Consider the following 54960-nt stretch of genomic DNA (forward strand, 5'->3'; position numbering starts at 1 on the left):
CGCACGCGATGGAGGAGTACCGGGAGCCGGGGCTGCGGTTCCGGACGATGGGCGTGTACACGGGGGACCGGCCGTAGCCGCGTCCGTGCGACGCTGGAAGCGTTGTGCGGCAACGAGAACGCCGGAGGCGTCTCGTGAACTCCGGGAACGCGGAGACGCGTCGCGAACTTCGGGAGCGCCGGAAGCATCTCGCGAACTCCGGGAACGCGGAACGCCTCGCGAACCCCGCGAACGCTCGAAGCGCCAGGCGACCCCCAGGACGCCTGGCACCTCAGAGCTAGTTCAGTCCGGCAGGCCGGCGTGGTTCTCCCCGGCGAAGGCGAGGATCTGCGCGGTGGTCAGCTCAAGTTCCTCCAGGTTCAGCGCATGGGTCGCCCCAGGCACGATCTCGGTGCGCACGCGCGGGACGAGCGACTCGACGCGCGAGGCGAGTTCCCGCGCGTTGATCAGCGAGCGCTCGCCCAGGACGAAGTAGGTGGGCACGTCGATCGACCGCAGTTCGTCATCGGTGAACTCGTGCAGCGGAGCCATCTGGATCTTGTACTTGAGGCCGCGGAACACCAGCGGGCGCATCGTGTGGCGCACGGCGGGATCGCCGGCGCTGACCCGGCGCAGGATCGCGGCGGGCAGCCACCAGCGGGACAGCTCGCCGATGCTCCAGAGGACGAACCTCAGGAAGGCGATCCCGAACCCGCCCGGTTCGAACGCGAGGACGCCGGCGACCCCGGTGGGACGCCGGGTGGCGAGGTTCAGGGCCAGGTAGGCGCCGCGCGAGATCCCGACCAGGTGGACCTTCTCGTGGCCGAGGCCCGCGAGGACGTCGGCGAGCCAGTCCGCCTCGTCGTCGGTGCTCTCCAAGGGCCGGGTCTGTACCGAGTGCCCCGGTTCACCGATCGTGTCGACGGCGTACACGGTGTGCCGCGCCGCCAGTTCGGCGGCGTAGAAGTACCAGGACAACGACGTGCCCATCGCGCCGGGCAGCAGGACTATCGGCGAACCGGTGCCGCTGCGCCGGACGCGGGTCGAGCCGAACCGCGTCTCCACGTCCAGTTCCTCCGACGGCACCGGCCACTTCCGCCGGATCGCCTCGTAGGTGGCGAAGTAGCGCTCCTGTGCCTTCTGGTCCACGAACTTCCCGACCATCACACCCCCCAGGTTGTTTTTCCAATGCAGATGCAATGTAACAGCGCCGCGGGGTGGTCGTCGACACCGGTCGTTGTGACACAGTGATCACATGCCGAAGCGCGTCGACCACGAGGAGAAACGGCGTGACCTCGCGGAGGCGCTCTTCCGGATCGCTTCGACGCGAGGCCTTCAGTCGGTGACGCTGCGCGCGGTCGCGGCGGAGGCGGGCGTGTCGATGTTCCAGATCCAGTACTACTTCCCGACCAAGGAAGAGATGCTGCGGCACGCCTGGCAGCGGATCACCGAGCTGGGCGCCGAACGTGCCGGGCACCGCATCGCGGAGGCGATGCAGACCGGTGACGAACGCGCCGTCATGCGGGCATGTCTGCTCGCGGTCCTGCCGACGGACGAGCGCAGCCGCATGCTCTGCGCGGTGCAGATCGCCTACTTCGCGGTGGACGTCACGCGCGGCGGTCAGGCGCCGGACCAGCAGGCGATGATGCCCTACCTCGTGCGCCTGCTCGCTGACCAGCTCGGACTCGCCCGCAAACGCGACCGGGTCCCGTCACACCTCGACCTCCAGCTGGAGGCGGACGCGCTCGCGACCATGACCGCCGGCCTCCTCAGCGCGATGCTGGTCGACGCCTACGACGCGGACCAGGCCACGCGGATCATCGACTACCGGCTCGACCAGCTGTTCTCCGCCTAGCGCGGTCCGCCCCCTTGGCCGCTGGCGTGATCGCGTCGCGAAGCGGACCATGAAAACCATGAGATTGTCCGCAGTGGACAACCTGAAGGTGATCCTGGTGGCGTGGGTCATCGGCGGCCACGCGCTGCTCGGCTACGCCGCGATCGGTGGCTGGCCCTACGACGAGGTCAACGAGGTCACGTTCCACCCCGGCGTCGAGACGGTGCTGGCGGCGGTGATCGGGCCGTCGGGGTTGTTCTTCATGGGCACCTTCTACTTCATGGCCGGGATCTTCACGCCCGGCTCGATCGAGCGCAAAGGGCGGCGGCGGTTCATCGTCGAGCGGCTCGTGCGGCTCGGCACGCCGTGGGTCGTCACCGCGCTGGTCGTCTGGCCGACGTTCGTGTGGATCGCCTACAACGGGGCCGGGCGGGACGTCTCGTGGTGGCAGGCGTTCACGGACCGGCAGCCGTTCCTGGACAGCGGGTCGTTATGGTTCGTCGGGGTCTTGCTGATCTTCAGCATCGCGATCGCACTGGCGCCACCGATCAGAGAACGCACGATCACCACGAGAACCGTCGTCGGCATGACGATGATCGTGGCGGGGACGACGTTCCTGACGCGGCTGGTCTTCCCGGCGCGCAGCGGGCAGGTGGGCGATCTGCACCTGTGGTGGTGGCCGCAGTGCCTGGGAATGTTGCTGCTGGGTGCGATCGGCGGGCGCAAGCTCGCGGAATGGGTGCCGGACGAGATCTACCGGATGACCCGCAACATCGTCATCGGCACGATCGCCCTGCTCCCCATAGCCGCGGCGCTCATGGGGGTGCTGGATCTGGCCAAGAGCGCTGAGCCGTTCCTCGGTGGGCTCAAGTGGCAGGCCGCCGTCCTCGCGCTGGTCGAGGGGATCCTCGTGGTGGCCGGGAGTCTGTGGTTGATCGGGCTGGCGCAGCGCCGGCTCGCGCGCCAGGGGCCCTTCACCGAGGGGCTGGCGCGGTCCGCCTACGTCGCGTTCGTCGTGCAGGGGCCGATTCTGCTCAGCCTCGCGACCGCCCTGCGCCCGTTGCCACTGCCCGCCGAACTCAAAGCGCCGTTGGTCGGGGCGGGGGCGATCGCGCTGGCGTTCGCCATCGGCTGGCTCGTCACTTCACGCCGAGGCGCTTCAGCACGCTCGTCGTGATGCCGGCGGCGTCCAGGCCGTGCGCTCGCAGGATGCGGGCGCGGGAATCGTGCGGCAGGAAGCGTGGTGGCAGCGCGAAAGTCGCCACGCAGGTCGGGGAACCGGCCAGGGCCTGACCCAGGCGTGCGCCCAGGGCACCGGTCGACGTGGTGTCCTCGACCGCCAGGACCAGGCGGTGCTGGCCGCTGTACTTGACCAGGTGCGGGTCCAGGGGAGCGGTCCAGCGTGGATCGACCACGGTGACGCGGACGTCGTGCGACGCCAGGTCCTCCGCCGCGGCCAGACAGGGGCCGGCGAGAGGGCCCACCGCGATCAGCAGCACCTCGGCGTCCGGTTCCTCGCGCAGCACGTCGAAGTGGTTCACGCGCCGCAGTGCGGGCACGTCCGGACCGACGGCGGCCTTCGGATAGCGCACGACCGTCGGGCCGTCCGACACCTCGACGGCTTCGCGCAGCAACTCGGCCAGAGAAGCCGGATCGCGTGGTGCGGCCAGGCGCAGGCCGGGCACGACGGGCAGCACGGAGGCGTCCCACATGCCGTGGTGCGACGCGCCGTCCGGGCCGGTCACGCCGGCGCGGTCCAGCACGAACGTCACCGGGAGCCGGTGCAGGGCCACGTCCATCAGCAACTGGTCGAAGGCGCGGGACAGGAACGTCGCGTAGACGGCGACGACCGGGTGCAGGCCGCCCATGGCCATGCCGGCGGCGGACGTCACGGCGTGCTGCTCGGCGATCCCGACGTCGAACACACGCGCCGGGAAGTGTTCGGAGAAAGGCCGCAGCCCCACCGGTTCCAGCATCGCCGCGGTCAGGCACACGACGTCCGGACGCGCAGCACCGATGGCCACGATCTCGTCCGAGAACGCGTCGGTCCACGTTCGCCCGCCGGAGGCACCGGACGCGCCGACGGCGTGCATGCGGTCGGCCTCGTCGGACTCCGCGGCCTCGTACCCCTTGCCTTTCACCGTCTTGCAGTGCACGACGACCGGACGACCGAGGGACTTGGCCTCCCACAGGGCGTTCTCGACCGCGTGGACGTCGTGCCCGTCGACCTCGCCGATGTAGGCGAGACCCAACGCCTCGAACAGGTGCCGCGCCGACCCGGCCAGCAAAGACGCCGCGAAACCACCGGTCGTCGGGTCGTAGGAGCGGCCGTTGTCGTTCAGCAGCACCACGACGGGACGCGAGGAGCCGCCGATGTTGTTCAGCGCCTCCCAGCACATCCCACCGGTCAGCGCGCCGTCCCCGACGATGGCGACGACCCGGCGATCGGTGCCGCCGAGTTCGAACGCCTTGGCCAGACCGTCCGCATAGGACAGTGCGGTGGAGGCGTGCGAGTTCTCGATGACGTCGTGCGCGGACTCGGCGGCGGACGGATAGCCGGACATGCCACCGGCCTGGCGCAACGAGTCGAAGTCGGAGCACCGGCCGGTCAGCATCTTGTGCACGTACGATTGGTGCCCGGTGTCGAACAGCACCACGTCGGTGGGCGAGTTGAAGACCCGGTGCACCCCGATCGTCAGCTCGACGGCACCCAGGTTCGGGCCGAGATGGCCACCGGTCCGGTGCACCTTGGAGATCAGGAACGACCGGATCTCCGCCGCCAGCGAAGAAAGTTCAGAGGACGAGAGCGCCCGGACGTCCGCGGGCGAGGCGATGTCAGCCAGCACGGCGCACCGCCAGCGGCAACGTGAAGGCGATCGTCTCCGTCGCGGTCGTGTGCGTCGACACGGAGACGGAACCCAGTGCTTCCAACGCCGCCACGACCTCGTCCACCAGCTCAGGGGGCGCCGAAGCACCGGCCGACAACCCCACCGACGACACACCGGAAAGCCAGGCCGGGTCGATCTCGGACGCGTCGTCGATCAGGTAGGCCGGTGTGCCGCCACGGGCGGCGAGCTCGACCATCCGCACCGAGTTGGACGAGTTCCTCGACCCCACCACCAGCACCAGGTCCGACCGCGCGGCGACCTCGCGGATGGCGACCTGCCGGTTCGTGGTGGCGTAACAGATGTCGTCCGAACCGGGGCCGCGCACCTGCGGGAACTTCCGCTCCAGCGCCTCGATCACCTCGGTCGTCTCGTCCACGGCCAGCGTCGTCTGCGTCAGGTAGGACACCGGACCGGTGATCTCCAGCGCCTCGACGTCGGCCACGGTCTCCACCAGCACCATCTGGTCGGGAGCCTCGCCGAACGTGCCCTCGACCTCCTCGTGCCCGGCGTGCCCGATCAGCACGATGGTGTCGCCACGCTCGGCGAAGCGCCGTGCCTCGGCGTGCACCTTCGTCACCAGCGGACAGGTCGCGTCCAGCACGTCCAGCGAGCGGTCTCGAGCCTCAGCGCGCACGGCGGGGGAGACGCCGTGCGCGGAGAAGACCGCCGTGGCACCGAAAGGCACCTCGGACAGCTCCTCCACGAACACGGCGCCACGAGCCTCGAGCGAGCGCACGACGTGGATGTTGTGCACGATCTGCTTGCGCACGTAGATGGGGCCGCCGCGCTGGTCGAGCAGTCGTTCCACGATCTCGATGGCGCGCTCCACCCCGGCGCAGAACGACCGGGGTGAGGCGAGCAGCACCGAACGCGGCGGATGTTCCGTCATCTAGTGCCTTCCAAAAAAGGGATTCAGTGGTCCCGGTGGGTGACCAGCTGGGCGAGCGTGCCGAGCTCCACCGCCGCACGCGCGGTCGGTGAGGCCTCGCCGAGACGAACCAGTGCCTGCGTGTGGAGTTCGTCGGCCTGTGTCTGGCTCCACGCGCGACCACCGGCCATGTCGACCAGGGATGCCGCCCGCACAAGCGTTTCCGCGTTCATCTCCTGCGCGCCGAAGTACAACGTCCCCAGCTCCGCGGAGGCGGGCACACCGGCGTTCAGCGCACGGACGACGGGCAGGGACTTCTTGCGGTTCACCAGGTCCGAGTGCGCGGCCTTGCCGGTCACCGCCGGGTCACCCCAGATGCCGAGCAGGTCGTCCACGTGCTGGAACGCCAGACCCAGTTCGGCGCCGTAGCCGCGCATCGCCTCGACCTGCTCGTCGGACCCGTCGCCGTACAACGCGCCCAAAGCCGTTGAGGCGCCCAGCAAAGCGCCCGTCTTGCCCCGTGCCATCCGCTCGACCTCGGGCACCCGCACGTCGTTGCGCGTCTCGAAGTCCAGGTCGTACGCCTGCCCTTCGAGCAACGCCACCGTGGCGTCGCCCAGCGTCCGGATCGCCTCCACGGCACGCTGATGCCCTGACGCCGCGAGGACGTCGACGGCCAGCGCCTGCAACGCGTCGCCTGCCAGGATCGCCGCGTTGACGCCGAACACGGTCCACGCCGTGGCCCGGTGGCGCCGGGTCGTGTCGCGGTCCATCACGTCGTCGTGCAGCAGTGAGAAGTTGTGGATCAGCTCCACCGCGACCGCCGCCGGAACAGCGGAGGCGGCGGTGCCACCGACGGCCTCGGCCGCCAGCAGCACCAGCGCGGGGCGGATCGCCTTGCCGCCGTTCTCCAGCACCGGGTTGCCGTACTCGTCACGCCACCCGTGGTGGTACTCCGCGATCGTGCGCATCGACGGCGGCAACTGGTCGACGGCCTTGCGCAGAGCCGGAAGCACGAGGCTCCGGCTCCACGCGAGCAGCTCACCGGCGGGCCTGCCGGCCGCCAGCGGTTCGGTCATCTCGGCTGTCATGACTTAGAGACCGATCTCCACGTTCTCGAGCACACCCAGCGCGTCCGGCACGAGCACGGCCGCCGAGTAGTACGTGGACACCAGGTACTTGAGCATCGCGTGCTCGTCGATGCCCATGAACCGCACGTTGAGGCCGGGCTCGTACTCGTCGGGGATGCCGGTCTGGCGCAGACCGACGACGCCCTGCTTCTCCTCGCCGAGCCGCATCGCGATGATCGACGTGGTGCCGTTCTTGTTGACCGGGATCTTGTCGCACGGCGCGATCGGGATGCCGCGCCACGACTGCAGCGGCTTGCCCTCGACCTCCACGGTCGGCACGTACAGGCCGCGGTTGTTGAGCTGCCGGCCGAACGCCGCGATCGCCTTGGGGTGGGCCAGGATCAGCTTGGTGTTGCGGCGCCGCGAGATCAGCTCGTCCATGTCGTCCGGCGTCACCGGGCCGGAGTTCGTGCTGACCCGCTGCTTGAGGTCGGCGTTGGCGAGCAGGCCGAACTCCTTGTTGTTGATGAGCTCGAACTCCTGCCGCTCGCGCAGGGCCTCGATGGTCAGCCGCAACTGGTGCTCGACCTGGTCCATCGGCTGGCTGTAGAGGTCGGCCACGCGCGTGTGGACGCGCACGATCGTCTGCGCCACCGAGAGTTCGTACTCCCGCGGGCGCAGCTCGTAGTCGACGAACGTGCTGGGCAGCGTGGGCTCGCCGTCGTGGCCGGACGAGATGTCGATCTCGGCCTCGCCGTGCTTGTTCGACGCGTTCGTCGGGTTCGCCAGCTGCTGCTCGATGTGCTCGCGCAACGGCTCGATCTGCCCGTTGAGCTGCCGGAACGCCGCCCGCGACAGCACGACGGCCGTCGTCGGCGTCAGCGCACGAGCGGTGAAGCTCCAGTCCTTGTCGGCACCGGACAGCACCGGCTCGTCGCCGATGTACTCGCCGTCCGCGATCGTGCCCAGCGCCACGTCGTCGCCGTACTCGCCGAGCCCGGTCTTGGTGACCTTGCCGTGCGCGATGACGATGATCTCGTCGACGGACTCGCCGCGGTGCGCGATCACCTCGCCCGGCAGGTACTCGCGCTGCTCGAAGCGGTTCGCGACGGCGGTCAGCGCGGCCTCGTCCTCGAACCCGCGCAGCAGCACGAACTCCGCCAGCTCCTGCGGCACGATCCGCACCTCGGAACCCACCGAGGTGAACGTGACCCGGCCGTCGCCGATCGCGAAGGTGAGCCGGCGGTTGACGCGGAACGCACCACCCTTCGCCTCGACCCAGGGCAGCATGCGCAGCAGCCACCGGGGCGAGATCCCCTGCATCTGCGGTGCGGACTTGGTGGTCGTCGAGAGGTTGCGGGCCGCCTTCGTGGAAAGGCTCAGCTGCCCGCCCTCGACCCCAAGGCCCGGATCGGTAACAGTCACTGGAAGTCCTGCCAATCTGTTGGTGCTGGGTTGGAACTAGCGAACGAGTAGTGCTGCCGTGCCGAGTCCGGACGGCCGGTGGAACGACTTCCGGGTGGGGACCGGGGAGTAGCTGAATCGGCCGGATCGCTGTGTCCACAGCAGTTCACCGGCCAGCCACGACTTCAGTGCTTCGACGTACCGGGACAACCCGGCCTTGGCCTCCGCGTCGAGGCCGTACTCGTCGGCGAGGGACGGCAGCTCGCCGAGGATCGAGCCGATCTGCCGCAACCGGGCCGCGATCAGGTCGCCGACGACCGACACGGCCTGCTGGAGGTCGCAGTCGAAGAACTGCTGCACGGCGAGGACCGCGCTGGTCGTGCTGCCACCGGTCGCGTAGGTGTGGTCGAAGCCGACGATCTCCTGGCGCAGAGCGGGAACGTCGCCGAACGAGTCCACCAGAGCCCGCATGGTGCTGTTGCGCAACAACTCCGCGGGCAGTTCCGCGCCGACGGACTTGCGGGCGAGCTTCGCGGACAGTTCCGTGGCGATCGACCGGCGCCGCATCTCCACGAGGTCGATCGGGTCGGGCACTCGACCCTGTGCGGTGTTGTGCAGCTCCCACAGCAACGCGTCGAAGAACTCGACCAGGTGCTCCTGGTCCTCGTTGTCCAGAGTGGACCGCGAGACCAGGTCGGCAAGGCCCCGCTCGGCCGGGTTCGCCGAGGGGAGTGAGCCGCTCAGCACCGACTTCAACGCGGCCACGAACGCCTTGCCGCCCGCGACGTTGCGCGGCCGGAGAAAGCCGTCCCGGAACGCGTCGCTCACGTAGAAACCCCACGTGTGCCAGTCGTTGATGTGCTTCAGGTCGTCCAAGGACGCCGTCGGGTGGGTCAGCGGGCCGAAACCGCCGTAGTCCGCGGCGTCGTAGAACGCCTCGGTCCACGGCGCGCCGTTGAGCATGCCCATGTCCCGCACCCACGTCCTGGTGTGCTGGCGGACGCGGTCGACGTGCGGTGAAAGCCTTGCGGCGAAAGGCATGTCGAACGAGGGAACCTCAACCACGAGCGACCCCCAGCCACGCCGCGGAGGTGCCCAGGCCGGTCGGCCCGCGCAGGATCGTGCGGAAGAAAGCGGAGTTGCCCGCGCCTCCTTCGACCTTGGTGTAGCGGCCGGCGTGCAGGTGCCACTCGTGTCCGCCGGACTGCCAGTCCTGCAGGCCCTTCACGTACTTGAGCACGCGCGCCTGCTCCAGCGGGTCCACGCCGTTCTCGGAGAACAGCACGGGCAGCTCGGTGAAGACGGTGTTCTCGAACTGGTGCAGGCGTGAGGTCAGCAGCGTGTTCACGGCCTCGACCGCGGTCTGCGTGTCGTGGCCGAAGAACTTCTCGAACACGAGCACCCCGTTGGAGTTCTCACCCTCCTTCAACACTTCCCGCTCGTACGAGAAGATGTCGTTGCGCAGGTGGATCGCGTCGGAGAACGTGTCGGACAGGACCCGCAGCGGCCGGGTGCCCGCGATGGACGCGGGCACCTCGGCTGCCTCGGAGACCTCCACCAGGTTCGCCGACCACGGCGCGCCGCCGACCTTGCGGCGCATCTCGATGTACTCGATCGGGTTGGCGACCGTGCCGCTCTCGATGTTCTTGATCTCCCACATGCACTCGAGCAGCAGGTTGTGGGTGCTCGTGGTGAACCGGCGCCGCCAGTCCTGCGACATCAGCGGAATCGTCCGCTGCCACAGGTCGACGAGGCCGCGTTCGGTCGGGTTCTGCGGCTCCGGCCACGGGTCCGTGCCGTTGAGGGGCATGAACGCCGGCAACCGGTCGAGATACGCCTTCGCTCCCGACACGTCCTTGCTCTGCTTGAACTCCGCGAAGAACTCGTCGTCGAAGTAGAAGACCCAGACGTACCAGTCCGTGATGAGGTCGAGGATCTCCGCGGGCGCGTCCGGATGGGTCCACGCGCACATGAACCCGTAGTCGTCGCCCGCGAGGATCTCGTCGGTCCACACCCCGGTGTCGAGCATCCCCATGTCCCGCGCCCACTGAGTCGAGTGGACGCGGGCGCGTTCGAGGTGGGGGTTCATCCGCGCCGGGTGCGGCACGTAGAACTCCGGCATGGTGAAGGAGGCCAAGACCTATCCCTCGCGACCGAGCTCGACGTGCTCCAGCACACCGATCGCGTCCGGCACCATGATGGCGGCCGAGTAGTAGGCGCTGACCAGGTAGTTGATGATCGCCTGGTCGTTGATGCCCATGAACCGCACCGACAGGCCGGGCTGGTACTCGTCCGGGATGCCGGTCTGGTGCAGGCCGATGACGCCCTGGTTCTGCTCGCCGGTGCGGATCAGCATCACCGACGACGTGCGGGTGTCGGAGACCGGGATCTTGTTGCACGGCAGGACGGGGACGCCGCGCCAGGCCGGCACCTGCTGGCCGTTGAAGTCGATGTGCTGCGGGTAGAGGCCGCGCTTGTTGAGCTCACGGCCGAACGCCGCGATCGTGCGCGGGTGCGCGAGGAAGTAGCCGGGGTCCTTCCACACGATCGACAGCAGCTCGTCGAAGTCGTCCGGGGTGGGCGGGCCGGAACGGGTGTGGATGCGCTGCTTGAGGTCCGCGTTGTGCAGCAGGCCGAACGACCTGTTGTTGACGATCTCGTGCTCCTGGCGTTCGCGCAGGGCCTCGATCGTGAGCCGCAACTGCTGCTCGACCTGGTCCATCGGGTTGTTGTAGAGGTCCGCGACCCGGCTGTGGACCTGCAGCACGGTCTGGGCGACGCTCAGCTCGTACTCGCGCGGCGAGAGCTCGTAGTCGACGAACGTGCCGGGCAGGACGGGCTCGCCGTCGTGACCGGACGACATGCCGATCTCGGCCTCGCCGTGCTCGTCCTGAGGCTTGTTGCGGCTGTTGAAGGTCTGCTGGATGTGTGCGCGCAGGCCGCCCGCTTCCCCGTTGAGCGCCTGGAAGTCGTCCCACGACAGCGTGAGCACGGTGACCGGGGTGACCGCCTTGGCGGTGTACTCCCACTCGCCCTGCGGCCCGGCCAGCACGGTCTCGCCGAAGTACTGGCCGTCGGCGAGGTTGCCGAGCACGGTGTCGCCGCCGTACTCACCGGTGCCGACCTTGTCGACCTTGCCGTGCGCGATCAGCACGACGGTGTCCTTCGGGCGGCCCTTCTCGACGATGACGTCGCCGATGCCGAACTCCTGCTGCGTGAAGCGGCCGGCGAGCGCCGCGAGGACCTCTTCGTCGTCGAAGCCCTTGAGCAGTGCCAGTTCGGTGAGCTCCATCGGCACCACGCGGATCTCCGCGCCGATGTTGGTGAACGAGACGCGGCCGTCGCCCAGCGTGTAGGTGAGCCGCCGGTTGACGCGATAGGCACCACCCGCCGCCTGCACCCAGGGCAGCACCTTGAGCAGCCAGCGGGAAGTGATTCCCTGCATCTGCGGGACGGACTTGGTGGTCGTGGCCAGATTACGTGCGGCGGCCGTGCCCAAACTCAGCTGCTGACGGCCCTCATTGAGGTCAGAATCCGTCACAGTCACAACCCACACCCACCTATCTCAATGCGCTAATGGACCAAACCGATAAGCCGGAACGGACGTTAGTTCGCGCTCTTGAGAGCTGTGAAGGGGCCAAAAAGGCGACATTCGGGTGGGTGGTTTAGGCCTGATGATGCTACGGAGCGTACAACTGCTGCCGCAGGCAACCGGTGTTGTATCGGCAGGTGGGTGACCGAGCGCTATTCGCGCATTGATGGAATAGGGCACTCGTTTGGCCCAGTAGGATCACTCTTTCGAGCGCACCGGCGGGCCTTGTCCGGATGATATGAACACACCACTTCGAGTGGGGTCGAATCCACTCGAAGTGGTGTGGGGTAATGCACAGTCGCGCCTTCCGGTGATGTTCGGAGGCGATAGCCGGATTTTGTACCAACGGCTATTCGTGCTATTACGCTTCGCGGCCGTTCAGGAATGATTCCAGCTCGGTGACGACGAACGCGTGGTCCTGCGCCTGGGGAAGCCCGGAGACGCCGACGGTGCCGACCGGGCCCGTGCCGCGGAGGATGACCGGGAAGACGCCGCCGTGCGCCGCGTACAGCGCCGGGTCGAGCCCCGACTCCGCCTCGAACGTCGAGCCCTTTTCGCGGAACGTCGTGCCGACGTAGAACGAACTGTGGCCGAACAGGTCGACGACACGCGCCTTGCGCTCCAGCCACCTGTCGTTGTCCGGCGCGGTACCGGGCAGTGCGACGTGGAAGAGCCGGTGCCCGTGCCGCTGCACCGAGATCGCGATCGGCAGGCCCTGTTCCTTCGCGGCGGCGAGCAGGTGCAGGCCGAGATCGATCGCGACGTCGTTGCCGAAGCGGGTGAACTGGAGCTTCCGCTCCTGGGCGAGCAGTTCTTCGCTGGACGGGCTCACAGGGACACCACCTTGTTCTCGCGTGCGGAAAGGAAAGCAGCCTCGATGACCCGCAGCGCGTCCACGGCGCTCGCGGGGTCGACGGGGATCCGTCCGGCCTGCAGTTCGGCGTAGAAGGTCTGGTACGCACCGGGTTCGACGGCGATCTCGGTGGTGTCGTCGAGGATGCCGAGCCGGCCGGTCCGTTCTTCGCGGCCCCAGTCCGGATCGGTGGGGCGGCGGCCGGCTTCGAGCGCGTCCTCCTGCTCGTCCAGGCCGCTGATCTCGAACGCGCCCTCGCTGCCGAGCAGCCGGAAGCGCGGCCCGAGGTTCGCCGCGTGCGCGTTGGCCCACAGGTGGGAGCGGACACCGTTCTCGTGCGTCAGCGCCACGAACACGTCGTCGTCCACCTGCGCACCGGGACGGCGCCGGTCGAGTTCGGCGTAGACGCTCCTGACCGGACCGAACAGCTGCAACGCCTGGTCGACGAGGTGCGCGCCCAGGTCGTAGAGCAGGCCGCCGGCCTCCTCCGGGGCGCCGAACTCGCGCCAGTTGTCCCAGATCTCCGGCACCCAGCGGTCGTATCGAGACTCGAACCGCCGAACTTCACCCACCTGGCCGATGATCTTGCGGACGGTGAGGAAATCGCTGTCCCAGCGGCGGTTCTGGAAGACCGTGAGCGGCACCTGCGCGGCCTGGGCGGCGGCCACGAGTTCGGCGGCTTCGGCCGACGACGGCGCGAACGGCTTGTCGACCACGACCGCGACGCCCTTGCTGATGGCTTTGCGGGCGTACTCGACGTGCGTCCTGTTCGGCGTGCCGACGACGATGAGGTCGAGGTCCAGCTCGAACAGCTCGTCGGCGGTGACGATCTTGGCGTCCGGGTGCGCGGCACGGGCCTGCGCCTGCCGCTCCGGGTTCGCCGTGACGATCGCGACGAGGTCCATGCCGTCCGTGGAGGAGATCAGCGGGGCGTGGAAGACCCGCCCCGCGATGCCGTAGCCCAGAAGTCCGACTCGAGTCATGCTTCCGATTAAAGCAACGCTGTTGAATAATTGCGACCGTGGACCTCACCTCGCTGCGTTCGCACAACGACAGGACAGTGCTCAGACTCGTCCGCTCCGGGGCGCTGAGCAGGGCTTCCATCGCCGGCCAGGCCGGACTGACCCCGCAGGCGGTCTCGAAGATCGTGGCGAGGCTCATCTCGGCGGGTCTGCTGGAGGAGACCGGCGCCGTGCGCGACGGGGGCCGTGGCAAACCGAGGATGTCGTTGCGGCTCGCCGCAGACGGGGCCTGTGCGTACGGGGCGTACGTCGACCGTGACGAGCTGCGGGTGGTGAAGCTCGACCTGACCGGCGAGGTGGTGTCGTCGGCGGTCGCGCCGCTGGCCCCGATGTTCACGCCGGACGACGTGCTGGACGCCCTGGAGCCGTTGGTCGAGGCGGGGGAGAAGGTGCTCGGCCTGGGCATCGGCATCGCCGGACCGCTGGACTTCCGCGACGGCGTGGTGTCGCCGAACGGCTTGCCGGGCTGGTCCTCGGTCCCGTTGAGGGCACTGGCGGAGGAACGGCTCGGGCTGCCGGTCGTCGTCGACAAGGACACCAACGCGGCCGTGCTCGCCGAGGCGTGGCGACGACCGTTGCGGGACGCGGCGCTCGTGTTCGTGGGCACCGGTCTGGGCGTGGGGCTGCTCCTCGGAGGCGAGGTGCATCGAGGCGCCCGGTCGGGGGCGGGCGAGTTCGGGCACACGACTATCCAGCTCGACGGGCCGCTGTGCGTCTGCGGACGGCGTGGGTGCGTGGAGGCGGTGCACGCGGCCACGACCGGGGTGGAGGCGGCACGGGTGCTCGGCGCGGCGGTGGCGAACCTGGTGCAGTTGCTGGACCTCGACCAGATCGTCCTGAGTGGACGGAAGGTCCTGGAGTCTCCGGACCTGTACCTGCGGGCGATGCCGGACGTGGACGTGAGCGTCACGTCCTACGGCCCCGACCTGGTGCCAACAGGCGCTGGACTGCTGGTCCTGGGCGAATTGTTCTAGCATCGGCGGCGTGGACGTCGAGCACGTCGTCGGCCTGCCGCACCCGCGACTGAGGCCGTTCGTGACGCGGTACTCCGGGTATCGGATGCGCACCGAGCCCGGCATTCACCGCGGCCTGCCGTCGCGCTCGCTCACGCTCGTGGTCACGATGGACGGCACGGTCGACCTGTCCGAGGGCCGGTTCGCCGCGCTGTGCGGCGGGCTGCACGACGAGGCCGTGATCATCACCCACGACGGGTTCCAGCACGGCGTCCAGTGCGACCTCACGCCGCTGGGGATGCGGGCGTTCTTCGGCATGCCCGCCGGCGAGCTCAGCGCCCTCACGGTTGGGCTCGACTCCCTCGACGCGCCGGCCGCTGAGCTGCGCGAACGGCTGCAGGACGCGCCGACGTGGACGGATCGGTTCGCGCGCATGGACGAGATGCTGGGCAGGCTCGTGAAACCGGTGCGGCAGCAGGTCGAGGTGGCGTGGGCGTGGCAGCGGCTCGCCGCCGGGGCACCGGTCGCGGAGATCGCGGCCGAGGTCGGGTGGAGCCGGCAGCACCTGAGCGCCCGGTTCGCGGCCGAGTACGGGCTCACACCGAAGGTCATGGGCCGCGTGATGAGGTTCGAGCGGGCGAACCGGATGCTGCGCGGCGAACGTCGGCCCACGTTGACGGAAGTGGCCGCTGCCTGCGGTTACACCGACCAGGCGCACTTCAACCGGGACTGGCGGGCGCTGTGCGGGGCGACCCCGACCGAGTGGATCGCGGCCGAGCTTCCATTCGTACAAGGCGGCGAGCACGGTCAGGGCGCAGAGTTGCCGTCATGAGCACACCACCACCTACCTGCTGGCCCTGTTTGTCCTATCAGGACGCTCCCGCCGCCATCCGCTTCCTCGTGGAGGCGTTCGGGTTCAAGGAACATCTCGTCGTACCGGGGGAGGCCGACGGCGAGGTCGTGCACTGCGAGATGGTCTGGCCCGAAGGCGGCGGCGTCATGCTGGGGTCCGCCGTGCGGTCGGTCGGCGAGGTCGAGGCGACCAAGGCCGGCGCCGGATCCGTCTACGTGGTGACCGACCGGCCCGACGAGCTCCTCGCGCAGTCGCTGGCGCACGGCGCGGCCGAAATCCGCGGTCTGCGTGACGAGGACTACGGCTCGCGCGGCTTCACCGTCGCCGATCCCGAGGGCAACCGCTGGAGCTTCGGCACCTATCGCGGAGCGTGAGGCAACCTTCACGCGGAGTTTGGAGTCTCCCTGGGTGGAGAGGTTCACACCTAGGGGAGGACACGTGCGTTTTGCACGATGTTTGGTGATCGCCGCCCTCGCCGCCGGACTGCTCAGTCCGGCGGCGACGGCGCAGGCAGAACCGTTGAGAGCTCAGAAGACGTCCACCATCACGCTGATCAGCGGTGACAAGGTCGTCGTCAACGAGCGCGGGGAACTCGTCAGGGTCGAGGGCAGGCCCGGCATGCAGTTCGCCCAGTACGTCCAGAACGACCACCAGTACGTGGTGCCGGCGGACGCGGTCGACGCGGTGGGGCAGGATCGCGTCGACAAGCGCTTCTTCGACGTCACCTCGTTGCACGCCTACGGGTACACCGACGACAAGATCGACCGGATTCCGTTGCTGACCAACGGCTTCCGCGCGGCCGCCGCGGTGCAGAAGAAGGACGCCGCGCAGCAGTGGACGGCACGGCGCACCAGCGCGTTGCGGGCCGAGAAGCTGTGGCTCGACGGCAAGTCGAAGATCTCGCTCACGGAGAGCGTGCCCATGGTCGGCGCGCCCGGCGCGTGGCAGGCCGGGTTCGACGGCACCGGCGTCACGGTCGCGGTCCTCGACACGGGCTACGACCAGAAGCACCCGGAACTCGCGGGCGTCGTCTCGGTGTCCAAGGACTTCACGCCCGCGGGCATCCAGGACAACGTCGGCCACGGCACGCACGTCGCGGCCACGGTCGCCGGGCGCGGCAGCCAGTACGTCGGCGTCGCGAAGGGCGCCTCGCTCGCGGTGGGCCGCGTCTGCGAGGCCGAGTACTGCTTCGACAGCGCGGTGATCGCCGGCATGGAGTGGGCGGCGCGCGACGTCAAGGCCAAGGTCGTCAACATGTCGCTGGGCGGCGACCAGTCCGACGGCACGGACCCGTTGTCCCTCAAGGTGAACGAGCTGACCGCCGAGACCGGCGCGCTGTTCGTGATCGCGGCGGGCAACTACGGCACCCGGCGGCAGGTCTCCGGACCGGCGGCGGCCGACGCGGCACTGGCCGTGGCGAACATGACCAAGCAGGGCGTGCTGGAGGAGTGGTCGTCGCGCGGCCCGCGGATCTACGACTACGCGGTCAAGCCGGACATCGCGGCGCCGGGCACGGACATCGTGGCCGCCCGCGCCGAGAACACGTTGTGGGACCACGCGGTCGACGACCTGCACGCCAAGCTGACCGGTACGTCGATGGCGACGCCGCACGTGGCCGGTGCCGCGGCGGTGCTCGCGCAACGCAACCCGACGTGGAAGGCGGCCGAGCTCAAGGCCGCGCTGATGGCGACGGTCAAGCCGGTCGCGGACTCTCCCACGAGCGTCGGCACCGGTCTGCTCGACGTCGAACGCGCGGTGACGCAGCAGGTCCGGGCTTCGGTGGGCAGCCTGTCGTTCGGGTTGCTGCAATGGCCGCACACCAGAACGTTCACGAAGACGATCACCTACTCGAACGCGGGAACCGCGCCGGTCTCCCTGGCGTTGCAGCACAACCTCGGCGCGGACTTCGCGGTCCCGGCGTCGGTGACCGTGCCGGCTCAGGGCAGCGCGGCGGTCGACGTCGTGCTGGATCCGCGCAAGGGCAACGGCACGTTCTTCGGACACCTCAAGGCTTCTGCTGACGGCGTCTCCCTCACGACCGCCGTCGGCGCGTACGTGCAGGAGGAACGGCACGAGCTGAAGGTGTCGATGACCGGACGCGATGGCAAGCCGGTCGCGGACGAGTTCGTCGTCGTGGTCAACATGTCCACTCAGGAAGCGTCGGTGCTCTCCATCGTGGACGGCAGCGGAACGTCGCGGCTGCCGGTCGCGGACTACGCGGTGATCGGCCGCATCGACGAGCTGACGCCGAACTACGCCTGGTTCACGCCGGTCTCCGCGACCGAGGTGGCGGGCCGCGTCTCGCTGACCTCGGACGTGTCCGTCGCGCTGGACGCCAGGCAGGGCAAGCCGATCAGCGTCGAACTGCCCGAACGCGACTCGGTGGTCTGGTACCGCGACGCCACGCTGGCGGTGCCGTTCAAGCCGGGCAAGATCAGCGGCGTCGCCAGCATCGTCGACGGCCGGGTTCCGTTGTACGGCCTGTCGTTCGGGGCGCCGCTGCCGGAGCTGACCTATGACTCCGGGCTCAAGGGCGGGCAGCCGCTGGTCTCGGTCCCGGGCGGGTTCCCGGTGCGGTACTACGAGAGCAGCAAGTACCTGCCGCCGGGCGAGCACCGGCTCGACGTGGCCGAACGTGGTGCGGACGTGCGCGGCAAGCTCGCCCTGGTCCGTCAGGCGGGCGAGGACCCCTACGCGGTCGCCCAGGAGATGAAGGACGCCGGGGCGGTCGCCGTGCTGTGGGCGGGTCCGGTGCCGTTCGGTCTCGAGCCGCAGTCGGCGATTCCGGTGATCACGGTGGCCGAACACCACCTGACCACCACGCCGGCGAAGCTGACGTTGCGGGCCATCGCGGGTTCGCCGGTGTCGTACACGTTGTTCCTGCGGGACAAGGGCGCGTTGCCCGTCGGCACCAAGAAGATCCGGCACTCGGAACTCGCCGAGGTCAAGGCGCGCTACCACACGTCCGGCGCGGACGGCTCGGTCTCGCAACGGAACTCCCCGGTCGTCGGCGGTGCCCTCGGCAGGGTGCTGGACGAACGGATCTCCGCTCCCGCGCAGCGCACCGAGTACTTCAGCCCGGGCACCTGGTACCAGGAGGGGTTCGACGGTCGCATGTTCGGCCGCGACGACGACCCGAGCACGACCTCGTGGGCCGATCTCGCACCGGTGACCTACCAGGCGGGCAAGAAGTACGAGCGGACCAACCTCCGCGCGGTCACCTCACCCCGGCTCGGCGGTTCGCCCCTCGTGACCTGGGCGGACGGCGGCGGCGTCGAACGGTCCGGTGACCTGATCAACTCCCGCGTCTCGCCGTTCGGCGGCTCCGGCTGGGTGGAGAACTGGCACCGGGGCGGCTGGGGCACGCTCGAACTGCAGCACGACGGCGTCGCGCAGGGCTGGGCCGACGTCCGGCAGGGCTCGTTCCACGCCCCCGCCCGCGACGGCCGGTACAAGCTCCTGCTGGACGCGTCCCGCGAGACGCTGGCGTTGTCGACGAACGTGAAGACGACGTGGGAGTTCTCGGGTGCCGCCGACGGCCGGCTGCCGTTGCTGGAGGTCGACTACTCGCTACCGGTCGACCTGCGCAACAGCTGGAAGGCCGGTGTGCCGATGCCGGCGAAGTTCACCGCGTCACGTCAGGCAGGGGCGGGTACCGCCTCGTTGCGCTCGCTGCAGGCGTACGCGTCGTTCGACGACGGGGTCACCTGGGTTCCGGTGAAGTCGCTGGTCCCGGCCGGTGGAAAGGCGGGCGGGTTCGTGTCGTTGCGCGTGGTCGCGGCTGATGCGGACGGCAACACCGTCGATCAAACGGTGCTGCGGGCGTACCGCCTGCACTGAGATAGGCCGAACGGTCGTGTGTGTTACGTCAACAGGGCGTAACCATGCGGCCGTTCGGTCGTTGTAACCCCCTGCGGCACCTGCCCCGCCGTGCGCGAGACGATCCAGGGACGCGGCGTCTCTGCGCCCAGGGCAGGTGCCGCCGTTTTCTCGGTGGCCGGTTCGGTGCAGCTGTGGTCGCATGACGGCCATGGGGACTTTTGAGGAGCTGGTGGCCGAGGGTGCGGCCGTGCCGCTGGAGGGCTGGGACTTCTCGTGGTTCGAGGGCAGGGCCACCGAGGAACGCCCGCCGTGGGGCTACGCGTCGCTGATCGCCACACGGCTCGCGGCCGTCTCGTCGGCGCTGGACCTGCAGACCGGCGGGGGAGAGGTGACGGCGTCGGCGCCGGTCAAGCCACCCCTGCTCGCCGCCACCGAGTCGTGGCCGCCGAACGCCCTGGTGGCGTCGGGGAACCTGCCGCTCGTCGTGCAGGCGCCGGACGACGGTCCGCTGCCGTTCCGGTCCTCGTCGTTCGATCTGGTGATCAGCAGGCATCCGGTGGTGACGCCGTGGCGGGAGATCGCGCGGGTGCTGCGGCCCGGCGGGACCTACTTCTCGCAGCAGATCGGCGCGGGCACGAACGCGGGGCTCACGGACTTCATGATGGGGCCGCAGCCGGTGAGCGAGGCCCGAGGCACCGAACGGGCGCGCGCCGCCGCCGAGGCCGCCGGGCTGGAGGTGCTCCGGCTGGAACCCGTGGAGTTGCGGGTGGCGTTCTTCGACGTCGGCGCGGTGGTGCACTTCCTGCGGAAGGTGCTGTGGACCGTGCCGGGGTTCACCGTGGAGGGATATCGGGACCGGCTCCTGGCGATGCACGAGCACATCCAGGAGCACGGGGAGTTCGTCTGCACCTCGGCGCGGTTCCTGGTCGAGGCTCGCAAGCCCTGAGGCTCAGCCCTGGCCGCGCCGTGCCGCCAGGATCTCCTTGAACTGCTCGGCTTCCTCGTTGGTGATCCACTTCAGCCAGCCGCGCTTGCGGTCCGTTCGCACCTCGTAGAGCCACAGCGTGTCGACCCAGCCGGAGTCGGGCGTGTACCGCTCGTCGGGCCGGTACACGTCTGGACTGCCACGCCACGTCCGGAAGACTTCCATCGCGTCGGCCAGGTCGACGCGCCCTTCACGCAGCCACGCGAAGTACTGGTAGTCACCCTCGGTGTAACCGTCTCCCAAGTTCCTCACCCCTGTCACACGTCGTCGCGCCTGGAAGAGGTTTCCAGGCGCCGACGACGGCTGCTGTGAAGACAGGACTAGCGGGGCTGGCGCTCGCGGCGGATCGTGACGCGCTTGCCCTTGATCGTGGCGTCGCGCAGCTGCTCGATCACGTCGTTCGCGGCCGGGCCCGGCACCTCGACCAGCGAGAACCGGTCGGCGATCTCGATGGCGCCGATGTCGCGGCCCTTCAGGTTCGTCTCGCCGGTGAGGGCGCCGACGATGTCCTGGGGCCGGATGCCCGACGAGCGGCCGGCACCGAGGAAGAGCCTGGTCATGCCCTCGGTCGGGCCACGGCGTTCGCGGCGCGGGCCGGAGGGGGCACCGGCGCTGTCGCGGCGCGGACGGTCCTCCCGCGGGCGGACCTCCGGGATCTCCTCCTCGTCGGCGGCGGCACCGGAGGCCTCGTGCGCCAGCTTGACCGCGGCGAGCGCGATCTCCATGACGTCGAACTCGTCGGCCAGCGTCTCGACCACGACGCGGAAGCGCGAGAGGTCGTCCTCGAGCAGCGACTCGTGCAGCGACGAGCGGGTCAGCTCCAGCTGGCGGGCGCGCAGGTCGGCGACCGTCGGGACCTTCTCGACCGGGATCTTGGTCTTGGTGACGCGCTCGATCGTCTTGAGCATCGAGTTCTCACGCGGCTCGACGAGGGTGATCGCGACGCCCTCACGGCCGGCGCGGCCCACGCGGCCGATGCGGTGCGTGTACGCCTCGGGGGCGGACGGCACGTTGTAGTTCACGACGTGCGTGAGCTGCTCGATGTCGAGGCCGCGGGCGGCGACGTCGGTGGCCACCAGCAGGTCGGCGGTGCCGGAACGCAGGCGCGACATGACGCGGTCGCGCTGCTCCTGGCTGATGCCGCCGTGCAGCGACTCGGCGCGGTAGCCGCGGCCGTTGAGCGTCTCGGTGAGCTGGTCGACCTCGTCGCGGGTGCGGCAGAAGACGACGGCGGCGGTCGGCGACTCGACGTCGAGCACGCGGCCGAGGGCGGCGGGCTTGTGCTCGCGGCGCACCAGGTACGCGGTCTGCCGGACGCGCGGGGCCTCGCCCGGCTCCGTCTTCTCGCGCTCGATCTGGATCAGCACCGGCGAGCGGAGGTGGCTCTTGGCCATGCGGTCGATGCGCGGCGGCATCGTGGCCGAGAACAGCACGGTCTGCCGTTCGGCCGGCGTCTCGCTCAGGATCGCGTCGATGTCCTCCGCGAAGCCCATGTCGAGCATCTCGTCGGCCTCGTCGAGCACGACGACCCGCAGGTCGCCCAGCTGCAACGTGCCGCGCTGGAGATGGTCGATGGCGCGGCCCGGGGTCGCGACCACCACGTCGACGCCGCGGGACAGCTCGCGCAGCTGACGGCCGATGGGCTGGCCGCCGTAGATGGGGAGGACGCGTGCGCCCATGTGGCGGCCGTAGCGGTGGACCGCCTCCGACACCTGCACGGCCAGCTCACGGGTAGGCGCGAGGACGAGGGCCAGCGGCTTCTCGCCCTTGCCGATCCTGTCGGCGATGCGCTCGAGCAGCGGGAGCGCGAACGCCGCCGTCTTGCCCGTGCCCGTGGCCGCCTGGCCCAGCAGGTCGTTGCCCGCGAGCAACGGCGGGATCGCTTCACTCTGGATCGGCGTCGGCTCCTCGTAGCCCAGAGCGTTGAGGGCGTTGAGGAGGTCGGGCCGCAGCCCCAGGTCGGCGAAACCGTTTTCGGCGGAACCGTTGTCGGCGGTGGTCATGGCGAGTATCTTCCCCCACCGCCTCACACCGCACTCACTCAGACCAGGTCAAGCCGCCTCCCGCAGCCTCACGAGCACGTCCGCGCTGCTCGTCACGCCGTTCACCGTGGCCGAGATCTTGACCTGACCAGGCCTGATGCCCGTGAGGACACCGCTGTCCGGTTCGAGCCAAGCCACGTGCCACGGCCTGATCCCGGCCTTGGCGCCGAGGTGCAGTGCACGTGACCCTTCCCACACCGCGCCCATCGGATAGCGCACCGGCACCGACCGGGATCCCTGTTTCACCGTCGCCGCAACCGTTTCCGCGGTGCCGGTGCGCAGGGTGGACGGAGCCTGCACCTGGAGTGCGTCCACATGAGGCCGGATCTCGGCTTTGACGCCATTGCGGGAGACGCCGACGAGCGTCCAGCCGGTGAACCCGCCGGCTTCCGCCGGTGCCTTGCCGGAGTTGCCGTTGATCACGAACGGCACGCCGTCCACAGTGGACGCGAAGAACCCGCCGACGTGGCCGCCGATGAACGCCGTGGGTTTGTCTCGTTCGGACAACAGCCGCTCGAAGTACGAGGCCTCCAGCCGGTCGGCGAGCTGACTCGTGCGCGCGGGCGTGGGATCGCGCGGCGGGTGGTGCATCATCACGACCGCTTGACCTTCGGCGCTGTGCAGCGCGTTCCGGAGCATTTCCACCTGATCGAGGCCGCCGCCCCTGATCGTCCCGGTCGACGAGTCGAGCAGTACGAACCTGGTGCCCCTGTGGTCGAACGTGCGATGGGTGGCGCCGAACTCGCGGCGGAAGTTGTCGATCGTGCCCGGACCCATGATCTCGTGGTTGCCCGGCACGTAGTACCAGGGGAAGTCGCCGAGCTCCTCGGTCAGCACCCTGCGCGCGAGCTCGAGGTCCTCCGGCGACGCCTCGTCGACGAAGTCACCGTTGATCACGACGAACTCGGCGCCGGAGTTCCTGATCTCCCCCAGCGTGCGGCGGGCGGAGCGGACCAGGTCGCTGTCCGGGGCGCGCGCCACGAACTGGGCATCGGACATGACCGCGAACGTCCAGCCCTCCGCCTGGCCGATCACGTCCTCGCGCAGGTCCGGTGCGGGAGGCAGGGTGATCTCCGGAGGCACCCTCGCCACGATGTCGTCGACGACCACCTCGCCCCGGTAGGACCGGTCCGCTTTGGTCTCGATCGCGGTGAACCTCGTGACCTGGACCGGGAACTTGAGCTCCGGCGGCACCGCGACCTCGATCCGCTGCCAGCCGTGCCAGGTGATGTAGGGGCCGTAGAGCGATCGCGACTGTCCTGTCGAGTCGGTGACGGTGAACGCCGTCCACTCGCCCTGGCCGCGGCCGTCGACCCAGGCGGCGAGCGACAGGGGTTGCCCGTCGACCTGGAGCGGCTTCGGCGGCACGGCGTAGGCGGTGCGCGTACCGGTCGACTGCGTGAAGTCGTAGCTCAGCCTCAGTCCCGCGCCGGTGTGGCCGTCCGGGTCCGGTTCGACCTTCCCGGTCGCGCGGGCCGAGCCGAAGGTCCACTGTGGAGCGTCGTCGAACGAGCCGATCAGCTGGTCCTGCACGCCGACCGTGACCGCGGTCCGGGTCTCCTTGCCCTGGGAGCGCGCCCTGATCGTGGTGGCCCCGGTCTTCAGGGCCCTGATCTCCAGGTCCGGGGTGACCTCGATGACGCTGCGGTCGTAGCTGAGGTCGAGATCGGCCCGTTCGATCGGCGCGCTGAAGCCCTGCACGTCGAAACCGTTGACGCGCAAAGGTTTGCGCTCGTTCTCGCTGAGGCTGATCCGAGTGTTCTCCGGTGCGAGTCTGGTGAGTTCGCCCAGCACGGTGAGCTTCGCAGTCTTCGTCGTGAGGCCGCGGAAGGCGGTGAACGACGCCGGTCCCGAGTGCGGTGCCGCGTGGAAGGTGTCGCCGATCGCCCAGCCACCCGTCGCGCGCGTGACGTGCTCGTTGTTCGCGGCCGGTCCGAAGGTCTCGTCGTGGCCGCGCACGGTCATCCTGCGCGTCATGCCGGGGAAGACGCGGGTGCTCGCGGTCTGCACGTCGAAGCCGGTCAGCCTGCCGGTGCCGGTGGGGGCGTAGAGCGCGAGGCCGTTCGGGATCGGGCGCTCGCCGCCGTCCGAGGGTGTGTTGACGACCTTGAGCTCGGTGGTGCCGGGTTCGCGGGCGAGCATGGTCGACGAGCCGCCGCCGTCGAGGTTGAGGGCGTTGTGCGCGCCGAGTTCGATCATGGCGTCGGCGAGGTCCTGGAGATTGAGCCCCTGCAGGTAGGCGCCCTGCCGTCCGTCGACGGTCAGCATCGTCATCTTCTTGCCGTCCGCGGAGAACCCGACCGCGGTGCGCGGGTGCAGCGGGTCGGCCGGAGCGACGTTCCTGCCGTCCTTGACGAGCAGCTGCCGTCCGCCGATGGCCGTCTTCGGCTCGCTGCCGTCGCTGGTGCGGTTGCGGTAGGCGATGTCCGCGCGGTCGCCCGGTTTGAGGGTTCTGAGCACGTCCGCGCCCTTGTCCCGGCCGACCAGCGCGTACCCCTCGACGGGCGTCGCGCTCGGGCTGCCCACGGATTGCACGACGTCGTCTTTGACGATCACCTCGGCGGTGTTGGCCGCACCTTGCGTTGCGCGCGCTCTGCTGTACGTGCCCCACAACGGGTTGAAGACGCCGATCCCGTCAACGTCGATGCGTGCACTGTTGAGCTGCGTCAGCTTGTGCGTCCCGTTGAGCGTGCCTTCGAAGAAGGTCTCCATCACGCTGCCGATACCGGCCGCGTCGATGCCCACGGCCCTGCCCGCGCCGGACTTGCGCAGCCGGCCGTCCTGGACGCCGACGCCCTCGGGAGCGTGGGAATTGTTGATGTCGAAGAAGTCCCCGTTGATCGCCGCGACCGCTCTCGGCGTCTGCTGCGAGAGCGGCGCCGCCTGCGCCACGGTGCCGGGATCGACGTACCCGACCTGTGCCTTCGTGAGGTCGACGGCCAGTGCGTCCCCGCGGACCCACCCACCGGCCTCGTACCAGTCGAAGGAGCTGAGCGTGACGCCGGGAGCGACGGGTCTCTCGGTCCGTTCGGTCTCGATGCGTCCGGCGACGTCGGCGTGGGCGGGGGAAACGGGCGCAAGCAGGGCCGCGGTGATGATCACCGCAAGTGCACGTCTCGTCACTCGCCGGAACCTAGACTGGGCCGGTGAAGAAACGCCTAACGGTCTGCGCCTCGCACCTGATCACCCTGCCGAGCGCGCCTCACGGCCCGGTCCGCGAGGCGATCGGCGCCGCCCGCGAGGCCGTGGACGAGTTCGACCCGGAGCTCGTCGTCTTCTTCGGCACCGACCACCGCCGCGCTTTCCGTTCCGTGGTCCCGACCTTCGCCGTGGTGCTGGAGGCGACCGCGCAGGGCGACGTCGCCGGACCCACCGGTTCCTACGACGTGCCCGCCGATCTGGGCCGCGCGCTGATCGCCGACCTGGTCGCGCACGAGTTCGACGTCGCCACGGCCTACAGCGCCGCCCTGGACCACGCGTTCGGCCACACGACCCGCGACCTGCTGGGCACGATCTCCGCGAAGCCGGTGCTGCCGATCTTCATCAACTGCGCCTCACCGCCACACGCGACCTTCCGCCGTGCCGCGTCCCTGGGCCGCCGAGTCGGGGAGTTCTTCGAGGACAAGCGCGTTCTCTACGTCGGCTCGGGCGGACTGGCGCACGACCTGCCGGGCTTCCGCGAACCCGAGACCGGCGTGGTGCTGACGGAGGAGGAGCGCCAGACGTGGATCAAGGACGTCAACGAGCGCGCACGGCGTGAAGGAACGATCCGCGAGCTCGTGCGCACCTGGGACGAGGCGTTCCTGACCGGAATCGCCGGCACGTCGCAGGAATGGCTCGACGAGATCGGCACCGGCCTGGTCGAGCGCGGCGGCAACGGGGCTGCCGAATGCCTCACCTGGACCGCCGCCTGGGCCGCGGGCGGTCAGCCGCTGCGGACCCTGGCGCACGAGTTCGACACCAGCGGGCGCGCGGTCGTGATCACAGATTCGGCGTGAGCTGTGCGGCCTTGGCGATGATGAGATCCAGCACGGCAGGATCCGGCTTCCTGAACTTGACCTGGTGCGCGGCCGCGGTGCTGAGGCTGGACCAGAAGGATCCCCGATGAGCGAGACGAGCGACGGCGGATCGGAAGCGCCGGAGGAGCAGGAAGAGCCGCCGGCCACGGACTCGGGTTCCGAGGAGCCCGTTGACGAGGACGGTGGTCTCGAAGGCGCGAAGATCGTTTCCGAAGGGCTGCTCGATGGCCTGAAGAAGGGCATCGCGGAGAAGAACACCTCGCAGGAGACCGAGGCGTTCAAGCGCGAGAAGGGGGCGAGACTCCGTCGCCCGAGATCGGACCTCCGCCTGCCGCCCCGGGGAGACGCCGCCGGTGCCACCCGAAGCCGAGACTCCGGGCTGGCCCCCCGGGACGCGTCTCACGACAGTGGTTGATCGACCGTGGAGAGTTCGTCGGCCTCTGCCAGGTAAAGGCGGCCCAGGTCGATGAGCAACGTGCCCAGGTCGCGATAGTGCTCGGCGCGTTCCAGGTCGGGAATCAGGCCGCACGTTCGCAACATGTTTTGTGCGAGCAGCTCGCCGAACTGTGGATAAGTCTTCACCACCTCACGCGAGAGGCGCTGAAGGGATATGCGCAGAAGGTCTTCGGTCAGGATTTCCGCGGCCATGGCAGGATCCCCTCGTTCTCGCGCCAGATGCCGTCGCAGTCCCAGCACGTCGGCCACACTATCTTGTCTCGCCACAGGCTGAACTCTTGCGGCACATAGGGATCGCCGCATAGCGTCTCGACGAGCCGCCCCCTGGCCGGCTCGTCGGAGATGGCGTGTCGCCGCCCTTCGTGGGGCGTCCATCGAAATCTCACAGGATTATTCTGCAACTTGGAGGAGCTCCAAGCTAACGCCCTTTTGGGTTGTGTTGCCGGTAAATGTTCTGGAGGTCCCAGGAATGGGTCTACGGTCCTCGCCATGCCGAAAAGATTCTCCACTGCAAGGGGTCGGGAGTTCGGTGACGGGCTTCGCGCCGCCATCGCCGCCACGGGCATGACCTCGCGCAAGATCGCCGAAATCGTCGACTGGCAGGAAGCCAAGCTCTCCGACCTGATCAACGGCAAGGGCGGCGCCACCGAACTGGAGCTCGCGCTGTTGCTGGGCGCGTGCCGGACGCCGTCGGACGAGCGCGAACACCTGCAGAAGCTCTTCCGCGCGACGAACGTCAAGGGTTGGCTGCAGGAACACGGGGCCGCCGAGCCGATCCTGCCGCGCACCCTCGTTCAGCACGAGGCCATCGCGAAGACGCTCGTGAGCTGGTTGCCGTTGCTGGTGCACGGCATGTTGCAGATACCGGACTACGCACGTGCGGTGATCGCGGCGAACGCGAACGTGCCCGAGGACGAGGTGGAAGAGCGCGTCAACGCACGAGTGGCACGACAGGAGGCGCTGCGGCCGGGGCTGAAGGCGACGTTCTACCTCCACGAGTCCGTGCTCAGGACGCCGGTCGGTGGTGAGGAGGTGATGCGTGCCCAGCTGGAGTACCTGATGAAGGTGTCGATGCGGCAGTACGTCGTCATCAGGGTGGTACCCACGTCGATCGGAGCGCACGCGGGGCACGCGGGCGGCTTCAACCTGATGCGGTTCCACAAGATCGAGCCGGTCGTCTTCGTGGAGAGCGAGAACGCCAGTCTGATCATCGAGTCACCACTGCCGATCAAGAGCTACGACGCGGTGGCCGAATCACTCGCACGGACGGCGTTGGACGAGGAACAATCGAGGAGTCTGATCAAAGACATCATCGGTTGAGGAGACACGGATGGCCGAGTGGCGCAAGAGCAGCTACAGCGCGAACGCCAGCGAATGCGTCGAAGTCGCCACAGGCATCGGCATCCGGGACAGCAAGGCGCCGGCCGTCCACATCGAGATCGACGCAGACGCCTGGACCGCCTTCCTGGCGGGCGTCACGCGGGAGCGTTGACCGGCAGGTCGTTACCATCCGAACCATGAGCATGCCCGCAGCGATCGATGCCGTGAGAGAAGCGTTCGTCGGGCTCAGCGCGGAGGAGTTCGACCTGCCCGCGCGGCACGCGTTCAGCGACAGCCGGTCGCTCGTGATGGCGGCGCACCACCGGCCCACGCGGTCCACGGTGGTCAAGGTGATCAGCATCGAGCTCGAGCGGGATCCGGTGATCACGGGCACGGTCGTGTTCTCGCATCCGGACGGTCAGTTCGTCACGGACGCGGTGCCGCTCACGACCTTGCGGACCGGCGCTGTCGTAGGCGTGGCAACGGATCTGCTGGCCGACGAGGACGCCTCGCACCTCGCGTTGCTGGGTGCCGGGGCGCAGGCGGCGGACCAGATCCGGGCCGTGCACGCGGTGCGGCCGTTGAAGAAACTCGTCGTGTTCAACCGGAACGCCAAGAAGGCCGAGGCGTTGCTGGAGAGCATGAAGGACGAGTTGCCGGACACGGTGATGGACGTGGCGAGCGACCCGGACGAAGCCGTTGAGAGCGCGGACATCGTGTGTTGTGCGACGGCTTCCACCGTGCCGTTGTTCCGGTGCGACTCGCTCAAGGAACGGGTGCACGTCAACGCCATCGGGTCGTACCGGCCGGTGATGCGGGAGCTGCCCGAGGAACTGCTGGCGACCGCCGGAGTCGTGGTGGTGGACCAGGTCGAGGCCGCGCTCAGTGAGGCCGGCGAGATCATCCGCGCGGTCAACAGCGGCGTGCTCAGGCTGGAGTCGCTCGTCGAACTCGGTGCGGCGCTGGGAAACCCGCCGCTGCGAGAAGGCCGGACGGTCTTCAAATCGGTCGGCGTCGCGGTGCAGGACTGGGCTGTCGCAAGGCTTCTGGCATAGAAAAGCGCTGGACGTGAACCCATCCGCCGCGGGGGTTCACGTCCAGCGCCGTGATTCTCCTCGTCAGGTCATGCGCAACCTGACGTGGAGAGAACTCAGACGGCCCACTTCTGGCTGGCAACGCCGAGGCATTCCCAGATGTGGGTTCTCGTGCCGTCGGCCGAGGAGCCTCCGATGGCGTCCAGACACTTGTTGGCCTGCGGGTTCACGATGTCCTGTGCCCCGCTGACGGCCCATTGCTGGGCTGCCGAGCCGTTGCAGTCCCATAGTTGGACCACTGTGCCGTTGGCGGTTCCGCCACCGTTGACGTCGAGGCACTTGCCCAGCGCGCGGATCGTGCCGTCACCGGGACGGCTCCACTTCTGGGCGGCGTTGCCGTTGCAGCCGACGATCTGGATGGGCGTGCCGTTGGCGGTGTTCGCCCAGGGCACGTCGAGGCACTTGCCGCCGATGCCGCGGATCTCCGAGCCGCCACCGCTGGGGGTGTCGTTGGAGACGCGGACCCAGTCGATCACGAGCTGCTGCGGGAACGTCGTGCTGCCGTCGGGGTAACCCGGCCATTCGCCACCGACCGCGAGGTTGATGATGATGAAGAAGGGCTTGTTGAAGACCCACGGGTTGCCGTTGACGTCGGTCGGCGTGTTGCGGGCGTAGACGTTGCCGTCCACCGACCACGTGATCTCGCCGGGCTTCCAGTCAACCGCGAAGTTGTGGAAACCGTCGGAGAAGTTCGGGCCGTTGTAGGCGTGGGACTTGCCGCCCGCACCGGAGTAACCAGGGCCGTGGATCGTGCCGTACACGGTGTTCGTCTGGTGTCCCAGGAACTCCATGATGTCGATCTCGCCGGAGCCCGGCCACGGGTTACCGGTGTTGATGTCCGCGCCGAGCATCCAGAACGCGGGCCAGATTCCCTTGCCGCGCGGCATCTTCATCCGCGCTTCGAACCGGCCGTAGGTCTGGGTGAACTTGTTCGCGGTGTTGATGCGGGCGGACGTGTACTCACACCGTCCGTACCAGCAGTTGTAGTTGCCGGGGTTCTCCCGCTTGGCGGTGATGACCAGGTTGCCCTGGCCGTCGTGCGCGGCGTTCGAGGTACCCGACTGGTACCACTGGCTTTCCCTGTTGTTGCCGTTGTTGTTGCCCACTTCCATGTTCCACTTGCCGCCGTCGACACCTGAACCGGCGGGAGCGTTGAACTCGTCGGCCCAGGTCACCGCCGCGTTGGCAGGGGGAGCTTGGCTGGTGGTGGCGACGGTGATCCCTGCAGCCACCATCAAGGCAGCGGCAAGGGCCGTCCCGATGCGTCGCTGCATCGAACCGACCTTTCCGGGTGTTAGTTGTGCGCCCAGTGGTTCGGAAGTGTTGTCGCGCCGTGACCCTCGGTCAACGTGTAAAGGTTTTCATGAATTTGTCAGATGAGAGCGCTCTCAAGTGATCTAGCTCGCTGCCAGTGGATTTAAGGCTGCTTAAGTCAAAGGCGCGTCTCCGGAGGGCCCGAAGCAGGGCCCTCCGGAGACTGCGGGCATCAGCCCTGCGGGGTGGTGATGACGTTGAAGACCGAACCGCCGCTCGCCTGGCGGGCGCTGAGGTCTTCGAGGATCGTCGAGATCGGGGCGTAGTCGGTCAGCTCGCCCAGCTGGCACGGGCCGCTGCGGGCCTGCTGGCTGCCCTCCAGGATGCCCAGGGCCGACTTGGTGACCTGGCTGAACAGCGGGCTGCCGCTGTCACCGTTGCGCGAGCACAGGTCGGTGTTGATGCCGACGTCGGTCGAGAGGACCCGGCCGCACCGCGTGCCGGGGAGGTAGTCCGCGCCGGGGCCGCTGTCGTAGGAGTCCGGGTAGTTCACCGAGCTGGCACCGGCACCCGAGGAGCACACGACCGCGCCGGGCAGGACCTGCTCCAGCGGCGTGACCGAGGTGATCTCCTGGTTCTGGGAGGTCACCTGCGGGCCGCACGGGGTGTCGCCGTTGCTGTCCAGACCGCCGTTGCGGCAGTACTTGAGCACCATGTTCCGGTTGGTCTGGCTCTCCAGCCACCTGTTCGCGGCGGCCGCGTCGACGTACCGCAGGGCGGCGTAGTCGTAGGGGTAGAAGTTCTTCTCGATGCCGTGCTGGTTGAGGATCACCTCGCGGTTGTGCTCGGTCGGCACGTTGTTCGTCTTGGTCGCCATGCAGTGGCCCGCGGTCAGCACCCACGGCACTCCCGGGAACGCGCCGCCGGTCGTGCGCAGGTTGAACGAGCTGGTGCAGCCACCGGTGGTGCCGTTGTCACGCCTCATGTCCAGGCGCAGACCGCCGCGCATGGGGCCGTAGTTCGTGCAGTACAGCGGGTGGCAGAAACCCCAGTCGATCGGGTCGGCCGAGTACGGGGTCGGCTTCCGCAGCGTGCGGGCCGAGACCAGGTTCGGGTCGGCGTCGAACGTGCGCGGCTCCGCCTGCGCGGCGATCCCGGGCTTCTTGAGCCAGGCGCGCTCCCAGACGACGACCTTGTTCTCGGTCTGGCTGATGGCCGGCAGGTACACCGACTCCGCCTTGGCGCCGACCTGGCCGCTGATCCGGTCGTAGGTGGCCTGAAGCGAGGCCAGGGAGTTCTTGACCGTGCGGACGCTGACGTTCGCGCGGTCGGGCAACGCGGCGATGTGTCGTTGCGCGGCAACGGGTTTCGTCATCGCGACGACGAGCTTGCCGCCCGCCTCCTGGTCGATCCACATGCCGCCGTACTCACCGGAGGCCTCGCTCTTCAGGCTCTTCTCGAGCTTGGTGGCCTCGTTCTGGAGCTCCAGCCGGCGCAACGCCTCCCGCTCACTGACGCGGTAGGTCTGCATCAGGTAGTCGATCGACTCCCTGACGGTGCTCGGGTCGATCGTCGTCGGTGCGGCCGTGGCCGATGTAGCCGCGATGGTCGACGCGAACAGCACGCTCGCGGTGACCGCCCCCAGGATCTTGGCTAATCGCAATGGTTTCTCCTTGTCGATGCGAGTGACCTGCCATTCATATCCGTGATCGGGCCGCTCGCGCCGGAGATCCACAAGATCTCCACAAAACCTTCGCTTGACGCCCGAGGCTAACGGCATTAGCTTTTGGGCTATGGCTGTACGACCCCGTCTCACCACCGCCAAGGTCGTGGACGCCGCACTGGAACTCGTCGACGAGCACGGCGTCGAGGCACTGACGCTCTCCGCCGTCGCCGCCAGAACCGGGGTGGCCACGCCCTCGCTGTACAAGCACATCGCGAGCCTCGGCGAGCTCAGAGGCCACGTCGGCCTGCGGGTGATGGAGGAGATGACCGCCCGGTTCACCGGCGCCGTCGTCGGCAGGGCGGGGGACGACGCCGTCCGGGCGCTCATGTACGCGTACCGCGCGTACATGCAGGAACACCCGAAGCGCTACCTGGCCGCGCCGATGGATCCGCTGCACGACGAACTGCAGCGGGAGGCCGGCCTGAAGTTCATGGAACTCATTCTCGCCACGCTGCGGAGCTACGGCCTGGAGGGCTCGGACGCCATCCACGCCACGCGACGGCTGCGGGTGATCGCGCACGGCTTCGCGTCGATCGAGTCCAGCGGCGGCTTCGGCCTGCCCGAGGACCTCGACGACACCTACGACCAGCTCGTCCGGATGTATCTCGACGATCTCAGGGGGCAATCATGAAGTGGACCCTTTCCGCCGCGGGCCTGCTCTTCCTGCTGTACCCGGCGTTAAGGCCGTGGCACGACGAAACGACGGCAGCAGGTGCCGCGGCCTCGATGGGCTCGACCGCGTGGGTGCTGGCGCACCTGTTCGCGATGATCGGCTTCATCCTGGTGCCGATCGCGTTGCTGCAGCTCCACCGCACGGCCGCGATCACGTTCTGGGTCGGTGCGGGCCTCACGCTGCCGTACTACGGCGCCGAGGACTTCGGCCTGCACGCGATCGCCGCACAGCCGAACGTCCTCGAACTGGCCGAGGCCGTGCGCTACAACCCGTTCGCCGTCACGACCTTCGGGATCGGGCTCGTCACGATGGGCGTCGCGGCGGTGATGGTCGCGCTGAAGCTCCGCACCACCGCGGCGATCGTGTTCGCGGCCGGGTTCGCGTTGTTCCTGCCGCAGTTCTTCACGCCGCCGGCGGTGCGGATCGCCCACGGCGTGCTGATGATCGTGGGCTGCGTGTGGCTCGCGTGGGACTCAGCGCGCAGTGAGGCGAAAGACCCGCAGCTCGCGGCCGCCTGACCGCTCCACGTAGTCCTGGAACGCGGGATAGGCCGCCACCATCTTCGTCCAGGCGGCCTCGCGCTCGGCGCCTTCCAGCAGCGTGCCCCGCACGTCGCGGACGTCGCCGCGCACGTTCACCTGGATGTCCGGGTTCTTCAACAGGTTCGTGGTCCACGCGGGGTGGTGGGGCTTGCCCCAGTTCGACCCGACGACCAGCATCGTGTCGCCGTCGGCCACGTACTGGACCTGGTTCTCGCGCCGCTCACCGGACTTGGCGCCGACGGTGATCAGCGTCAGGCCGGTCTGCTTGCTGAACGAGACGAGGCCGACCTTGCCGCCGGTCAGCTTGTAGAGCAGGCGATCGGTGCCGATGACGGCCTTTTCCTGCCAGGACATTCAGAGCGCTCCTCTGCTTCTGGGGCTGGAGTCACCTGTCATCCGCAGTTTCCCGGCGCAGTCGACAGGCCCGTGCCGCGCATGATCTGCCCGTGCCCGGCACGGATCTTGTCAGTGAACGGACCGCGCTCGTATTCGGGGTGAAGGCCAGCGTGCGTGCCGGCCGCAGGCGACGCTGCGAGCCCGTGAATGTCCGATTTCGGCCTGTCGCCGGTGCGGTCTCGCTGGACCCGCCGACGTCGTCGCCGTGAACGTCCGAAACCGGGCACGGTCGGCGTGGGTACACGTCAACGCACCCGAACCCACCGCCGCACAGGCGACGGGTTGATGCGGCCTGCACGCCACAGCCAGTGGCGCACGGAGAACGCGACCTGCCTTGAAGGTTCGAGCGTCAACCTCGGCGCTTCAGGGCCAGGAAGTGGGCAGCGCTCCCGTCGACCTCGCCGCGTGGACCGCGGCGGTTCTGTTGTGCACCCCCAGCTTGCGCATCGCGCCCCGGAGGTAGGCCTTGACGGTTTCGGTGCTCAGCCCGAGCTCGGCGGCGATCTCCCGGTTGGACGCACCGACCGCGACCAGCCGAAGCGTGTCGAGTTCACGCGGGGTCAGACCGGTCGGGACGCTGACGGGTGGTTCGCCGCCTAGGTTCTGGTGCACCTTGCGGAGTCGTTCGCGCAGCACGGGATCGCCGACGAGCTTGGCGACCTCGGCGAGCTCGCGGAGTGCGGCCTGCGTGTGCAGTGTCTGGTTCTGCTGGGAAGGCATGTCCAGGTCCTGTGCGAATCCCTGCGCGATGGCGCCGGCCGTCCTGATCGCCCGGTCACCCACTGTCGTCTGCCCGCGCACGGCCCCGTAGAGGACACCGCGCACGGTGCCCCGCACGGTCACCGGGTAGGCGAACACCGAGGTCAGGCGTTCGTTCACCACCACCATCTGATCGAACTCGTGGGTGATCGCCCTGGTCGAGGCGTAGTCGTTGACGCGCACGGCCGTGCCCATCGCGATCGCGGTGCCGCCCAGGCCCCGGCCGGTGCCGACGCGCAGTCCGTGCAACGACGAGCCGTGCGTGCCGAGGAAACTGCTCAGCAGCAGGTCGTGGCCAGGCGTCAACGCCCCACCGAACACGACGGGCAGCCCGGTGGCTCGGCGGAGCATGTCCAGGCGCTGCGGCAGCATTGCCTGGAAACGGTCTGGCAGCACGTCCAGCAGTTTCGCTGACGGCAGCACCCTCGAAAAGGGGTACACCCCCATCCGGGGGTACACCGGCGGCTCCGGCACTCCCATCCTCTGCGTCATGTCCAGTCACGACATCTACCGCGCGGCCCGCGACCTGATGCTCACGGACCCCGACGCGTTCACCTGGCCGAGCTTCGACGGCAGCTTCAACTGGGCGCACGACTGGTTCGACTTCATCGCGGAGGGCAACACCACCACGGCGTTGCACATCGTCGAGGAGGACGGCTCCGAGCGCGCCTACTCGTTCGACGAGCTGCGCCGCCGGTCGAACAGCGTCGCGCGCTGGCTCGCGTGGCAGGGCGTCGGTCGCGGCGACAGCGTGATGATCATGCTGGGCAACCAGATCGAGCTGTGGGAGTCGATGCTCGCGGTGATGAAGCTCGGCGCGGTGATCATGCCGACCACCACCGCGCTGGGACCGGCCGACCTCGCCGACCGACTGGACCGGGGTTCGGTGCGGCACGTCATCGCGCGGGCCGCGGACGCCGCCAAGTTCTCGGCCGGGCCTGTCGTGATCACGGTCGGCGGTACGGGGCCGCTGGACTACGCCGAGACCGCCGAGGCGCCCGACACCCCGTTGCCGCACCCGAAGACCACGGCGGACGACCGGCTGCTGCTGTACTTCACCTCCGGCACGACCAGCCGTCCCAAACTCGTCGAGCACACCCAGGCCTCGTACCCGGTCGGGCACCTCACGACCATGCACTGGATCGGCGTGAAGCCCGGCGACGTGCACCTCAACATCAGCTCGCCCGGCTGGGCCAAGCACGCCTGGAGCTGCTTCTTCGCGCCGTGGATCGCCGAAGCGACGATCTTCGTCTACAACTACGCCCGGTTCGACGCGGCGGCGTTGCTCGGCCAGATCCGGGCGAAGAACGTCAGCACGTTCTGCGCGCCGCCGACGGTGTGGCGGATGCTGATCAAGGCCGACCTCAGCGGCGGGCCGGGCGGGTTGCGCGAGGTCGTGGCCGCGGGCGAGCCGCTCAACCCCGAGGTGATCGAGCAGGTCCAGAAGCAGTGGGGCCTCACGATCCGCGACGGCTTCGGCCAGACCGAGACGACGCTGTCGGTCGGCAACGTGCCCGGCGCCGAGGTGAAGCCCGGCTCGATGGGACGGCCGCTCCAGGGCGTTCCGGTCGTGCTCGTCGACCCGATCACCGGCGAACTCGCGGACGAGGGCGAGATCTGCATCGACCTGGGTCAACGCCCGATGTCGTTGATGGTCGGCTACCACGGCGACGACGAACGCAACGCCGAGGCGATGGCCGGCGGTTACTACCACACCGGTGACATCGCGAGCCGTGACGACGACGGCTACCTGTTCTACATCGGGCGCACGGACGACGTGTTCAAGGCGTCGGACTACAAGATCTCGCCGTTCGAACTGGAGAGCGTGCTGATCGAGCACCCGGCGGTCACCGAGGCCGCGGTCGTGCCGGCGCCGGACCCGTTGCGGCTCGCCGTGCCCAAGGCGTACGTGGCGCTGAGCGCGGGCTGGGAGCCGAACCGCGAGACGGCGCTGCAGATCCTGCGGCACGCCCGCGAGCACCTGGCGCCGTTCCAGCGGATCCGGCGGCTCGAGTTCTTCGAGCTGCCCAAGACCGTGTCCGGCAAGATCCGGCGCGTCGACCTGCGCACGCGGGAAGAAGAGGGCTTCGACGGAACAGGGGAGTGGCGGGACGACCAGTTCCCCGAACTCCGCGCCTAGTGACGTGGCCCGGTCCGTTGGCGACCGAATCCACGCTCAGCACCGCGATGGACCCGTCTGACCGCGAATTCGCCCGGCAACGTTCCGGGCCACGTCACTAGCATCGGGTTCGTGGGGAGACCAGAAATCGTTGTGCCACGGCAGTTGCCTGCCAGACCGCCGGTGTTCGTGGGGAGGCTGGACGAGCTCAAGGCGCTGGACGCGATCGAGTCCGGGGTGGCGGTGATCGGCGGGCCCGGCGGGTGTGGCAAGACGTCGCTGGCCGTGCGCTGGGCCTACGACAACCTCGACCGGTTCCCCGGCGGCCAGCTCTACGTGAACCTGCGCGGGTTCGACCCGGCCGCCGCGCCCTCGTCGCCCGCGGTGGTGCTGCGGGGGTTCCTGGACGCGCTGGGCGTGCTGCCCGAACGGATTCCGGACGACCTGGAGGCGCGCGGCGCGCTGTTCCGCGGGCTGGTGGCGGACCGGCGAATGCTCGTCGTGCTCGACAACGCCAGGGACGAGGAGCAGCTCAGGCCGTTGCTGCCGAGCGGTGCCGACAGCCTGGTGATCGTCACCAGCCGCAACCGGATGCCCGGCCTGGTGGCGTACGAGCAGGCCCAGCCGCTGACCGTGCCGGTGCTGGCCGACGACGAGGCCGTCGCGCTGCTGGCACTGCGGCTCGGTGCGGATCGGCTCGGAGACACCGAGGCCGTGGCGGAGCTGGTGCGGTGCTCGGGTGGACTGCCGCTGACGCTGGCCGTGGTGGCCGCGCGGGTGCTGTCGTACCCGGTTTTTCCGTTGCGGGCGCTGGTGGACGAGCTTCGGGAAGAACGTCTCGACGCGCTCGACGCCGTGTTCTCCGTGTCCTACAACGCGTTGCCGGAGGACGCGGCGCGGTTGTTCCGGCTGTTGGGCGTCCACTGTGGACCGGATCTGGATCTGCGGGCGGCCGAGGTCCTGCTCGAAGGCCAGGCGCGCAGGCCGTTGGCGGAACTGACTCGCGCGCACCTGGTGGACGAGCACGTGCCCGGCCGGTTCCGGTTGCACGACCTGCTCAGGGCCTTCGCCGCCGGGCTGGCGACGGAGGACGAGGCCCGGCCGGCTTTGCGGCGGCTGCTCGACCACTACCTGCACACGGCGTTCGCGGCGGAACGGTGTCTGGCACCGCATTGGCCGTCGATCGACGTCGAGTCGGCCGTGTCGTTCGGCGGGTACGAGGAAGCGCTGGCGTGGCTGGAAGCCGAGTTGCCGGTGCTGCTCGCGGCCACGGACCTGGCCGTGCGGAAGGGTTTCGACGTCCACGCCTGGCAGCTGCCGTGGACGATGTCGACGTTCCTGTACCGCTGCGGCCGGTGGGACGACAGGGCGTCCACCCAGCACCTCGCCCTGGCCGCGGCGAGACGGCTGAAAGACCGGTCCGCGGAGGCCGTCACGCTGCACCTGCTCGGACGGGGCAAGGCCATGCTCGGCGACCACGCCGGCGCGCAGGCCGACCTCGCGAGGGCGTTGGAGCTGCACCAGGGCGACGCCGTGAACGTCGGTGTCACGCACTTCTCGATCGCCTGGTCGCACGCGATGGCCGAGGACTTCACCACCGCGCTCGCGCACGCCCAGAAAGCCCTGGACCAGTTCATCACCACCAGGAACCCGTCGTGGATCGCGCTCATCCAGGGCGCGCTCGGCTGGGCCAACGCGATGATCGGCGACCTCGACGCGGCGCTCGACCACTCCACCGAGGCGCTGCACCGGTTGCGCGTGCTGGGCGACCTCGACGGCGAGGCGTACGCGCTGCGCACGCTGGGACACGTCCACCACGAACGAGGCGAGCACGACCGCGCCGCTGTGGTGCTGCGGCTGGCGGTCGAGCAGCTCGCGGGGCTGGGGGAGCGGTACGGCGAGGCGCAGTGCGCGGGTGATCTCGGCGACGCGCTCGCGGCCGCAGGAGACCCCGAGGGCGCGCGCAGGGCGTGGTCACGGGCGGAAGTGCTGCTCACCAGGCTCGGGCACCCGGACCTGGCGGGCGTTCGGGCGAAGCTGATCGACTCTGGCGTGCGGGAGCGATCACTGGAAACGTGAGGTGCTCACGACAGCAGGGAGCACACGCGATGGTCCGCAAGATCTCAGGACGTCCGGCGGTGATCACCGGGGCGGCCTCGGGAATCGGCCGCAGCCTCGCTCAGCGGTTGTCCCGGCACGGTTCGCCGGTGATCATCGCCGACGTCGACGAGATCGGGCTGGAGGAGACCGCGGCCTCGTTGAAGGGCCCGGTGCTGAGCCGGATCCTCGACGTCCGCGACGCCGACGACGTGCGGCGGTTCGCCAAGGAGGTGCAGGCCTGGCTGGACCTGCCGCTCGCGGCGGTGTTCAACAACGCGGGCGTCGCCACGTCCACGAGCGTGCTGAACTCCGTGCCGGAGGACGACTCCTGGCTGTTCGACATCAACTACTGGGGTGTCGTGAACGGCACGCGGGCGTTCCTGCCGTTGCTGGTCAAGCAGAACTACGGCGTCGTCGTGAACACGTCCAGCGTGTTCGGGCTGTGCGGGATGCCGAACCAGAGCGCCTACTGCGCCGCGAAGTTCGCCGTCCGCGGCTTCACCGACTCGCTGCGCCAGGAACTGCGCGGCACCGGCGTCTCGGCGGTCGCCGTGCACCCCGGCGGCATCAAGACCAACATCGTCCGCAAGGGCCGCTTCCACACCGAGCTCGACGAGCAGGGCCGGTCGCTGGAGCAGATCGCCGCGGACTTCGACAAGATCGCCCTGACCACCCCGGACAAGGCCGCCGAGGTCATCCACCGCGGCGTCGAGAAGGGCAAGGCGCGGGTGCTGGTCGGGCCGGACGCCTACGCGTTCGACCTGCTCGCCCGCATCACCCCGACCCACTACTACAGCATCATGGCGCGCCTGTTCGAACGGTGAGGCATGATCCTCGCCGTGGCTTCGGAGACGGTCGTGCGGCGGACCGAGCAGTGGTTCGTCCGGCAGGGCGCGCCGACGATGATCGAGGGCTACGGCTTCCGGTCGCACGTGCTGCCGCGAATGTTGCCGGCGCTGACGTTCGTGGCGGTCGGCAGCCTCGCGTGGCTGGTGCTGCAGCAGTCCGCCGGCCTGTCGCGGTGGGTGCTGCTCGGGGCGATCGTCGCGGCGATGGTGTCCGCGTGGATCCTGCTCTCGTTGTTCGTGCGGCGGATGCCGAACTTCTCGCCGCGCATGACCGTGCTGGTGCTGGTCGTCTACGCGGCGATACCGGTGATCACGCCGTTGATCCAGTCCGCGATCGACGTCAAGTTCACCGCGCCGGACGGGGACCAGGAGACCGAGTCGGTGTGGGTCGCCCTGATCTGGTTCGTCGTCGTGTTCGGGGCGGCCTTCGTGGCGACCATGCTGGCCACCACCTACGGGCTGGGCGCGTTGCTCAAGGCGGCCATGCGGCACGTGATCGCCGACCTGGGCAACAGCGTGCACCTGATCGGCAGGGCGTTGCCGCCGATGCTGTTCGTGACGCTGTTCCTGTTCTTCACCGGTGAGCTGTGGCAGGCGATGAACCAGTTGCGCTGGCCTCGGGTCAGCCTGGTCGTGCTGCTGTTCGCCGCCATCACGGTGCTGGCGGCGGCCGCCCGGTTGCGCGACGAGATCGGCCGCGTCGAACAGGACCTGCGGCCCGAGATCCTCACCGGTGCCTGCAAGGGCACGCCGCTGTCCGAAGTGGAGATCACCGAACCGTTGCCGCCCAAGCGGTTGAACGGCCGGCAGTCGCGCAACCTGCTGGTGATGCTCGCGATCCGGCAGCTGGTGCAGGCGGCGGTGATCGGGCTCGCGCTGTTCGCGTTCTTCGTGATCCTCGGCCTGATCGTGGTGACGCCCGCGATCGCCACGTTGTGGATCGGGGAGCCGCCGGTCATGTCGTGGCTGGGTGTGCCGTCGGCGATGTTGCGCAACGCCACGCTGTTCGCTGCGTTCGGCAGCATGTACTTCTCGGTGATCTCGATGAGCGACGCCGATCACCGGCGCCAGTTCTTCGCGCCCGTGATCGAGAAGGTCGAGCGGACGCTGGAGGTCCGCGCCGTGTACCTGAACGTCAGAGAGCGGGCTGGAGCGTGAGTTTCGCGTCCTGGCTGGGCGGCGCGCCGAACTGACGGCGGTACTCGCGGCTGAACTGCGACGGGCTGTCGTAGCCGACGCGGTGGCTGACGCTCGTCACGTCCCTGTTCGTCGCGAGCAGCAACCTGGCCTCCTGCAACCGGATCTGCTTCTGGAACTGGATCGGGCTCATCGCCGTGACGGCCTGGAAGTTGCGGTAGAACGCCGACTCGCTCATGCCCGCGATCCGCGCGACGTTCTCGACCTTGAACGACTCGGCGTAGTTCTCGCGGATCCATTTGACCGCTTTGGCGATGTGGCTCAGGCTGCTGTCCTGGGTGCCGAGCTGACGGACGACCGCGCCCTGCTCGCCGGTCATGACCCGCCAGAGGATCTCCTGCTTGATCAACGGGGCCAGCGCCCGCGCGTCGCGTGGCTGGTCGAGCAGGCGCGCGAGCCTGGTCACGGCGTCGATCAGCTCCTGGCTCGCGTCGCTGACGGCCAGGCCCTCCGGGGTGCCCGCGGGTTTCGGGAGGTCGTTGGTGAGGAGTATTTCGGCGACCTTGTCCGGCCTGAGGACGATGCCGATGCCGAGCGCGGGTTCGGAGGGGCTGATGTCGACGTAGTTGCCCGTGATCGGCATGTCGACCGAGGCCACCAGGTACTGGCCGGCCCGGTAGTCGTAGACGCGCTCACCCAACGCGATCCGTTTGCGGCCCTGGGCGACGAACGCGAGGATCGTGCCGGACATCGACGGCGTGGGCGGCCCGCCTGCCGTGACCCTGGAGACCAGGACGTCCTCGATGAGGGTGGTCATGTCCGGCCGGGCGTGCTTGGCCAGCAACGCGCGTAGTTCGTCCACCTGGTCGATGCTCCCCGCTGGTGGGGGGATCAGGCAAGTCCGTCGGCGAACGTGAGTGCTTCGCCGAGCGGTTTGCGGTGCAGGTCCGGCACCTCGCAGTCGTCGGCCGGGTAGCCGATCGGGAACAGGATGTACGGCCGTTCGCCGTCGCGTCCCAGCAGATCGGTCAGGAACGTCATCGGGTTCGGGGTGTGCGTGAGCGTCGCCAGGCCCATCGAGTGCAGCGCCGCGATGAAGAACCCGCAGGCGATTCCGACGCTTTCGTTGGTGTAGTAGGTCTTCTTGCCGTCCTGCTGCTTCTGCGCGAACGCGACCACCAGCCAGGGCGCGACCTCCAGGAACTCCTTGTCCGCGTCGGTCTCCAGCCGGGCGAGCGCCGCGTGCCAGTCCGGGATCTCGCGTTCGTGGTAGAAGCGGCGTTCCTCTTCTTCGGCCGCGGCGCGGATGCGGCGCTTGAGGTCCGGGTTCCGGGTGGCGACGAACCGCCACGGCTGCTGGTGCGCGCCGCTCGGGGCGGTGTTGGCGGCCTGGACCGCCAGTTTGATCGCTTCCTTCGGGACCGGGTCTGGGGAGAACCAGCGCACGGACCTCCGCTCGTCGAGCAGCCGGTGGAACGCCCTGCCGTGGTCGAGTCCGTCCTCGATCGGCATGCGTGGCGGTGTGTACGGGATGAACGGGTGGCGGTGCGGTCGGGTCACTTCCCGGACGATGCCGGTGGACAACTCTTTTGGCCAGTTCACGTTTCTTCGGTCAGTTATAAGCTCGGCTCATGAATCTGCCCAACGTGACGGTGCGGCAGCTCGAATACCTGATCGCGGTGGCCGAGACGGGTTCGCTGACGTCCGCCGCTGCGCGGTGCCACGTGTCGCAGGGCGCGATCTCCCTGGCGTTGAGCGAGTTGGAACGGGTGCTGGACCTGAGGCTCGTCGTCCGGTCGCCACGCCGGGGTGCCACGCTGACGGCGGCGGGTGCGCAGGTTCTGGCCGACGCCCGACGCGTCGTCGGGGCGATGGGGGATCTCGGTGCCGAGGCACGTGGGCTCAGTTCGACCGTGAGCGGTGTGCTGACCGTGGGCTGTTACGCGCCGATCGCGCCGTTCCACCTGCCCGCGGCGATCGCGACGTTCGAGCGGGCGCATCCGGAGGTGTCCGTCCGGTTCGTCGAGGGGAGCCTGCCGGAGATCGGGGAGGACCTGATCTCCGGGCGGTGTGAGATCGCGTTCCTCTACGACCAGGACCTCGTGCCCGGCATCGCGACCAGGACGTTGTACGACCAGCCGCCCAGGGTCCTGCTGCCCGCCGATCACCGGTTGCGCCGGCGGCGTGCGGTGGCGTTGGGCGAGCTGGCCGGCGATCCGTTCGTGCTGCTCGACGTTCCGCCCAGCGAGCGCTACTTCCGTTCGGTGTTCGCCGCCGCCGGTGTCGAGATGGTGGTGACGCACCGGGCGCGCAGCTTCGAGCTGGCCCGGTCGTTGGTGGCGCGCGGCATCGGCTACTCGATGACCGTCCAGCAACCCGCGCTGGCCCGGTCGTACGAGGGGTTGGAGGTGCTGGCAGTGCCGTTGCGCGACAACGTGCCCACCACACCCGTGGTGCTCGGCTGGGCGAGTGGGCCGTTGACGCGCCGTGCGCAAGCGTTCGCCGAGCACTGCGCCGCGTTGTTCGGTTAGAGCGCTCGCGCGATGGCGATGTTGCCCGCCAGCCGGTCGCCGGCCTCGTAGATCATGTACTCCCGGCCCTGGTAGGTGCCGAACGACGGTGCGGCCGACCTGCCGTTGTCCGGTGATCCGGACGTCGAGTCGTGGAAGACGCCCAGGTGGTTGCGCTTGCTGAAGTCGAGGCCCACCTCGGTGATGAGGATGTTCCCGCCGCTGCCGATGTCGGTGTTGTAGACGACGTAGACGCTGTTGTTGCGGAACAACAGGTGCGGGCCGCCGACGTTGACCGCGCCCACGTCCTGGTGCCGGACGAGCGGGGTCTGGGAGAACGTCCAGTCGCGTGCGTTCGCCGACCAGCCCCAGCCGATGTCCCGCCGGTTCGTGCTGTTGTTGATCATGAACACCATCACGTACCGGGCGCTCCGCGACGGCAGGTCGTGCCGGAAGACCCTCGCGTAGGAGGTCTCGGTGGTGCCCGCGGGCTGCAGGCGCGTGGACAGCACCTCCTTCTCGTAGGAGAAGTGGATGCCGTCGGCGGAGCTGGCGAGCCGGGTAACGGTGTTCTCGCCGTGGAAGTACAGGTACATCCGCTTCACGTCGTCGTTCCACATCGCGTGTGGCGACGACACGTGGGACACGCTGTACTCGCCCGGCCAGCTCCTTGAAATGATCGGGTTACCGGCGTACTCGGTGAACTCCTCCTCCAGCGAGTTCGCGTAAGCCAGGCAGATTCCGCCTGGTGCGTCGTGGGGCGCGTAGTAGAGGTAGTAGGCGGCGAGTGCGCCGGAGATCCGATCTTTTGTGCCGCGAATGGTGGGAAAGATCAATTCGTTGGTCGGGTTGTAGCGAAGCTTGTTCTTGACGAGCGCGAGTCTGGTGTACCGGTAGTCCGGGAAGCCCGCCGGCGCCGCCACGGCAGGTGCGACTCCCGTCAGCAAGGCCGCTCCCGCGGTGCCCAGCAACAGTTGACGGCGGTTCGGGGGCATGGGGCGCTCCTTTGCGTCGAGGACTACGGGGTGATCCGGACCGTAGAGCCGACGATGCGATGAAACAAGACTGTAATACGTATTATCAGGCGAGAGGTCGCGCTCGTCGCGCTGGGGAGGGCCGAACCTTTCTGTTCAATGAAGACGTATTTGGCGGTAAGGTCCAGACCAGTTGATCGTCCAGATGAGATGAGACGCATTTCTCGGAAAGGACGTCGCCGGATGACGAACAACGGTTTGCTCGAGGAGGTTTGCCGCACCCGTTTCGAATTGGTGCGCAGTGGGCGGTGGAATGAGGCGGACGAGTTCGTGCGCGACGCGGTTCCGGGGCTGGAGCCTGCCGCTCTCGCCTACCTGCCGGGGTTCCCGAAAACGCGCGGGCGATTCGATCCGGCCCTGTTCCGGGCGGTGCAGGCGGTCAATCGCGGCACCGGCCGTGCCGAGGCGTCCGGCATCGCCCAGCGCGTGCTGGCGGCGGGCGAGGCGCTGGACGAGGGCACGTTCTGGCAGGCGGTGACGGTCCTGTTCCACGCCGGAGAGGTAGGCCTGGCGCACCGGCACTGGATCGCGGCCACCGGCCACGAACTCCTCGGCGGACGGATCATGTTGCTGCGCGACGATCCGCGCGCGGCGGTGCGGCTGCTGGACGGCGTCCGGCCACGGGGCGTCGCGGTCGCCTGGCTGGCCCTGGCGCTCACGGAGACCGGCGAGTTCGACCGGGCCCACGCCGTGCTGGAGACCGAGGGCCCGGACAGCGCCGAGCTGTGCTTCGCCCGCGGCCGGCTCCTGCTGGCACAGGGGCAGAGCGCCCTGGCGCTGGACGAGTTCCTCGACTGCGGACGACGGCTCGCGGAGTGGGGTGTCGTCAACCCGGCGGTGCTGCCCTGGAGGTCGTCCGCCGCTCTGGCCGCCGCTGATCTCGGAGACCTCGTGCTCGCACGGATCTGCGCGGACAAGGACCTGGTCGCCGCCAGAAGATGGGGCGCGCCAAGGGGAATCGGACTCGCCCTGCACGCCTGCGCCCTGGCGCGCGGCGGTGACGACGTCCTGCTCGAGGAAGCGCTCACCTGGCTGGAACCGGCCGCGGGCGAGGCGCTGCGCGCGCGTCACGACCTGGTGCAGCTCCTGCTCGCGCGCGGTGAGGTCGAACGGGCCCGCGAGCACACCCGGCGGTTGCGGGAGGCAGCATCCTGTCCACAGTGGACTCGCGAGGCGGACGCGTTGGCGTCGCGGCTGTTGCGCAACGACGGCGAGTCCGCCCTGAGCGGCCGGGAACGCAGGATCGCCCTGATGGCCAGGTCGGGCAGATCGAACCGGGAGATAGCCGCCGAGCTGAACCTGACGGTGCGCACCGTCGAGATCCACCTCACCGCCGTCTACCGCAAGATGGGGGTGGCGGGGCGGCCGGGTCTGCGCCGGGCGTTGGTCCCCACGGCGTGAGGTGGGCGCCTTCTCCTGACCCCGAGTGCCCTGCGGCGGTCTCGACGCGTCTGCTCGCGGCGGGGGAGAACTGGACCGAAGCCGTCCAGGCGGCCGAACGGGCGTTGGCGACGCCCGGCTGCCGGGAGCACGCGCCGTGCATGTCGCGCGCGGTGGGGACGCTGGTCTGCGCGGGCGAACTCGTGGCCGCCGACGAGCACAGCCTCGCCCTGCTCGACGAGAGTCCCGGCGACCCGGTGATGGCGGAGCACATGGTGCTCGCCCGAGCCGGCGTGGCGCGCCGCACCGGCGATCTCGCACGGTGCTCGTCGCTGCTGGACGTGTTGCGGGACAACGGAGTCGAGGACGAGATCCGCCCGGTGGTGCTGCTCTGGTCGGTGGAGTTGCTCGTCGCCAGAGGGGAGCCGCGTGCCGCCGAGGCCGTGCTGCTCGGCCACGGCTTTGACGCGAGGTGCCACCCCGACCGTGCGCTGTTGCTCGCGGCCGGCGCGGTGGTGGCGATGGCGACGGACCGTCCGCAGGAGGCCCTGGCGGGGCATCTCGCCTGCGGGCGGGAGTTCACCGACGCCGGTGTCCTCAACCCCGCCGTCATGCCGTGGCGCTCCTGGGCCTCCCGTGCCGCGCTGGCGTGCGGTGACACCGATGAGGCCCTGCGCCTGGCGACGGAGGAACACGCCGCCGCGGTCCGGTGGGGCGAGCCGAGAGCCCTCGGCTGGAGCCTGGCGGCGGTCGCGGCCAGTACTCCCGGCGGCGAGGACCTCGCGGCCTACGAGCGGGCGATTCGTCTGCTGGAACTGGCACACGCCAGGAAGGAACTCGCCGAAGTGCTCTGCGACTACGGCGCCCGGCTCACCGCACAGGGCACGCAGGCGCACGAGATCTACGCACAAGCCCGTGCCACGGCCCTGGACGTCGGCGACACCGCCATCGTGCGGCGGGCGGAAGAGGCCATGACCGCCGCTGCGCGCGTCGACGAACCGGTGCTGACGCCAGTCGAGACGGAGATCGCCCGGTTCGTGCGCGCGGGCTTGCCCAACCGGGCGATCGCGGCCCGGCTCGCAATGGCGACGCGAACCGTCGAACTGCACCTGACCAGGGTCTATCGCAAGCTCGGGCTGTCGGGCCGGCGGGAGTTGCGGGTGACCGGGTGGGCCGGGCTCGACCAGAAAACCTTGCGGCCCGACCGTGATGCCCCCGCAGGCTCCTCCGGGTGATCGTGGAGCTCTGACGGAGGGAGCCCGCAGATGCTCACCCGATTGCTCGCGGCCCTGTTCGCGCTCACGTTCCTCGTCGCCGGTCTGCCGACCGCGAACGCGGCGATCAACCACACGGTCACCCTGGTCAACAACACCGGACAGACGATCTGGGTCGGCAGCACGGTCAACGCGGACGGTTCCCAGGCGCTGACGAACCTGCCGACGCTGACCAACGGCCAGTCCGCGACCATCACGATCCCCGAGACCTCCGCACCCGGCCACTGGCGCGGCACGTTCTTCGCCCGGCAGGGGTGCACCGGTACCTCCGGCGCGAACTTCCGTTGCGCGGTCGGAGACTGCGGAGTGCAGGCCGCCCGCTGCGTCACCGGGGAACAGCCGGCCAGCCTCGCCGAGTTCAACTTCGACTCCCGGGACACGCTCGCGCCCTGGTACAACGTCAGCTACGTCAACGCCTTCTCCGTGCCGGTGTCCATCGCCGCGGTGAACGCGGTCGTACCGCCGGGGTCCACGTCGTGCAGCACCGCCGGGTGCACCGAGAACCTGTTGCCCCGCTGCAACCCCGCGTACGTCAAGTACGGCGCCAATGGTCAGCGCGTCAACTGCGTCAACCCCAACCGCGACGCGCCGACCGACTACAGCAACACCATCAAATCCCGCTGCCCCAAGGCCTACGCCTGGTCCCGGCAGGACACCGAACCCGGCAACCAGACCGTGTTCCAGTGCGCGAACTGCAGCGGCTTCAAGGTCACGTTCCACTCCGTGGCCTGAAACGGTCCCCACCGCGAAAGGAAAACCATGAAGTCCACCGTCAAGGTGCTCGGCGCGGCCGCGGTCCTGTCGCTCGTGTTCACCGGCACCGCCTCGGCTGTCAGCGGTACCGCCAGCTACTACAACGACGCCGGCTACGGCGCCTGCGGCACCAAGATCAACGCGGCGACCGAGCTGCTGGTCGCGGCCCCCGCCGCGCTGTGGACGACGCCCAACCCGAACAACGACCCGTTGTGCCGCAAGTCGATCCGGGTCACGCACAACGGCAGGACCATCACGGTGCCGATCAAGGACAAGTGCCCGAGCTGCGCGAGCACCAAGATCGACCTCAGCCAGCCCGCCTTCGCCGGCCTGGCCGACACCGCGGTCGGCATCATCAACGTGACGTGGGAGATCGTCTGATGATCGCGCCGCGCGCCTCCCTGCTCGCCGCCGCGACCCTGGCAGTGGCCGCCACCCTCACGCCCCAGGCCGCGGCGGCCACCGTGCAGGAGGACGTCATCGCCCTCACGAACGCCGAACGCGCCAAGGCCGGCTGCCCGGCCCTGAAGCAGAACGCCGCGCTGAGCACCGCCGCACAGCGTCACTCGGCCGACATGGCCGCGAAGAACTTCATGGGCCACACGGGCTCGGACGGCAGCACCGTGGTCGTCCGGATCGAACGGGCGGGCTACACCCGGTGGACCAGGGCCGCCGAGAACGTCGCAGCCGGGTACGGCACCGCCGCCGACGTCGTGCGAGGGTGGATGAACAGCTCCGGGCACCGCGCCAACATCCTGAACTGCGCCCTGCGCGACATCGGTGTCGGCCACCAGTACCGGCAGAACACCACGTACGGCCACTACTGGACGCAAGACTTCGGAACGCGCTGAACCCCGTCCGCCGAGCGCTGCGCCACCCTCCGCCACCCCTGATACGTTGCCTGGTGGTCGGGTCGCTGAAGATCCAGCGCCCAGCGAGAAGGGTTGGCTCGATGAGCTTGCTGCGCAGCTATGTGTCGGGTGGGTGGCACACGCCTTCGGTGGAGGGCGCGCCGTTGCACGACGCCGTGACGGGCGAGGAGATCGCACGGATCTCGTCGGCGGGCGTCGACATGGGGGCGGCGCTGCGGTACGGGCGCGAGGTCGGCGGGCCCGCGTTGCGCGAGCTCACCTTCCACCAGCGCGCGCAGCTGCTGAAGGCGCTCGGGCTGTACCTGAAGGAGCACAAGGCCGAGCTGTACGCGCTGTCCGCGCGGTCCGGGGCGACGAAGTCCGACTCGTGGATCGACATCGACGGCGGTTTCGGCGTGCTGCTCGGGTACGCGTCCAAGGCCAAGCGCGAGCTGCCGAACGACAAGGTCTACGTCGACGGGCCCGTCGAACCGCTCGGGCGGGGCGGCACGTTCGTCGGCCAGCACATCTGCACTCCGCTGCACGGTGTCGCGGTGCAGATCAACGCCTTCAACTTCCCCATGTGGGGGCCGCTCGAGAAGTTCGCGCCCGCGTTCATCGCCGGCGTGCCGTCGCTGATCAAGCCCGCGTCCCAGACGGCGTACGTGACCGAGAAGATGGTCGAGCTGATGCTCGCCTCCGGGCTGCTGCCCGAGGGCTCGCTGCAGCTGGTCTGCGGTTCGGCGGGCGACCTGCTGGACCACCTGACCGAGCAGGACCTGGTCGGGTTCACCGGCTCCGCGTCCACGGCCCAGCACCTGCGCACGCACCAGGCCGTGATCCGGTCGTCGGTGCGGTTCAACGCCGAGGCCGACTCGCTCAACTGCTCGATCCTCGGGCCGGACGCCGTGGCGGGCACGCCCGAGTTCGACCTGTTCGTCGGTCAGCTGGTGGCCGAGATGACGACCAAGGCCGGGCAGAAGTGCACGGCGATCCGGCGCGCGCTGGTGCCGGCGTCGCTGATCGACGAGGTCGGTGAGGCGGTGGCCGCGAAGCTGGCCGAGGTCGTGATCGGCAACCCCGCCGACAAGTCGGTGAAGATGGGCGCGCTGGCCGGGCTGGAGCAGCGCGAGGAGGTGCTGCGGTCGCTGAAGGCGTTGCGGGAGAACGCTTCTGTCGTCTACGGCGACGGCGCTCTGTCTCTTGTGGACGCTGACGCCGAGCGCGGCGCGTTCATGTCGCCGATGCTGCTGCGCGCCGCCGCCGACGCCGTGCAGCCGCACGAGGTCGAGGCGTTCGGGCCGGTGTCGACGCTGATGCCGTACTCGTCCCTGGACGACGCCGTGACGCTGGCGGCGCGTGGTGCCGGTTCGCTGGTGGGCTCGATCGTCTCCGCCGACACGGACTTCGTGCGCGACGTGGTCATCGGCGTGGCGCCGTGGCACGGCCGGTTGCTGGTGCTGGACCGCGAGGACGCCGGCGAGTCGACCGGGCACGGTTCGCCGCTGCCGATGCTGGTGCACGGCGGACCTGGCCGGGCCGGTGGTGGTGAGGAGATGGGCGGCATGCGCGGCGTGCTGCACCACATGCAGCGCACGGCCGTGCAGGGCAGCCCGCGCGCGTTGAGCGCCATCACGAACCGCTGGGTGACGGGCGCACCTCGTCGCGAGGACGCCGTGCACCCGTTCCGCAAGACGCTCGCCGAACTGCGTCTGGGCGACACGGTCGTGGCCGGGCCGCGTGAGGTGACGCTGGAGGACATCGAGCACTTCGCGGAGTTCACCGGCGACACGTTCTACGCGCACATGGACGAGGAAGCCGCCGCGGCGAACCCGTTCTTCGGCGGCCGGGTCGCGCACGGCTACCTCGTGGTGTCGTTCGCGGCGGGGCTCTTCGTCTCGCCGGAGCCCGGACCGGTGCTGGCCAACTACGGGCTGGAGAACCTGAGGTTCGTCACGCCGACGTTCCCCGGCGACCAGCTGACGGTGACGCTCACGGTCAAGCAGATCACGCCGCGCGAGGACCAGGAGTACGGCGAGGTCCGCTGGGACGCGGACGTCGCGAACCAGAAGGGCGAGTCGGTCGCGAAGTACGACGTGCTCACGCTGGTCGCCAAGAGCTAACGCGGTTCCTTGCGGGGGAGGGGCCGGGTCGCCGGCCCCTCCAGCACCTCGCCGTCGACGCCGAACCGCGAGCCGTGGCACGGGCAGTCCCAGCTGCGCTCGGCGGCGTTGAACCGCACCAGGCAGCCGAGGTGCGTGCAGCGCATCGACACCGCGTGCAGCTCACCGTCGTCGTCGCGGTAGACGCCCGTCTTGCCCAGGCCGTCGCGGACGACGTGGGCCTGGCCAGGCGGCAGGTCGTCGCTGGAGGAGGCGTCGGCGGGCAGCACGCGGTCGCCGACCATCTCCAGCGCGACCTCGGCGTTCTTCCTCATCAGCGTGGGCAACGACCTCAGCGACACCCGGTGCGGGCTGAACCGCTCGGCCAGCTCGTTCGGCTTGCCCGTGACCAGGTCCGCGAGCAGTGCCGCGGCGAACGTGCCGCTGGTCAGGCCCCACTTCATGTAACCGGTGGCGGTGAACAGCGTGGTGTTGCCCGGCGTGTAGCTCCCGATCATCGGCAGGTGGTCGTAGGACGTGGGGTCCTGCGCCGACCAGCGGTGGGTGATCTCCTCGACCTGCCAGTGCTTCCTGGCGAAGTCCTCCAGGCGGCGGAACGGTTCCACGACGGGTTTGCCGGTCGGGTGGCTCTGGCCGGCGAGGATCAGCTTGTCCTCGTGCGCCGAGATGGACCACGAGGGGCTGCCGGTGCTGATGGCGAGTGCTTGCGGCGGTGTGCTGACGCGGGCCGCGACGCAGTAGGCGCGGGTGAGTTCCAGGCGGGGGAAGTACAGGCCCCGGTCCAGCGCCGGGTAGTGCGTGGCGATCACGATCTTCTCGGCGGTGACGCGACCGTCCGCGGTGGACACTCGGTGCCCGCTCACGTCGAGCACGCGGCTGTGTTCGCACACCAGGCTGCCGTCGCCGTCGATCGCGTCGGCCAGACCTCGCAGGTACTTCACCGGGTGCAGCGCGATCTGGTCGTCGAGCCGAACGGCCGCGTGCACCTCGAACGGCAGGTCGACGTCGCCGATCGCCTTGACCGGGAGCCCGACCTGGCGAGCGGTGATGAGCTCGTGGTCGACGTCGCGCACCTCGGACTCGGTGTAGGCGTACGTGACGGCCGGTGCGCGGCGCAGGTCGCAGGAAATGCCGGTGGCCAGTTCGGCGACCCGGGCCACGGCAGCCAGGGACGCCGTGGCGTAGTCGGTGGCGGCGGCCAGGCCGTGCCTGCTCCGGATCCGCGAGTACACGGTGGACTGCAGCGCGGTGACCTTGGCGGTGTTGTTGCCGGACGCGCCCGACGCGACCCGGCCGGCCTCCAGCACGACGACGCGCAGGCCGCGTCGCTTGAGCAGCAACGCGGTGGTGAGGCCGGTGATGCCGCCGCCGACCACCGCCACGTCGAACGAGTGCGAGCCGGTCAGCGGGGCACGTGCCGTCGCCGGGAGCGCGGCGAGCCAGAGCGACTGGTCAGCGGTGGTGGTCATGGCGGCGGATACCCGCGGCCTTCAGCGGGTATGCGATCTACATGGGCAAACACCGGGTAGTCGTCGTCGGAGGTGGGTTCGGCGGCCTGGGCGTCGTGCGCGGGCTCAATCGCGCGGACGCCGAGGTCACGCTGATCGACCGCACGAACCACCACCTGTTCCAGCCGTTGCTCTACCAGGTGGCGACGGCTCTGCTGCCCGCGGGCGACATCGCGCCGGCGTTCCGGGCGATCCTGCGTCGGCAACGCAACGCGCACGTCCTGCTGGGCGAGGTGACCGGGTTCGACACGGCCGCCAAGCGCGTGCACGTCGACCTGACGGACGGGAGGTCGCGTCAGGTCGAGTACGACACCCTGGTCGTGGCGGCCGGCTCGCGCGACAGCTACTTCGGTCACGACGAGTGGGCCGGGTCCGCGCCGCCGATGAAGACCCTCGAACAGGCCGTCGCCCTGCGGTCGAGGCTGCTCAGGGCGTTCGAGACGGCGGTGGCGGCAGGCGATCCGAAGCAGTGGCTGTCGTTCGCCGTGGTGGGGGCGGGACCGACCGGGGTCGAGCTGGCCGGGCAGATCGCCGACCTGGCGCGCCGGGCGTTGAAGGGGCAGTTCCGCGAGATCGATCCGCGTGACGTCCGGATCACGCTGGTCGACGCCGCGCCGCACGTGCTGCCGCCGTTCTCGGCCGCACTGCGCGAACACACGCGGGTGAAACTGGAATCGCTCGGCGTCACGGTGATGACGAGCGCCATGGTCGAGTCGATCGACGCCGCCGGCCTCACCACCAAGGACGGCGACCGGGTCGAGGCGCGGACGATCATCTGGGCGGCGGGCGTGCAGGCCTCCCCGCTGGCGCGCAAGCTCGCCGAGGCGACGAACGCCGAGACGGACCGCAAGGGCCGCATCGTCGTGAATCCCGTGGACTGCTCGGTCACCGACGACGTCTTCGCCATCGGTGACATGGTGAACCTCAACGACCTGCCGGGCATCGCGGAGCCCGCGCTCCAGGAGGGCCACCACGTCGCGCGCGTGATCAAGGCACGCCTGAACGGACGCAGGGCCAAGCCGTTCCGGTACCTCGATCTCGGCACGATGGCCACCATCTCGCCTGGTGACGCCGTCGCGGACATCAAGAGGCTGCGGCTGAAGGGCCTGATCGGCAAGGCGGCGTGGGCGGTCGTGCACATCGCGTTCCTGGTGGGCTTCCGCAACCGGATCGCGGTGCTCACCCAATGGGGGTGGAACCTGGTCACCGGCCGCCGCGCGCAGCCGATCATCCTGGAACCGGTGCGGGCGATAGAGCGGAAATAGCGGCCGCCGCTAGCGTCCACGAGAAGCCGAAGGCTGGTTCGGTGCTCTCCGTGGTGGACAAGCGGAAGTGGACGTATGTCGAACCTGGTGAACCAACTGCCCGTCGAGGTCGTGCGCTGGCCGGTGGACGCGGCGGCACGGGAGGCGTGCCAGCGCAGTGGGACGTTGTGCCTGCTCGTGCTGGAGAAGAACGTCCCCGCGCCCGTGCTCACGGACATGCGGGAGGACTGGGTCCGCGCGCCGGTGCCGCATCAGGACCTGGCCGTGCGCATCGCCATGCTCAGAGCCCGCGCGGCCCGCTACGCCGTGCCGGAGCTGGACATGTCCGGCATCCTGCGGTTCCGCACGCGGTCCGTCGTTCTCTCTCCGACGGAACGGGCGCTGGTCGGCGAGCTCCTGCGCCGCTTCCGGTCGTTGACCACGCGGGAGGACCTGCTGCTCTGCCTGCCCACCAAGGACGGCGACACCAGCAACGCCCTGCACCTGCACATCATGCGGTTGCGGCGGCGGATCTCCCCGCTCGGCCTGGTCATCAAGACCCTGTGGAACCAGGGCTACCAGCTGGGCCCGGCCGGTCCCTAGGTTTGGCCACGGGTAACCGTCGGACGTGAACATCGAGCTGCTGGGCATCTACCTCAACGACCACCTGGCCGGGGCGATGGCGGGCACCGAGCTCGCCCGCCGCATCGGCCGCACCCACCCCGAGCTGCGGGTTCTCGCGGATGACATCGAGGCCGACCGCAAGGAACTGCTCGACCTCATGCGCGAGACCGGCGTCGAGTCGCGTCCGCACAAGGAGGCGCTCGGCTGGCTGACCGAGAAGGCGGGCAGGCTCAAGTTCAACGGGAGGGTGCTCGGCCGTTCGCCGCTGAGCGACGTCCTCGAACTGGAGACCCTGCGCGTCGGCATCGAGGGCAAGACCTCGCTGTGGCGGACGCTGCGGCAGCTGGGGAGCTTCGACGAGACGCGGCTGGAGCGGCTGGAGTCCCGCGCCGTGAGCCAGGCGGCGCTCATCGACCAGTACCGGCTCCGCCTCGCGCCGCAGGCGTTCAACTCCCCGCACGTGTCCGGTGTGGACGTCGAACGCACCTTCACCGTCGCGTCCACGCCCGAGGGCGTCGTCGAGTACCTGCGCGACTTCTCCCGCGCCGAGCAGTGGGATCCGGGCACCGTGTCCTGCACGCGCCTGGACGACGGCCCGGTCGAGGTCGGTTCGCGCTGGCGCAACGTGTCGCAGTTCCTCGGCCGCAAGACCGAGCTCGTCTACGAGCTGACCAGGGACGACGCGCACGGCCTGCAGTTCGTGGGGCGCAACGACACCGCCACCTCCACCGACGACATCTCGATCTCCGCTGGCGACGCGCCCGGCACTGCCCGGATCGCCTACCGCGCCCACGTCGAGTTCAACGGGCTCGCGCGGTTCGGGGCGCCGGTCGCGAAGCTCGCGCTGGAGAAGCTGGGCAACGACACCGAGAAGAACCTGGTCCGCGTGCTGGGGCCCGTTCACTGATCGCGGGCACGGCGTCGGGGGGGCGGGGGCGGGGGGGCGGCCCCCCCGCGGGCCGGTGCGCGCGCGCCGCACCCCCCACACCCCCGCCCGCCCACACCCCCGTGCGGAGCCCGCGGGGAATGGATAGGCAAGACCCCCGTGAGG

General features: G+C 69.3%; 52 protein-coding genes (1 of these 52 cut by a window edge). 29 read left to right on the plus strand and 23 right to left on the minus strand.

The window, feature by feature from the left end; all coding sequences use genetic code 11:
- Positions 1-77, plus strand: partial view of a citrate synthase gene (locus ACIQF0_RS30880; RefSeq protein WP_401035156.1) — the end only. Its footprint begins 1045 nt before the window's first position; only the last 77 of its 1122 coding nucleotides appear in the window; its start codon lies off the left edge, out of view; its stop codon occupies positions 75-77.
- A 205-nt stretch (positions 78-282) separates the two neighbouring features.
- Here the strand turns inward: ACIQF0_RS30880 and ACIQF0_RS30885 are convergent, their stop codons facing one another.
- The gene (locus tag ACIQF0_RS30885) at positions 283-1143 is read right to left on the minus strand and encodes an alpha/beta fold hydrolase (RefSeq protein WP_401035916.1); all 861 of its coding nucleotides are present in this window, start codon (positions 1141-1143) and stop codon (positions 283-285) included.
- 91 nt (positions 1144-1234) lie between these two features.
- Here ACIQF0_RS30885 and ACIQF0_RS30890 point away from each other — a divergent pair, with 91 nt between their 5' ends.
- Together ACIQF0_RS30890 and ACIQF0_RS30895 are read left to right on the plus strand one after the other, a co-directional pair.
- Positions 1235-1834, plus strand: coding sequence for a TetR/AcrR family transcriptional regulator (locus tag ACIQF0_RS30890; RefSeq protein ID WP_401035159.1), 600 nt, complete (start codon positions 1235-1237; stop codon positions 1832-1834).
- Between the two features lie 58 nt (positions 1835-1892).
- Positions 1893-2990: an acyltransferase gene (locus tag ACIQF0_RS30895; protein WP_401035162.1), complete on the plus strand. Its 1098-nt coding sequence runs from the start codon at positions 1893-1895 to the stop codon at positions 2988-2990.
- On the opposite strand, the gene ACIQF0_RS30900 is transcribed toward ACIQF0_RS30895, so the two are convergent.
- The 9 genes from ACIQF0_RS30900 to ACIQF0_RS30940 all read right to left on the minus strand — a co-directional run bounded on the left by ACIQF0_RS30900 (position 2953) and on the right by ACIQF0_RS30940 (position 13471).
- On the minus strand, positions 2953-4659 hold the full coding sequence (locus ACIQF0_RS30900) for a 1-deoxy-D-xylulose-5-phosphate synthase (protein ID WP_401035165.1): 1707 nt from the start codon (positions 4657-4659) through the stop codon (positions 2953-2955). The genes ACIQF0_RS30895 and ACIQF0_RS30900 overlap by 38 nt on opposite strands.
- Positions 4649-5590 carry a 4-hydroxy-3-methylbut-2-enyl diphosphate reductase gene (locus ACIQF0_RS30905; RefSeq protein WP_401035168.1) on the minus strand — a complete coding sequence of 314 codons (942 nt, stop codon included), beginning with the start codon at positions 5588-5590 and terminating at the stop codon, positions 4649-4651. Before ACIQF0_RS30905 ends, ACIQF0_RS30900 begins: the two co-directional genes overlap by 11 nt.
- Before the next feature lie 23 nt (positions 5591-5613).
- A complete protein-coding gene (locus tag ACIQF0_RS30910; RefSeq protein WP_401035170.1) occupies positions 5614-6660 on the minus strand; it encodes a family 2 encapsulin nanocompartment cargo protein polyprenyl transferase in 1047 nt (348 codons plus the stop codon).
- Between the two features lie 3 nt (positions 6661-6663).
- A complete protein-coding gene (locus ACIQF0_RS30915; RefSeq protein ID WP_360034813.1) occupies positions 6664-8064 on the minus strand; it encodes a family 2B encapsulin nanocompartment shell protein in 1401 nt (466 codons plus the stop codon).
- 36 nt (positions 8065-8100) lie between these two features.
- Positions 8101-9084 (minus strand): hypothetical protein, encoded by a 984-nt coding sequence (locus ACIQF0_RS30920; RefSeq protein ID WP_401035173.1) that lies wholly within the window; start codon positions 9082-9084, stop codon positions 8101-8103.
- Between the two features lie 16 nt (positions 9085-9100).
- Positions 9101-10180 carry a hypothetical protein gene (locus tag ACIQF0_RS30925; protein WP_360034807.1) on the minus strand — a complete coding sequence of 360 codons (1080 nt, stop codon included), beginning with the start codon at positions 10178-10180 and terminating at the stop codon, positions 9101-9103.
- A 3-nt stretch (positions 10181-10183) separates the two neighbouring features.
- Positions 10184-11590, minus strand: a complete 1407-nt coding sequence (locus ACIQF0_RS30930) for a family 2B encapsulin nanocompartment shell protein (RefSeq protein ID WP_360034804.1) — start codon at positions 11588-11590, stop codon at positions 10184-10186.
- Between the two features lie 406 nt (positions 11591-11996).
- Positions 11997-12467, minus strand: coding sequence for a heme-degrading domain-containing protein (locus tag ACIQF0_RS30935; RefSeq protein WP_401035175.1), 471 nt, complete (start codon positions 12465-12467; stop codon positions 11997-11999).
- Positions 12464-13471 carry a Gfo/Idh/MocA family oxidoreductase gene (locus ACIQF0_RS30940; RefSeq protein WP_401035177.1) on the minus strand — a complete coding sequence of 336 codons (1008 nt, stop codon included), beginning with the start codon at positions 13469-13471 and terminating at the stop codon, positions 12464-12466. Before ACIQF0_RS30940 ends, ACIQF0_RS30935 begins: the two co-directional genes overlap by 4 nt.
- A gap of 38 nt (positions 13472-13509) precedes the next feature.
- Here ACIQF0_RS30940 and ACIQF0_RS30945 point away from each other — a divergent pair, with 38 nt between their 5' ends.
- From ACIQF0_RS30945 to ACIQF0_RS30965, 5 genes are all read left to right on the plus strand, one after another.
- Entirely contained in the window at positions 13510-14484 is a 975-nt protein-coding gene (locus ACIQF0_RS30945) for an ROK family protein (RefSeq protein WP_401035180.1), read from the plus strand.
- A gap of 10 nt (positions 14485-14494) precedes the next feature.
- Complete coding sequence (locus ACIQF0_RS30950) at positions 14495-15295, plus strand: helix-turn-helix domain-containing protein (RefSeq protein WP_401035182.1); 801 nt, start codon at positions 14495-14497, stop codon at positions 15293-15295.
- Positions 15292-15690 carry a VOC family protein gene (locus tag ACIQF0_RS30955; protein WP_401035185.1) on the plus strand — a complete coding sequence of 133 codons (399 nt, stop codon included), beginning with the start codon at positions 15292-15294 and terminating at the stop codon, positions 15688-15690. The genes ACIQF0_RS30950 and ACIQF0_RS30955 overlap by 4 nt, the downstream gene beginning before the upstream one ends.
- Before the next feature lie 64 nt (positions 15691-15754).
- Positions 15755-19156, plus strand: a complete 3402-nt coding sequence (locus tag ACIQF0_RS30960; protein ID WP_401035188.1) for a S8 family peptidase — start codon at positions 15755-15757, stop codon at positions 19154-19156.
- 190 nt (positions 19157-19346) lie between these two features.
- Positions 19347-20084, plus strand: a complete 738-nt coding sequence (locus ACIQF0_RS30965) for a methyltransferase domain-containing protein (protein ID WP_401035191.1) — start codon at positions 19347-19349, stop codon at positions 20082-20084.
- Positions 20085-20087: 3 nt separating this feature from the next.
- Here the strand turns inward: ACIQF0_RS30965 and ACIQF0_RS30970 are convergent, their stop codons facing one another.
- The 3 genes from ACIQF0_RS30970 to ACIQF0_RS30980 all read right to left on the minus strand — a co-directional run bounded on the left by ACIQF0_RS30970 (position 20088) and on the right by ACIQF0_RS30980 (position 25288).
- Positions 20088-20375, minus strand: a complete 288-nt coding sequence (locus ACIQF0_RS30970) for a hypothetical protein (protein ID WP_401035194.1) — start codon at positions 20373-20375, stop codon at positions 20088-20090.
- Between the two features lie 68 nt (positions 20376-20443).
- Entirely contained in the window at positions 20444-22126 is a 1683-nt protein-coding gene (locus ACIQF0_RS30975) for a DEAD/DEAH box helicase (RefSeq protein WP_401035197.1), read from the minus strand.
- A gap of 48 nt (positions 22127-22174) precedes the next feature.
- Positions 22175-25288: a phosphodiester glycosidase family protein gene (locus ACIQF0_RS30980; protein WP_401035200.1), complete on the minus strand. Its 3114-nt coding sequence runs from the start codon at positions 25286-25288 to the stop codon at positions 22175-22177.
- A gap of 23 nt (positions 25289-25311) precedes the next feature.
- Between ACIQF0_RS30980 and ACIQF0_RS30985 the strand changes: the two genes are divergently transcribed.
- Positions 25312-26163, plus strand: coding sequence for a hypothetical protein (locus ACIQF0_RS30985; protein WP_401035202.1), 852 nt, complete (start codon positions 25312-25314; stop codon positions 26161-26163).
- Positions 26164-26269: 106 nt separating this feature from the next.
- Positions 26270-26599, plus strand: coding sequence for a hypothetical protein (locus ACIQF0_RS30990; protein ID WP_401035204.1), 330 nt, complete (start codon positions 26270-26272; stop codon positions 26597-26599).
- Here ACIQF0_RS30990 and ACIQF0_RS30995 read toward each other — a convergent pair.
- Positions 26584-26889: a hypothetical protein gene (locus tag ACIQF0_RS30995; protein WP_401035929.1), complete on the minus strand. Its 306-nt coding sequence runs from the start codon at positions 26887-26889 to the stop codon at positions 26584-26586. The two genes, ACIQF0_RS30990 and ACIQF0_RS30995, sit on opposite strands and share 16 nt — an antisense overlap.
- A complete protein-coding gene (locus tag ACIQF0_RS31000; protein WP_396425018.1) occupies positions 26814-27206 on the minus strand; it encodes a zinc finger protein in 393 nt (130 codons plus the stop codon). Before ACIQF0_RS31000 ends, ACIQF0_RS30995 begins: the two co-directional genes overlap by 76 nt.
- Here ACIQF0_RS31000 and ACIQF0_RS31005 point away from each other — a divergent pair.
- The 3 genes from ACIQF0_RS31005 to ACIQF0_RS31015 are packed head-to-tail and all read left to right on the plus strand — an operon-like array spanning position 27130 to position 29015.
- Entirely contained in the window at positions 27130-27960 is an 831-nt protein-coding gene (locus ACIQF0_RS31005; protein WP_401035207.1) for a DUF5753 domain-containing protein, read from the plus strand. The genes ACIQF0_RS31000 and ACIQF0_RS31005 overlap by 77 nt on opposite strands.
- Positions 27961-27970: 10 nt before the next feature.
- On the plus strand, positions 27971-28132 hold the full coding sequence (locus ACIQF0_RS31010) for a DUF397 domain-containing protein (RefSeq protein WP_401035210.1): 162 nt from the start codon (positions 27971-27973) through the stop codon (positions 28130-28132).
- Between the two features lie 25 nt (positions 28133-28157).
- Positions 28158-29015, plus strand: coding sequence for an ornithine cyclodeaminase family protein (locus ACIQF0_RS31015; RefSeq protein ID WP_401035212.1), 858 nt, complete (start codon positions 28158-28160; stop codon positions 29013-29015).
- 95 nt (positions 29016-29110) lie between these two features.
- On the opposite strand, the gene ACIQF0_RS31020 is transcribed toward ACIQF0_RS31015, so the two are convergent.
- Both ACIQF0_RS31020 and ACIQF0_RS31025 read right to left on the minus strand, forming a co-directional pair.
- A complete protein-coding gene (locus ACIQF0_RS31020; protein WP_396425019.1) occupies positions 29111-30328 on the minus strand; it encodes a family 16 glycosylhydrolase in 1218 nt (405 codons plus the stop codon).
- Positions 30329-30540: 212 nt separating this feature from the next.
- On the minus strand, positions 30541-31971 hold the full coding sequence (locus ACIQF0_RS31025; protein WP_401035215.1) for a trypsin-like serine protease: 1431 nt from the start codon (positions 31969-31971) through the stop codon (positions 30541-30543).
- A 130-nt stretch (positions 31972-32101) separates the two neighbouring features.
- Between ACIQF0_RS31025 and ACIQF0_RS31030 the strand changes: the two genes are divergently transcribed.
- Both ACIQF0_RS31030 and ACIQF0_RS31035 read left to right on the plus strand, forming a co-directional pair.
- Positions 32102-32665, plus strand: coding sequence for a TetR/AcrR family transcriptional regulator (locus ACIQF0_RS31030; RefSeq protein ID WP_401035217.1), 564 nt, complete (start codon positions 32102-32104; stop codon positions 32663-32665).
- On the plus strand, positions 32662-33225 hold the full coding sequence (locus ACIQF0_RS31035) for a hypothetical protein (protein WP_401035220.1): 564 nt from the start codon (positions 32662-32664) through the stop codon (positions 33223-33225). The genes ACIQF0_RS31030 and ACIQF0_RS31035 overlap by 4 nt, the downstream gene beginning before the upstream one ends.
- On the opposite strand, the gene ACIQF0_RS31040 is transcribed toward ACIQF0_RS31035, so the two are convergent.
- Positions 33181-33603 (minus strand): nitroreductase family deazaflavin-dependent oxidoreductase, encoded by a 423-nt coding sequence (locus ACIQF0_RS31040; RefSeq protein WP_401035222.1) that lies wholly within the window; start codon positions 33601-33603, stop codon positions 33181-33183. The two genes, ACIQF0_RS31035 and ACIQF0_RS31040, sit on opposite strands and share 45 nt — an antisense overlap.
- A gap of 405 nt (positions 33604-34008) precedes the next feature.
- A complete protein-coding gene (locus ACIQF0_RS31045; protein ID WP_401035225.1) occupies positions 34009-34800 on the minus strand; it encodes a LuxR C-terminal-related transcriptional regulator in 792 nt (263 codons plus the stop codon).
- Between the two features lie 94 nt (positions 34801-34894).
- Between ACIQF0_RS31045 and ACIQF0_RS31050 the strand changes: the two genes are divergently transcribed.
- The 4 genes from ACIQF0_RS31050 to ACIQF0_RS31065 all read left to right on the plus strand — a co-directional run bounded on the left by ACIQF0_RS31050 (position 34895) and on the right by ACIQF0_RS31065 (position 40629).
- Positions 34895-36544 (plus strand): AMP-binding protein, encoded by a 1650-nt coding sequence (locus ACIQF0_RS31050; protein WP_401035228.1) that lies wholly within the window; start codon positions 34895-34897, stop codon positions 36542-36544.
- 111 nt (positions 36545-36655) lie between these two features.
- Positions 36656-38602, plus strand: a complete 1947-nt coding sequence (locus ACIQF0_RS31055) for an ATP-binding protein (RefSeq protein WP_401035231.1) — start codon at positions 36656-36658, stop codon at positions 38600-38602.
- 29 nt (positions 38603-38631) lie between these two features.
- Positions 38632-39447 (plus strand): SDR family NAD(P)-dependent oxidoreductase, encoded by an 816-nt coding sequence (locus ACIQF0_RS31060; RefSeq protein ID WP_360034723.1) that lies wholly within the window; start codon positions 38632-38634, stop codon positions 39445-39447.
- Between the two features lie 3 nt (positions 39448-39450).
- Complete coding sequence (locus tag ACIQF0_RS31065; protein WP_401035234.1) at positions 39451-40629, plus strand: hypothetical protein; 1179 nt, start codon at positions 39451-39453, stop codon at positions 40627-40629.
- On the opposite strand, the gene ACIQF0_RS31070 is transcribed toward ACIQF0_RS31065, so the two are convergent.
- On the minus strand, positions 40607-41470 hold the full coding sequence (locus ACIQF0_RS31070) for an AraC family transcriptional regulator N-terminal domain-containing protein (protein WP_401035237.1): 864 nt from the start codon (positions 41468-41470) through the stop codon (positions 40607-40609). The two genes, ACIQF0_RS31065 and ACIQF0_RS31070, sit on opposite strands and share 23 nt — an antisense overlap.
- Before the next feature lie 29 nt (positions 41471-41499).
- On the minus strand, positions 41500-42168 hold the full coding sequence (locus ACIQF0_RS31075) for a nitroreductase family protein (protein WP_401035240.1): 669 nt from the start codon (positions 42166-42168) through the stop codon (positions 41500-41502).
- 71 nt (positions 42169-42239) lie between these two features.
- On the opposite strand from ACIQF0_RS31075, the gene ACIQF0_RS31080 reads away from it, so the two are divergent.
- Positions 42240-43139 carry a LysR family transcriptional regulator gene (locus ACIQF0_RS31080; protein ID WP_401035243.1) on the plus strand — a complete coding sequence of 300 codons (900 nt, stop codon included), beginning with the start codon at positions 42240-42242 and terminating at the stop codon, positions 43137-43139.
- Here ACIQF0_RS31080 and ACIQF0_RS31085 read toward each other — a convergent pair.
- Positions 43136-44113, minus strand: coding sequence for a hypothetical protein (locus ACIQF0_RS31085; protein WP_360034708.1), 978 nt, complete (start codon positions 44111-44113; stop codon positions 43136-43138). The genes ACIQF0_RS31080 and ACIQF0_RS31085 overlap by 4 nt on opposite strands.
- A 222-nt stretch (positions 44114-44335) precedes the next feature.
- Here ACIQF0_RS31085 and ACIQF0_RS31090 point away from each other — a divergent pair, with 222 nt between their 5' ends.
- The 6 genes from ACIQF0_RS31090 (at position 44336) to paaZ (ending at position 50533) form a co-directional block, all read left to right on the plus strand.
- Positions 44336-45553 carry a LuxR C-terminal-related transcriptional regulator gene (locus ACIQF0_RS31090; RefSeq protein ID WP_401035248.1) on the plus strand — a complete coding sequence of 406 codons (1218 nt, stop codon included), beginning with the start codon at positions 44336-44338 and terminating at the stop codon, positions 45551-45553.
- The gene (locus tag ACIQF0_RS31095) at positions 45550-46767 is read left to right on the plus strand and encodes a LuxR family transcriptional regulator (RefSeq protein WP_401035250.1); all 1218 of its coding nucleotides are present in this window, start codon (positions 45550-45552) and stop codon (positions 46765-46767) included. The genes ACIQF0_RS31090 and ACIQF0_RS31095 overlap by 4 nt, the downstream gene beginning before the upstream one ends.
- 30 nt (positions 46768-46797) lie before the next feature.
- Positions 46798-47538, plus strand: a complete 741-nt coding sequence (locus tag ACIQF0_RS31100) for a thaumatin family protein (RefSeq protein ID WP_401035252.1) — start codon at positions 46798-46800, stop codon at positions 47536-47538.
- A 27-nt stretch (positions 47539-47565) separates the two neighbouring features.
- Positions 47566-47940 carry a cysteine/serine endopeptidase inhibitor gene (locus ACIQF0_RS31105; RefSeq protein WP_401035255.1) on the plus strand — a complete coding sequence of 125 codons (375 nt, stop codon included), beginning with the start codon at positions 47566-47568 and terminating at the stop codon, positions 47938-47940.
- Positions 47925-48410, plus strand: coding sequence for a CAP domain-containing protein (locus ACIQF0_RS31110; protein ID WP_401035257.1), 486 nt, complete (start codon positions 47925-47927; stop codon positions 48408-48410). Before ACIQF0_RS31105 ends, ACIQF0_RS31110 begins: the two co-directional genes overlap by 16 nt.
- A gap of 101 nt (positions 48411-48511) precedes the next feature.
- Positions 48512-50533, plus strand: coding sequence for a phenylacetic acid degradation bifunctional protein PaaZ (gene paaZ, locus ACIQF0_RS31115; RefSeq protein ID WP_401035260.1), 2022 nt, complete (start codon positions 48512-48514; stop codon positions 50531-50533).
- Here paaZ and ACIQF0_RS31120 read toward each other — a convergent pair.
- Entirely contained in the window at positions 50530-52002 is a 1473-nt protein-coding gene (locus tag ACIQF0_RS31120; RefSeq protein WP_401035263.1) for an FAD-dependent oxidoreductase, read from the minus strand. The genes paaZ and ACIQF0_RS31120 overlap by 4 nt on opposite strands.
- Before the next feature lie 41 nt (positions 52003-52043).
- Between ACIQF0_RS31120 and ACIQF0_RS31125 the strand changes: the two genes are divergently transcribed.
- The 3 genes from ACIQF0_RS31125 to ACIQF0_RS31135 all read left to right on the plus strand — a co-directional run bounded on the left by ACIQF0_RS31125 (position 52044) and on the right by ACIQF0_RS31135 (position 54816).
- Positions 52044-53306: an NAD(P)/FAD-dependent oxidoreductase gene (locus ACIQF0_RS31125; RefSeq protein WP_401035266.1), complete on the plus strand. Its 1263-nt coding sequence runs from the start codon at positions 52044-52046 to the stop codon at positions 53304-53306.
- A 75-nt stretch (positions 53307-53381) separates the two neighbouring features.
- Positions 53382-53888, plus strand: a complete 507-nt coding sequence (locus tag ACIQF0_RS31130; protein WP_093604052.1) for a helix-turn-helix domain-containing protein — start codon at positions 53382-53384, stop codon at positions 53886-53888.
- A gap of 25 nt (positions 53889-53913) precedes the next feature.
- Complete coding sequence (locus ACIQF0_RS31135) at positions 53914-54816, plus strand: SRPBCC family protein (protein ID WP_401035270.1); 903 nt, start codon at positions 53914-53916, stop codon at positions 54814-54816.
- The last annotated feature ends 144 nt before the right edge of the window (positions 54817-54960 follow it).

The sequence above is a fragment of the Lentzea sp. NPDC092896 genome (genome assembly GCF_044754905.1).
Lineage (GTDB): Bacteria > Actinomycetota > Actinomycetes > Mycobacteriales > Pseudonocardiaceae > Lentzea.

Bases quoted from the DNA above. Each gene is read 5' to 3' on its own strand.
- ACIQF0_RS30885 (WP_401035916.1), bottom strand. From the start codon at position 1,143: ATGGTCGGGAAGTTCGTGGACCAGAAGGCACAGGAGCGCTACTTCGCC.
- ACIQF0_RS30890 (WP_401035159.1), top strand. From the start codon at position 1,235: ATGCCGAAGCGCGTCGACCACGAGGAGAAACGGCGTGACCTCGCGGAG.
- ACIQF0_RS30895 (WP_401035162.1), top strand. From the start codon at position 1,893: ATGAGATTGTCCGCAGTGGACAACCTGAAGGTGATCCTGGTGGCGTGG.
- ACIQF0_RS30905 (WP_401035168.1), bottom strand. From the start codon at position 5,590: ATGACGGAACATCCGCCGCGTTCGGTGCTGCTCGCCTCACCCCGGTCG.
- ACIQF0_RS30910 (WP_401035170.1), bottom strand. From the start codon at position 6,660: ATGACAGCCGAGATGACCGAACCGCTGGCGGCCGGCAGGCCCGCCGGT.
- ACIQF0_RS30920 (WP_401035173.1), bottom strand. From the start codon at position 9,084: ATGCCTTTCGCCGCAAGGCTTTCACCGCACGTCGACCGCGTCCGCCAG.
- ACIQF0_RS30940 (WP_401035177.1), bottom strand. From the start codon at position 13,471: ATGACTCGAGTCGGACTTCTGGGCTACGGCATCGCGGGGCGGGTCTTC.
- ACIQF0_RS30955 (WP_401035185.1), top strand. From the start codon at position 15,292: ATGAGCACACCACCACCTACCTGCTGGCCCTGTTTGTCCTATCAGGAC.
- ACIQF0_RS30965 (WP_401035191.1), top strand. From the start codon at position 19,347: ATGGGGACTTTTGAGGAGCTGGTGGCCGAGGGTGCGGCCGTGCCGCTG.
- ACIQF0_RS30975 (WP_401035197.1), bottom strand. From the start codon at position 22,126: ATGACCACCGCCGACAACGGTTCCGCCGAAAACGGTTTCGCCGACCTG.
- ACIQF0_RS30990 (WP_401035204.1), top strand. From the start codon at position 26,270: ATGAGCGAGACGAGCGACGGCGGATCGGAAGCGCCGGAGGAGCAGGAA.
- ACIQF0_RS31005 (WP_401035207.1), top strand. From the start codon at position 27,130: ATGCCGAAAAGATTCTCCACTGCAAGGGGTCGGGAGTTCGGTGACGGG.
- ACIQF0_RS31000 (WP_396425018.1), bottom strand. From the start codon at position 27,206: ATGCCCGTGGCGGCGATGGCGGCGCGAAGCCCGTCACCGAACTCCCGA.
- ACIQF0_RS31010 (WP_401035210.1), top strand. From the start codon at position 27,971: ATGGCCGAGTGGCGCAAGAGCAGCTACAGCGCGAACGCCAGCGAATGC.
- ACIQF0_RS31015 (WP_401035212.1), top strand. From the start codon at position 28,158: ATGAGCATGCCCGCAGCGATCGATGCCGTGAGAGAAGCGTTCGTCGGG.
- ACIQF0_RS31020 (WP_396425019.1), bottom strand. From the start codon at position 30,328: ATGCAGCGACGCATCGGGACGGCCCTTGCCGCTGCCTTGATGGTGGCT.
- ACIQF0_RS31030 (WP_401035217.1), top strand. From the start codon at position 32,102: ATGGCTGTACGACCCCGTCTCACCACCGCCAAGGTCGTGGACGCCGCA.
- ACIQF0_RS31035 (WP_401035220.1), top strand. From the start codon at position 32,662: ATGAAGTGGACCCTTTCCGCCGCGGGCCTGCTCTTCCTGCTGTACCCG.
- ACIQF0_RS31040 (WP_401035222.1), bottom strand. From the start codon at position 33,603: ATGTCCTGGCAGGAAAAGGCCGTCATCGGCACCGATCGCCTGCTCTAC.
- ACIQF0_RS31050 (WP_401035228.1), top strand. From the start codon at position 34,895: ATGTCCAGTCACGACATCTACCGCGCGGCCCGCGACCTGATGCTCACG.
- ACIQF0_RS31060 (WP_360034723.1), top strand. From the start codon at position 38,632: ATGGTCCGCAAGATCTCAGGACGTCCGGCGGTGATCACCGGGGCGGCC.
- ACIQF0_RS31065 (WP_401035234.1), top strand. From the start codon at position 39,451: ATGATCCTCGCCGTGGCTTCGGAGACGGTCGTGCGGCGGACCGAGCAG.
- ACIQF0_RS31080 (WP_401035243.1), top strand. From the start codon at position 42,240: ATGAATCTGCCCAACGTGACGGTGCGGCAGCTCGAATACCTGATCGCG.
- ACIQF0_RS31085 (WP_360034708.1), bottom strand. From the start codon at position 44,113: ATGCCCCCGAACCGCCGTCAACTGTTGCTGGGCACCGCGGGAGCGGCC.
- ACIQF0_RS31090 (WP_401035248.1), top strand. From the start codon at position 44,336: ATGACGAACAACGGTTTGCTCGAGGAGGTTTGCCGCACCCGTTTCGAA.
- ACIQF0_RS31100 (WP_401035252.1), top strand. From the start codon at position 46,798: ATGCTCACCCGATTGCTCGCGGCCCTGTTCGCGCTCACGTTCCTCGTC.
- ACIQF0_RS31105 (WP_401035255.1), top strand. From the start codon at position 47,566: ATGAAGTCCACCGTCAAGGTGCTCGGCGCGGCCGCGGTCCTGTCGCTC.
- paaZ (WP_401035260.1), top strand. From the start codon at position 48,512: ATGAGCTTGCTGCGCAGCTATGTGTCGGGTGGGTGGCACACGCCTTCG.
- ACIQF0_RS31120 (WP_401035263.1), bottom strand. From the start codon at position 52,002: ATGACCACCACCGCTGACCAGTCGCTCTGGCTCGCCGCGCTCCCGGCG.
- ACIQF0_RS31125 (WP_401035266.1), top strand. From the start codon at position 52,044: ATGGGCAAACACCGGGTAGTCGTCGTCGGAGGTGGGTTCGGCGGCCTG.
- ACIQF0_RS31130 (WP_093604052.1), top strand. From the start codon at position 53,382: ATGTCGAACCTGGTGAACCAACTGCCCGTCGAGGTCGTGCGCTGGCCG.